Raw genomic sequence first — 56,506 nt, forward strand, 5'->3', positions numbered from 1 at the left:
TGAGTTCTCAAGAAACGGACACACACCGTCAGGAACCCGACTCCCGCCGGACCCCCTCTGGGGCAACCCTTCTATCTTACCGTTCCGATCCCGCCTGTCAAGTCCCAGACCCGAAGATCTTGAACCCAACAACCACAGACCAGAACGCCCCCCGGACACGAACCACCCCGACCAGCCGAGCCGGCCGCAGCAGCCACATCCAGAAGTTCCCCTACAGGCCGACCACCGCTCAGCGATGTTCTGCATCCCGTCTCAGGGCGACCACACCATGCTACCCCTTCCGAACCGAAGTCCGGACCAGAAGCCACTCAGTGTGGGTTCCCCCGGGCCGGCCACCTTTCGGTGTCGCGCTCCCCTGGGGGCGAGGAGAACATTACGACCACCCGCAAACTCCGTCAAATCAGCGCCACGCGATCACGTGTGCGCGGATCATGAAGAGCCCGTGTGAGTCCTGACGACCGACGCGGGATATTCCAGCCCACGGGCGGCGCCCCGATCGTGGGCGCCGCCCGGCGGATTCACTCGGAGACGACGGTCACTCCGCCGATGTTCCGCTTTCCGCGCCGCAGCACGAGGAAGTGGCCGTGCAGCAGGTCGCCCTGGTCGGGTACTGCCGCCTCATCGGTGACCTTCACGTTGTTGATGTACGCCCCGCCCTGCGCGACCGTGCGCCGGGCCTCGGACTTGCTTCCCACGAGCCCGGTCGCCGCGAGCAGATCGACGACTGGAGGCAGCGGCCCCGACACGGTGGTGGACGGCACCTCGGCGAGGGCGCTTCCCAAGGTGCGCTCGTCCAGCTCGCCCAGGTCGCCCTGGCCGAACAGCGCACGAGACGCGGCGATCACCCGCTGCGTCTCCTCCGCCCCGTGGACCAGCGTGGTGAGCTCCTCGGCGAGGGCGCGTTGCGCGGCCCGGGCGGCGGGGCGCTCGCTGGTCGCCTTCTCCAGTTCCTCGATCTCCTCGTGGCTCCGGAAGCTGAAGTACTTCAGGTAGGTCGAGACGTCGCGGTCGTCGGCGTTCAGCCAGAACTGGTAGAAGGCGTACGGCGAGGTCAGCTCGGGATCCAGCCAGTAGGTCTCGCCACCGGCCGTCTTACCGAACTTGGTGCCGTCGGCACGGGTGACGAGCGGGGTCGTGAGCGCGTGCGCGCTGCCCCCCTCCACGCGCCGGATGAGGTCGGCGCCCGCGGTGAGGTTGCCCCACTGGTCGTTGCCACCGGTCTGGAGTCGGCAGTCGTACCTCCGGTACAGCTCGAGGAAGTCCAGGGACTGCAGCAACACGTAGCTGAACTCGGTGTAGCTCATTCCCGTGGTGTCCAGCCGCGACTTGACCGTCTCGCGGGCGAGCATGCGGTTGACGGGGAAGTGCTTGCCGATGTCGCGCAGGAACTCGATGGCCGACATGGGGCCGGTCCAGTCGAGGTTGCTGACGATGAGACCGCGGTCAGCGGTCAGGTCGAGGAACCGAGAGACCTGCTTCCGGATTTGTTCGACCCAGCCGGCGACGACCTCTTCGGAGTTCAGCGTGCGCTCGGCGCTCTTGCCGCTGGGGTCGCCGATGAGCCCGGTGGCGCCGCCGACCAGCCCGATGGTCCGGTGGCCGGCCTGCTGGAACCGGCGCAACGTCAGCAGCTGCATCAGGCTCCCCACGTGGAGGGAGGGCGCGGTCGGGTCGAAACCGCAATAGAGCGTGACCGGCCCCGAGGCGAGCATCGCCCGCAGATCGTCCAGGTCGGTGGACTGTGTGATCAGCCCTCGCCAGGCGAGATCGTCCAGTATGTCGGTCACGTTCTTCCTCGTCTCGTACGTGGTCCGGTCACTTCCAAGGATGCCGGACCGGCCGGCCATCAAGGTAACGCGGTGTCCGGCGGGTCCGGTGCGGATTTTCCTGTACGTCCCGTCGCCCGCCCGTAGGCCGTGAGGCCAGTGCGAGCCGGATCCCGGAACCGTCAGCCGGGTAGGCCCTCCGCGGCGGCCACCTTGGCGAGCATGCCTTCGAGAGCGGCGCACGCGGAGGCGCCGAGCGGGCCCCGGCGCGGCCTAACCCGACACGCGCCGGCGGCGGGCCGGCGTGTGCAGACGGTACGGGGACACACTCGGGTCCCCGTCGATCCAGAACCGCCAGGGCACGTCCTTGGCGCTGGTGACCCCCGTACGAGGCCCGGTGCGCACCTCGGTGGCGGGCTCCCCGGGCAGCACGCGCAGGGGGCTCTCCCGATCGCAGACGTCGGCGCCGTAGAGGGTGCGGTCGATGGCCAAGGCATCGCAGAGCCGGGCGGGCCCCCGCGCGAGGTCGCGGACCGAGGATCGCGGCCGGCGGGCCATGGCCGGCTCCCGGCCCTCAATGATCTCGCCGGCGCGGATCAGCACGGCGGCGGGGACGCCCTCCCCCAGGCACACCAGGTTCACGCAGTAGTGCATTCCGTAGGTGAAGTACACGTACGCGTGGCCGGGAGGGCCGAACATCACCGTGTTGCGGTCCGTCCGTCCCCGGTAGGCGTGCGACGCGGAATCGAGGGGGCCGGCGTACGCCTCCACCTCCGTCAGGCGCACCGCGACCGTGCCCTCGGGCGACGAGCGTTCGAGGACACGGCCGAGCAGGTCGGGTGCGACCTCTTCGGACAGACGATCGAAGAACGCCCGCGGGAGTGGATCGCCCATCAGATTCCCGAGGCCGCCCAGGAGGCGTGTCCGTCGACGAGCGAGCGCAGCGCCGTGAGCTGCTCGGCGACGCGCTCCGGCGAGGTGCCGCCGTACGCCTTCCGCGCGGCGAGCGCGCCCTGAACGGAGAACACGTCGCGTACGTCCGGGGTCAGGTGCGGGGAGACCTTGGCCAGCTCGTCGTCGGTGAGATCGCCGAAGTCCTTGTCGTTGACCTGGCACCACACGACGAGGTGGCCGACGACCTCGTGCGCCTCGCGGAACGCCACGCCCTTGCGGACCAGCAGCTCGGCGATGTCGGTGGCGAGCGCGAAGCCCTGCGGCGCGAGGGCCTCCAGGCGCTCGGCGTTGACGCGCATGGTGGCGATCAGGCCGGACATCGCGGGCAGGACGAGCAGGAGGGTGTCGATGGCGTCGAAGACGCCTTCCTTGTCCTCCTGCAGGTCGCGGTTGTAGGTGAGCGGCAGGCCCTTCAGGGTGGTCAGCAGCGCGGTGAGGTGACCGATGAGCCGACCGGCCTTGCCCCGGGCGAGCTCGGCGACGTCCGGGTTCTTCTTCTGCGGCATGATCGACGACCCGGTCGCGTAGGCGTCGTCCATCTCGATCCAGCGGAACTCCTGGGACGCCCAGAGCACGACCTCCTCGCCCAGCCGCGACAGGTGCACGCCGATCAGCGCGGCGGCGGCGAGGAACTCGACGGCGTAGTCACGGTCGCTGACGGCGTCCATCGAGTTGGCCGCGGCCGAGTCGAAGCCGAGCTCATCCGCGACGGCCTCCGGGTCCAGCGGCAGCGAGGATCCGGCGAGCGCGCCGGAGCCGAGCGGGCTCACCGCGGCCCGCTTGTCCCAGTCCCGCAGCCGGTCGACGTCGCGGGCGAACGCCTGCACGTGGGCGAGCAGCTGGTGGGAGAACAGCACCGGCTGGGCGTGCTGGAGATGGGTCATGCCCGGGGCGGCCACCCCGAGGTTATGGTCGGCCTGCGCGATGAGCGCGGTCTCCAGCTCCACGAGCCGGGACACGACCTGCCGGACGTGGTCCCGCATGTAAAGCCGCAGGTCGGTGGCGACCTGGTCGTTACGGCTGCGGCCAGCGCGCAGCTTGCCGCCGAGGGCGCCGAGGCGTTCGAGCAGGCCGCGCTCCAGCGCGGTGTGGACGTCCTCGTCGGCGACGACCGGGCGGAACCCGCCGGAGCGGCAGGCGTTCTCGAGGTCGTCGAGCGCGTCGAGCATGCGGCGCAGCTCGTCCTCGGTCAGCAGGCCCGCGCGGTGCAGCACCCGGGCGTGGGCACGCGACCCGAGCAGGTCGTACGGGGCGAGCCGCCAGTCGAACTGCACGCTGACCGACAGCCGGGCGAGGGCCTCGGACGGACCGCCCTCGAACCGGGCGCCCCACAGCCTGGTCGGCGTCTTGCGCTGCTGGTCGTCCGTCACGCTGTTCTTCTCCCCTTGATCACTCTTGGTCGGCGTCGGTGACCGGCCGCCGAAGTGAAACTACTGCATGGCGGCCGGGTTGTGTCGGTGGGTGCCGTCGTCCGCCCCGTGCCGATGGCGGGCCCGGAGCGGGCCCGGAGCGGGCCCGGAGCGGGCCCGTGTGTCGGCCGGGTGCCGCGGTCGCCCCGGCCCGACGGCGGACCCGGGGCGCCGGTCATGAGGCCGGTGGTGGTCAGCCGAGCCGGCGGTCCCGCTTGGCCGCGATCTTGCTCGGCAGGCTCCACAGCTCGACGAAGCCCTTGGCGAGGCTCTGGTCGAACATGTCGCCGGTGTCGTACGTCGCGAGGTCGTAGTCGTACAGGGATGCGCCGCTGCGCCGTCCGGTGACGACCGCCCGGCCGCCGTGGAGCGTCATCCGAATGTCGCCGGACACGTGTTTCTGTGCCTCGCCGATGAACGCGGCGAGGGAGTCCATCAGCGGCGAGAACCACAGCCCGTCGTAGGCCAGCTCGCTCCAGCGCTGGTCCACGCCCCGCTTGAACCGGGCGAGGTCGCGTTCGACCGTGACGTTCTCCAGCTCCTGGTGCGCGGTGATCAGGGCGATCGCGGCCGGGGCCTCGTACACCTCGCGGCTCTTGATGCCGACCAGGCGGTCCTCGACCATGTCGAGGCGCCCGACGCCCTGCGCGCCGGCCCGCCGGTTGAGCTCGGCGACGAGCCGGTACGGGCTGAGCTCCCGCCCGTCGAGCGCGACGGGGACGCCTTCCCTGAAGGTGATGGTCACCTCGTCGGCCTCACGCGGCTGAGCCGGGTCCGAGGTGTAGTCGTAGAGGTCCTCGATCGGAGCGTTCCAGATGTCCTCGAGGAAGCCGGTCTCGACGGCGCGGCCCCAGAGGTTCTGGTCGATGGAGTACGGCGACTTGGAGGTGACGTCGATCGGCAGGCCCTTCTCCTCGGCGAAGGCGATGGCCTTGTCCCGTGTCCAGGCGAAGTCCCGGGCGGGTGCGATGACCTTCAGCTCGGGGGCGAGGGCGGCCAGGCCGGCCTCGAACCGGACCTGGTCGTTGCCCTTGCCGGTGCAGCCGTGCGAGACCGTGGTCCCACCGTGCTTCTCGGCCGCCGCGACGAGGTGCTTGACGATCAGCGGCCGGGACAGCGCGGACACCAGCGGGTAGCGGTCCATGTAGAGGGCGTTGGCCTTCAGGGCGGGAAAGCAGAAGTCCGCCGTGAACTCCTCCTTGGCGTCGACGACGACCGCTTCGGCGGCACCGCAGGCGAGGGCGCGCTTCCGGATGACCTCGAGGTCCTCCCCGTCCTGCCCCAGGTCGACGGCGACGGCGATGATCTCCCCGCCGGTCTGCTCGGCGAGGAACGGGATCGCTACGGAGGTGTCCAGGCCTCCGGAGTAGGCGAGTACGACGCGTTCGGTCATGACGGTGGCTCCAGTTTTTGAGAAGTCCTCGTGTGTGCTGCCGGTGGGCGCCACCGTGGGCGGCGCCCTAGGGTCGTCGTCGGGCGTCCTCGGACACCACCCGCGTGCCCGGGACGATGCCTCGGCCCGCGGCATGAGGGGCGTCGGCGGCGGACTCCCGCGCCGGGCCCCAGGACGGCTCGACGGGGACACCGCCCACACCGCCGCGCGGGGCGCGCGGATGGCGTTCGTCCGGGCGTCGCTCGGTCAGGGCCAGCAGCGCGGCGGCGAGCTCGTCGCCGCCCGCGGGGTCGCGCGCGATGACGAGGATCGTGTCGTCGCCCGCGACGGTGCCGAGCACGGTGGGCCAGTCGGCGTGGTCGATGGCCGAGGCGAGGAACTGCGCGCCGCCGGCCGGGGTCCGTACGATCACCAGGTTGGCGGAGGCCTCGGCCGAGACCAGCAGCTCCTGGGCGAACCGGGCCAGCCGGCCGCCGAAGGTCTCGGCCGCGCCGGTCCGGGCGCGGCGGATGCGCTCGCCGCCCTCCCCCGGCACCGCGTAGATCAGTGAACCGTCCTCGGCCCGCAGCTTGACGGCACCGATGTCGACGAGGTCGCGCGACAGAGTGGCCTGGGTGACGTCGACGCCGGCCTCGGCGAGCAGCCTGGCCAGCTCGCTCTGGGAGTGGACGGCGTTGCGGCCGAGCAGCTCGATGATCCGCGACTGCCGCGCCGTCTTCGTCAGGGGCGTGGTCATGCCGCCCCCAGGATTCCCGGCAGGGCCGTGACGAAGGAGTCGACCTCGTCCGGCGTGATGATCAGCGGCGGGGCGAGCCGGATGGCCTGGGGCGCGACGGCGTTGATGAGGAAGCCCTCGTCGCGGGCGGCGGACTCGACGGCGGCGGACTTCGGCTCGGTGAGGACGATCGCCCGCCACAGTCCCCGGCCGCGTATGCCCTTCAGGAGGGGGTGGTCGAGCGCCTCGACGCCGTCGGCGAGCTGGTCGCCGACCTTGGTGACGTGGTCGAGGAGTCCGTCGCGCTCGATGGTGTCGAGCACGGCCAGCGCGGCCGCGCAGGCCACCGGGTTGCCGCCGAACGTCGAGCCGTGATCTCCCTTGCCGAACGCCGTGGCGTACGGGCCGAGGCCGACGCAGGCACCGATGGGAAGCCCGCCGCCGAGCCCCTTCGCCATAGTGATCACGTCGGGCCGGACGCCCTCGTGCTGGTGCTGGAACCAGGCGCCGGTGCGGCCGATCCCGCTCTGGATCTCGTCGAGGACCAGGGCCGCGCCGGTCTCGTCGCAGATCGCCCGTGCGGCCGCGAGGTAGCCCTCCGGCGGGGCGATCACTCCGGCCTCGCCCTGGGTCGGTTCGAGGAAGACGGCCGCGCAGTCGCCGGTGACGGCGGCCCGCAGCTCGTCGACCGAGCCGTACGTCACGAACCGCACGTCCGCCGCGAACGGGCCGAACGGCTCGCGGATCTTCGCCTTGCCGGTCAGCGCCAGGGAGCCCATCGTCCGGCCGTGGAATCCGCCGTCCGCCGCGACCACGTAGCTGCGGCCGGGGCCGGCATGGCGGCGGATGAGCTTGTAGGCCGCCTCGTTGGCCTCGGTGCCGGAGTTGGCGAAGAAGACTCGCCCTTCGGCGCCCAGCAGGCCGAGCAGCCGCTCGGCGAGCAGCACCTCCGGCTCGTGCAGGAACAGGTTGGAGGTGTGCGCGAGGGTGGCGACCTGCGCGGACACCGCCTCGACCAGCGCAGGGTGGCCGTGCCCGAGGGCGGAGACCGCGATGCCGCCGATCAGGTCGAGGTAGGCGTTGCCGTCGGTGTCCCAGACGCGGCAGCCCTCGCCGCGGGCCAGCGCGAGCGGGGGGACGCCGTAATTCGGCATCAGCGCGGCCTCGAACCGTTTTCGCAGATCGTTCATGCCGGCACCACCATGGTTCCGATCCCCTCGTCGGTGAAGACCTCGAGTAGCAGCGCGTGCGGGACCCGGCCGTCGAGGACGTGGGCGCGGGGCACCCCGGCGCGCACCGCGCGCAGGCAGGCCTCCATCTTGGGCACCATGCCCGCTGACAGGTCGGGCAAAAGCTTCTCCAGATCGTCGGCGGTGATCTGGTCGATGACGTCGGAGGCGTCCGGGGAGCCGTCGGCCGGCCAGTCGGAGTACAGGCCCTCGACGTCGGTCAGCACGATCAGCTTGCTCGCCTGGAGCGCGGCGGCCAGCGCGCCCGCCGCGGTGTCGGCGTTGACGTTGAAGACCTCGCCGTCCTCGCCGCGCGCGATGCTGGAGATCACCGGGATGCGGCCGTCGTCGAGGAGGCTGCGGACCGCCCCGGCGTCGACGTCGACGATCTCACCGACCAGGCCGATGTCGACCTGCTCCCCGTCGACCACGGCGGTCTTCCGTTCGGCGGTGAACAGCCGGGCGTCCTCGCCCGACATGCCGACGCCGAACGGGCCGTGCTGGTTGAGCAGCCCCACGACGTCCGGTCCGACCTGGCCGACCAGCACCATCCGGACGACGTCCATGGTCTCCGGCGTGGTCACCCGGAGCCCGGCCTTGAAGGTGCTCTCGAGGCCCAGCCGGTCGAGATGGGCGTTGATCTGCGGGCCCCCGCCGTGCACCACGACCGGGCGGAGCCCGGCGTACCGGAGGAAGGCGACGTCACGGGCGAAGGCCAGCCGCAGCTCGTCGTCGACCATGGCGTGCCCGCCGTACTTGATCACGACGGTCCTGCCGTGGAACTCCTCCAGCCAGGGCAGCGCCTCGATGAGCGTGGCCGCCTTCTGCAGGGCGGCCGCGTTCGCCTGCGTGCGGATGCGCGGTGGCGGTTTCATGAGGAGTACGCGGAGTTCTCGTGGACGTAGTCGGCGGTCAGATCCGTGGTGTGCACGGTCGCGGTGTGGGTGCCGGAGCCGAGGTCGACGGTGATGGTCACGTCGCGGGGGCGCATGTCCACCTTCGAACGGTCGTCGCCGAACGACCCGTTGCGGCACACCCAGACGCCGTTGATCGCGACGTTGAGCCGGTCGGGGTCGAAGACGGCCTCGGTGGTGCCGACGGCGGACAGCACGCGTCCCCAGTTCGGGTCCTCGCCGTGGATCGCGCACTTCAGCAGGTTGCTGCGGGCGACCGCGCGCCCGACCAGCACCGCGTCGTGGTCGCTGGCCGCGCCGACGACGTCGATCGCGATCGCCTTGGTGGCGCCCTCGGCGTCGAGGAGGAGCTGCCGGGCGAGGTCGGCGCAGATGCCGGTGACGGTCTCGGCGAGCTCGTCCTCGGACGGGCTCACGCCGCTCGCGCCGCTGGCCAGCAGCAGGACGGTGTCGTTGGTGGACATGCAGCCGTCGGTGTCGAGCCGCTCGAAGGTCACCTCACTCGCCCGCCGCAGCACCCGGTCGAGCGTCACCGCGTCGACGTCGGCGTCGGTCGTGATGACGCAGAGCATGGTGGCCAGGGCCGGCGCGAGCATCCCCGCGCCCTTGGCCATGCCTCCGACCGTGTAGCCGCCGACCGCCCGCCGGAAGGCGATCTTGGCGACGGTGTCGGTCGTCCGGATCGCGTCGGCCGCCGGCAGGCCGCCGTCGCGGGACAGCTCGCGGGCCGCGGTGCCGATGCCGGTCAGCAGCGCGTTCATGGGCAGCCGCTCGCCGATGAGGCCGGTGGAGCAGACCGCGATCTCGCCGGCCGAATCGTCGATGACGTCGGCGACCTTCTCCGCGGTCTGGTGCACGTCCTGGAAGCCCGCGGGGCCGGTGCAGGCGTTGGCCCCGCCGGAGTTGAGCACGACGGCGCGCACCCGCCCGCCGCGCAGCACCTGCTCCGACCACAGCACCGGCGCGGCCTTCACGCGGTTGCGGGTGAAGACGCCGGCCGCCGCGCGGGACGGACCGTCGTTGACGACGAGGGCGAGGTCACGCTCACCGCCCTTCTTGATGCCGGCGGCGAGTCCGGCCGCTCTGAAGCCGAGAGGGGCGGTGACGCTCACGGGGCGACTCCGATCGTGGTGAGACCCATTGGTTCGGGCAGGCCGAGGGCGAGGTTCGCGCTCTGCACGGCCCCGCCGGCGGTGCCCTTGGTGAGGTTGTCGATGGCGGCCACCGCGACGACGCGCCCGGCCCGCTCGTCGAACGCGACCTGGACCACGGCGGTGTTCGCGCCGAGCGTCATCGCGGTCGCGGGCCACTGCCCCTCGGGCAGGAGACGGACGAACGGCTCGTCGGCGTAGGCCCGCGCGTACGCCTCCCGCACCGCGGCCGCGCCGACGCCGGGCGCGGCCTTGGCCGAGCAGGTGGCGAGGATGCCCCGGCTCATCGGCGCGAGGGTCGGCGTGAACGACACCGTGACCGGGTGCCCGGCGACCGCGGACAGCTGCTGGGTGATCTCCGGGGTGTGACGGTGGGCGCCGCCGACGCCGTACGCGCTCATGGAGCCCATGACCTCGCTGCCGAGCAGGTTGGGCTTTGGCGCGCGGCCCGCTCCGGACGTGCCGGACGCGGCGACGATCACGGCCTCGGGCTCGGCCAGCCCGGCGGCGTACGCGGGGAACAGCGCCAGCAGCGACACGGTCGGATAGCACCCCGGCACCGCGATGCGCCGCGTGGTCCGGAGCCGCTCGCGGTTGCCGGGCAGCTCCGGCAGGCCGTACGGCCAGGTGCCGGCGTGCGCGCCGCCGTAGTAGTACTCCCAGTCGGCCGCGTCGGCGAGCCGGAAGTCGGCGCCGCAGTCGACGACGAGCACGTCGTCGCCGAGCCGCTCGGCGATCGGCCCGGACTGCCCGTGCGGCAGGGCCAGGAAGACGACGTCGTGGCCGGCCAGGGTCTCGGGCGTCGTGTCGGCGAGGACACGGTCCGCCAGGGGGTGCAGGTGCGGCTGGTGGGCGCCGAGGCGGGTGCCCGCGCTCGAACCCGCGGTCAGCGCGCCGATCTCGAACTCGGGGTGGCCGGACAGAACGCGTAGCAGCTCACCGCCCGCGTAGCCGCTCGCTCCGGCGATCGCCGCCCGCGTGCCCATCGTCTCCTCCTCCGTCGATGCGTTAAGTATGCAATTCATTGCATCATCATGCAAGCGCCGTTCCAGCATCCGAGAAACCGTTAAGGTGCCCGCATCCCAGCCGAGGAGAACACATGCGCCGTATCGCCGTGATGTCCCTGACCCTGTCCCTGGCCGCCCTGCTCGCCGCCGCCGGTTGTGGCTCGGGCGACAAGCCGAAGGCCGCGAAGACGCCTGCGGCCGGCGCGGCCGACTGCGGAAAGGTCGACGCGGCGGGCGGCGCCCCGGCGTATCTCAAGGTCACCAAGGGCTCGGCCCCCTGCGCGGACGCGGTCTCGGTCTACAAGGCGTTCTTCGCCGAGGTCGCCGACGGCAAGGCGCCCGGCCAGGGCAGCGGAGGCGGGCTCGCGGTCCAGGGCTGGTCGTGCGTCATCTACCCGCCGGACAAGATCCAGCAGAACGGCCGCGGCGCCGACTGCACGAAGGGCGGCACCACCGTCACCGCCTTCCAGAACGCCCACTGACGTGCCCTGGTGGTGGCGCGCGCCGCCACCAGGGCCGGGTCAGACGAGGCGGCGCGCGACGAGGACGGCGTCGTGGACGGTGATGTCGCGACCTTCGGGATCCACCACGACGCGCGGCCGGGACTCGGCGGCCTGCACCTCCCACGCGGTCGGGTCGAGCGAGGACGCGACCTCCTCGCCGGTGAACATCATGTCCGGGAAGTGCATGCGGTGGGCCGTGGTCCGCAGGTCGGACGGGTCGTGCCCGACGACCAGCAGGGTGCCGCCCGGGGCCACCGCCGCGGCCAGCCGGGCGAACAGTGCCCGTCGCGTCTCGCCCGGCAGGTGCATGAACTGGGACGACACCAGGTCGTACGCGCCCTCGGCGGGCGCGTGGTCGCGTAGATCCGCGTGGACCCACTCGATGCGGTCGGCCGCCGGCGGCCCGGCGGACGCGGCATGGGAGGCGGCCCTCTCGAGCGCGGTCGGGGAGATGTCGACCGCCGTCACCTGCCAGCCCCGCTCGGCGAGCCACACCGCGTCGGCGCCCTCGCCGCTGCCGACGTCGAGTGCCCGCCCAGGGGGCAGCCCGGTGGCCTCGGTGACGATCTGGGGGTTCGGGTGTCCGCTCCAGACCGAGGGGTTCGCGCGGTAGCGCTCCTCCCAGGCGTCCTCCTCGAACATCGTGCGCACCTGGTGGCGGTAGGCCTCGAGGGCGTCGCGGGTCTCCTCGGCGACGAGATCGGCGTTGATCGCCGCTCCGGCGTTCAGGCCGGCGGCGGCGGCCGTGATCACGTGGGCGCGCACGTCGGCCACGTTGCCCGCCACCCATACCCCGGGCACGGTGGTGGCCCCCGTCGGGTCGGCGGGGACCTGGCCGCCGATGACGTCACCGCCCATCTCCACCTCGACCGCCTTCAGCCCGAGCGGCTCCAGCAGGTCCGTGCGGGGGGTGAGCCGCGACATGACCACCACCACGTCGAGCGGGACGACCTCGCCGGAGGCGAGCCGGACACCGATGAGCGTGTCGGCGTCCACCTCGAGCCCCACGACCGGGCCGTTCACGACGGCGATCCGGCGCGCGGCGAGCCGCTCGGCGTCCTCGGCGCTCAGTGCCGGGGCGTCGTGCATCAGGAGCGTCAGGTCGGGGCTCCACTGCCGCCACAGGTTCGCCTGCTCCGGGGCGACCGTGCCGGTGGCCAGGACGCCGATCCGCCGGTCGCGGGCCTCCCACCCGTGGCAGTACGGGCAGTGCAGGACGTCGCGACCCCATCGCCCGGCCAGTCCGGGCACGTCGGGCAGCTCGTCGACGAGCCCGGTCGTCAGCAGCAGCCGCCGCGCCCGCACGCCGCGCCCGCCGTCCAGCGTCACGAGGAAGCCGTCGCCTCGTCGCGCCACAGCCTCGACCCGCCCGGCGATGACCTCGCCGCCGTACCCTGTCACCTCCGCGCGCCCGGCGGCCACCAGGTCGGCGGGTGGCGTGCCCTCCCGTGCCAGGTAGTTGTGCACGTGCCCGGCGGGGGCATTGCGCGGCTCCCCGGCATCCACCACCAGCACCGACCGCCGTGCCCGCGCCAGCGCCAGGGCCCCGCTGAGGCCGGCGGGGCCTCCGCCGACCACCACCACGTCGTAGTTCTCATCCATCGTGTGCTCCTCTTCGGACGTCGTCCGTGCCCACGGTGCAACGCGTCCGCCGATCCGACAAACAAAGTTGCCGATACGGCGAAAACGAGAGGGGCCTGGCATCCGCCGCATCCGCCGGCCCACGGCCGCGCGCGACGCGCGTGGGGTGCGGGCGCGTGGGGCCTGTGGGGCCCATGGGGCCCGTGGGGCCCGGGGGCCCGTGGGGCGCGGCATGGCACCGGTCCGGCTCGCGGAGATCACCGGCATCTGCGGGAGACCAGGATCTTCGGCACATGAGTGGGTATGGCGTTTTGCCCCGGATATAACCTTTTTGAGGAGAGATATCGTGGCTCACCATACGGAACTCGAGCGCAAGTACGACGCCGACGCGGACTTCGTGCTTCCCGACCTGCGGAACGCTCGCGTCGAGGTCGGCGAACCCGCGACGCACACCCTCCAGGCCCGCTACTTCGACACCGAGGACCTGCGCCTCGCCGCGCGCGGGATCACCCTGCGACGCCGCCAGGGCGGTGATGACGCCGGTTGGCACCTGAAGCTGCCGGCGGGCGAGAACACCAAGCGAGAGATCCAGCTGCCGCTCGGCGACGATGCCCGGGCCGTACCGGAAGAGCTGGCCAGGCTCGTCACCGCCCACGCGCGCGGCCGGCCGCTCGTCCCGGTGGCCGAAGTGGAGACGCGCCGGGTCGAACGCCCCCTGCTGGACGAGAACGGGCGGGTTCTGGCGAAACTGGCCGACGACACGGTGCATGCGCACCCGTTCGGCCGGAACGACGGCGAGGTCCGCCTGATGGCGTGGCGGGAGATCGAGATCGAGGCCGTCACCGCCTCCGACGATTTCCTGGCCGCCGTCGGCGACCACCTGCTCGGCGCGGGCGCCCGGGAGGCCGCCGCCCGGTCGAAGCTGGCGCGGACCCTGGAGACGGTTCCCACCACGACGCGGCCGTCGGCCACCGGCACCGCCGGAGGCGTCCTGGTGACCTATCTGGCAAAGCACTACGAGGAGATGCTGGCCTCCGACCCGCTGGTCCGCCTGGCGGATCACGACGACGACTCGGTGCACAGGATGCGCGTGGCCGTACGCCGCATGCGCAGCCTCCTGCGCACCCATCGGCGCATGATCGCTTCGGCCCGTGCCGTGGGCCTCGACACCGAGCTGAAGTGGCTGGCCGACACCCTGGGAGAGGTCCGCGATCTGGAAGTCCTCCGGGCGCGGTTCGAGCGGCGCCTGGCGGACCTGCCCGACGCCGACCAGCGGCCGACGTGGCTGGCCGGGATGGCGACGGAGGAGTTCCGCGCCCGCGACCGGCTGCGCGCGGCGCTGTCGGCACCGCGGTATCTGGCCATCCTCGACAGCGTCGACGTCTTCCTCGCCTCCCCGCCCCTCATCGGCGAACGCGCCGCCCGGCCGGCCCGGCGGGAGACGGCGAGGACCGTCACCAAGGCCTGGCGGACGATGCTGCGCCGCCACGCCCACGCCGCCGGCCTGCCCGCCGGTCCGGCACGCGACGCCGCCCTGCACCGCGCCCGTAAGGCCGCCAAGCGTGCCCGCTACACCGCCGAGGCCGCTGTGCCGGCTCTGGGGTCGCCCGCCAAGAAGCTGGCCCGTCGTGCCGCGCGGCTGCAGGATCTGCTCGGCGCCCACCACGACGGCGTCGTCGCCGCCGGCCGGCTCGGCGACCTCGCCCGCCGGCCCGGGACGTCCGCCGTGGAGGCCTTCGCCATGGGCCGGCTCGCCGAGCGGGAGGAACGCGACCGGGAACGCGAACCGCGTGACCTGCCCGCTGCGGTGAAGAAGGCCGCCGCACGCAAGCCGCTCCGCGCCCTGCGCCGGGCGTGACCGGCGCGGCACGGGGGGAAGGGGCGCGGCCCCGCGGACGGCCGCTCCGTTCCGCTCCTCTCCCCTGACCGCGTGCACGGGTCTACCTGCGGCGACCCGGGTTGGTCGAGACTTCTCCCCGAGTTCCCCCATCCGCCGTGGGGAGTTGCCGATCGCTTGAGAACACTGTCCTGCCCCGCTGATCCGACCCCAAGGCAGGCCCTTCATGTCCGAGATCAACCGCCGACGATTCATGCAGCTCGCCGGTGGGACGGCCGCGATGACCGCGCTGTCCACGAGCATCGCCCGCGCGGCGGAGGTCCCCGCGGCCCGTCGCACCGGCACGCTCCGGGACGTTGAGCACATCGTGGTCCTCATGCAGGAGAACCGGTCCTTCGATCACTATTTCGGCACACTGCGCGGCGTACGCGGATTCGGTGATCCGCACCCCGTGACGCTTCCCAACGGCAAGCCGGTCTGGCACCAGTCCGACGGGACCAAGGACGTCCTCCCGTTCCGGCCGGACGCCACCGAGCTCGGCATGCGGTTTCTTCAGGATCTCGATCACAGCTGGAACGGCGGGCACGCCGCCTGGAACAAGGGCGCGTACGACCGGTGGGTTCCGGCCAAGACGGCCACCACGATGGCCTACCTCACGCGCCGGGACATCCCGTTCCACTACGCGCTGGCCGACGCCTTCACCGTCTGCGACGCCTACCACTGCTCGATGATGGGCCCCACCGACCCGAACCGCTACTACATGTGGACCGGCTACACCGGCAACGACGGCAGGGGCGGCGGCCCCGTCCTCGGCAATGACGAGGTGGGCTACTCCTGGACGACCTACCCCGAGCGCCTGGAGAAGGCCGGGGTCTCCTGGAAGATCTACCAGGACGTGGGCGACGGCCTCGACGCCCCGGGGTCATGGGGGTGGACCAACGACGCCTACATCGGCAACTACGGGGACAACTCGCTGCTCTACTTCACCCAGTTCCGGAACGCCAAGCCGGGCGACCCGCTCTACGACAAGGCGCGGACGGGCACCGACGCCAAGCACGGCCAGGGCTTCTTCGACGTCCTCAAGGCCGACGTCCTGGCCGGCCGGCTGCCGCGGATCTCCTGGATCGCCGCCCCCGAGGCCTTCACCGAGCACCCGAACTGGCCCGTCAACTACGGTGCCTGGTACATCGCCCAGGTCCTGGACGCGCTGACGGCCGACCCGGACGTGTGGAGCCGGACCGCGCTGTTCATCACCTACGACGAGAACGACGGCTTCTTCGACCATGCCGTGCCCCCGTACCCCCCGTCGTCCCCCGCGCAGGGGCGCTCGACGGTCGACGTCGCCGGTGAGGTCTTCCCGGGGTCCGGCCAGAGCGTCGCCGGACCGTACGGCCTGGGGCAGCGGGTCCCGATGCTCGTGGTCTCGCCGTGGAGCAAGGGCGGCTGGGTGTGCTCCGAGGTCCTCGACCACACCTCGATCATCCGGTTCATGGAGAGGCGCTTCGGGGTCCACGAGCCGAACATCTCCGCCTGGCGAAGGTCGGTCTGCGGCGACCTGACGTCGGCGTTCGACTTCGGCCACGCCGCCGCCCGGATTCCCGCGCTCCCCGACACCAGGGGCTATGTCCCGCCGGACCGCGACCGGCACCCCGACTACGTACCGCAGCCGCCGGCCGACCCCGCCCTGCCGAGGCAGGAGCGCGGGCTGCGGCCCGCCCGGCCTCTGCCGTACGACCTGGCCGCCGACGGCCACGTGGGAGCCGGCGGCCTGGCGATCGACTTCGCGGACCATGGCGAGGCGACGGCGACCTTCCACGTGACCTCCACGACCCACGTGAACGGGCCCTGGACGTACACCGTGGGGGCGGGCCGGCGGCTCTCCGCGACCTGGGAGGGGCGGGGCGCGTACGACCTGCGGGTGCACGGCCCCAACGGCTTCTTCCGCCGGTTCGCGGGCCAGGGCGGCGACGGTGGCCCGGAGGTGACGGCACGCCACGACGGGCGCCGCGAGGAGATCCGCCTGGTGCTGACCAACGACGGCGAGGAGCCCGTACGGGTCACGGTCAAGGACGCCTATGGCAACGAGCGCCCGGTCACGTACCGGCTCCGGCCGGGCGCGCGCGCCGTCCACGTGGCCTCGGCGCGCCGCAGCCACGGCTGGTACGACCTGTCGGTCGTCTCCGACCACGACGACGCGTTCCTCCGGCGGCTGGCCGGCCACGTCGAGACCGGACGCCCGAGCACGAGCGACCCGGCGATCGCCACCGCCTGAGCGGCCGTCGTACGGATCCCCCCTCGCCTGCGGCGCCGTCCAGCGCGGCAGCCGAGGCCCGAAGCCGGAGCGCGGGCGATCGACCGGGTCTCCTCGGGCGACCGTCCGTCCGCGCCGTGATCACGGGCAGGTGATCACGGCGCGGTGCCGGTCAGGCGCCGCGGAGGACCGCGCCGACCCGCTCGGCCGCCGCGGCGACGGCGGCGTCCCGGATGGCGGTCGTCTCCTCGGCCGTGAGCGTACGGTCCGACGCCCGGAACCGGAGCGTGTAGGCGAGCGACTTGTTGCCCTCGCCCACCTGCTCCCCGGTGTAGACGTCGAACAGCCGGATCGACTCGAGCAGCTCCCCGGAGCCGTGCGCCTCGACGCCCGCCCGGAGGGCGGCCTCCACCTCGGCGGCGGGGACGTGCCCGGCCACCGTAAGAGCGATGTCCTGGGTGGCCACCGGGTACGTGGCGATGTGCGGCGCGACCACGGTGCCGGACGCCTTCGGCTCCAGCAGGCTCAGGTCGAGCTCCATCGCGCAGGCACGGGCCGGCAGCTCGAACGCCTTGGTCACCCGGGGATGCAGCTCCCCCGCGTGGCCGACGAGCGTGCCGTCGGCGAAGAGCGCGGCACAGCGGCCGGGGTGCCAGGGCGCGTGCCGGTCGGCCTTGACCTCCAGCTCGACGCCCGCCTCACCCGCGACGATCCGGGCCGCCTCGATGGCGTCGGCCCAGGTCGCCGGGCGGCCCGCACCCCACCAGCCGGCCGGCTCGCGGTGCCCGGCCAGGACGACGGCGACCCGCAGCGGCTGGTCGGGCAGCGCGGCCTCGATGGCGGCGAGCTCCTCGGCGGTGGGCGCCCGGTCGACCGGCGGCCGGGGCGGGGCCGAGGCGTCCGGGCGGGGCCGGTAGACGAGGCCCGTCTCGAACACGGCGACGTCGGCGAGGCCGCGCCCGATGTTGCGTTGCAGCGTCCGCAGCAGCGCGGGCAGCAGCGTCGTCCGCAGGAACGGCTCGTCCTCGGTCAGCGGGTTGGCCAGCCGCAGCGCGCGTCGCCGGGCGTCGTCGGCGGGCAGCTGCAGGGCGTCCCAGTCGGCCGCGGACACGAACGGGTAGTTGATCACCTCGTCGTGCCCGGCGGACGCCAGGGCCCGGCCGACGCGGCGGCGTAGCCGCTGGGCCGGGGTGAGGCCGCGGCCGGCCACCGAACGCGGCGCGCGCGCGGGGATGTTCTCGTACCCCTCGAGCCGGATGACCTCCTCGGCGAGGTCGTTCGGATCGCACAGGTCCGGCCGCCAGGACGGCGGCGTCACCGTGAGCGCGCCCTCGCCCGCGACCCCGCAGCCGACGTCGCGCAGCCGCTCGACCACCGTGTCGCGGCCGTACGCCACGCCCGCGACGCGGTCCGGGTGGTCCGCCGGGATGGTGATCGTGACGGTCTCCACCGGAGCCTCGGCGTGCGTCACACCCGGCAGGATCTCCCCGCCGCCGAGCTCGGCCAGCATCCGCACGGCCTTGTGGGTCGCCACCAGCGGCAGCTCCCGGTCGACGCCGCGCTCGAAGCGGTACAGCGCCTCGCTCTTCAGCTTGTGGCGGCGGCCCTGGCGCGCCAGGTCACTCGCCGAGAAGTGCGCACCCTCGATCACCATGTCGGTCGACTTCTCGTCGATCTCGGTGTGCAGACCGCCCATCGTGCCCGCCATCGAGATCGGACCCGACGCGTCGGTGATCAGGACGTCGTCCGGGTGCAGCTCCCGTACGACGTGATCGAGGGTCTCCAGCCGCTCGCCCGGCTCGGCGCGGCGTACGACGATCGGGCCGGTCAGCTTCGCCCGGTCGAAGGCGTGCAGCGGCTGGCCCAGCTCGAGCATCAGGTAGTTGGTGACGTCGACGGCCAGGGACACCGAGCGCATCCCGGCGCGGGCCAGCCGGACCCGCATCCACAGCGGGGACGGCGCGTCCGGCGCGAAGCCACGTACCTCCCGCAGCACGAAGCGGTCGCAGCCGGTCGGGTCGGCGATGTTCGCCGGGTAGGACTCCCCGGTCTCGGCCGGGAGCTCGACGTCGGCCGGGTCGCGGAACGGCACGTCGTACGCCGTCGCGGCCTCGCGCGCCACGCCGCGGATCGAGGCGGTGTAGCCGCGGTCGGGCGTGATGGCGATGTCGAGCACCTCGTCGCGCAGCCCGGCCAGCTCGACGAAGTCCGCCCCGAGGGGCGTGTCCGGCGGCAGGACGAGGATGCCCGGGCTGCTCTCGGCCAGGCCGAGCTCGGCCTCGGAGCAGATCATGCCGTCGGAGACCCGGCCGTACGTCTTGCGCGCGGCGATCGCGAAACCGCCGGGCAGCACGGCGCCCGGCAGCGCGGCCGGCACGCGGTCGCCGACGGTGAAGTTGGTCGCCCCGCAGACGATGCCGCGCGGCTCCGCCTCGCCGACGTCGACCTGGCAGAACCGGATCGGCTTCTTGAACCCGGTGAGCTCTTCGATCTCGAGGACCTGGCCGGTGACGATGCCGGACACGTCCTGCCCGACGGCCTCGACGGACTCGACCTCCAGACCGGCGGCGATCAGCTTCCGGGCGATGTCACGGGCGGTGACGTCGGCGGGCAGCTCGGCGTACTCCCGCAGCCACGAAACAGGGACGCGCATCAGATCTCCATCCCGAACGCCTGGGTGAAGCGCACGTCACCCTCGAACATGTCGTGCATGTCCTCGACCCCGTGCCGGAACATCAGCGTGCGCTCGACGCCCAGGCCGAACGCCCAGCCGCTGTAGCGCTCCGGGTCGACCCCGGCCGCCACCAGCACGCGCGGGTTGACCATTCCGCACCCGCCCAGCTCGATCCAGCCTTCGGACCGGCAGGTGCGGCACGGCTCGCCGCCCGGCTCGGCCGAGGCGCCGCGGCAGACGAAGCACTGCATGTCGACCTCGGCGGACGGCTCGGTGAACGGGAAGTAGTACGGGCGGAAGCGGGTCTTGAGGCCCTCGCCGAACATGCCGGTGACGAACGCGCCGATCGCGCCCAGCAGGTCGGCCATCGTGATGCCCTCGTCGACGACGAGGCCCTCCATCTGGTGGAAGACCGGGCTGTGCGTCGCGTCGAGCTCGTCGGTGCGGAAGGTCCGGCCGGTGCAAACGACGTAGACCGGCAGGTCACGGCCCAGCAGGGCGCGGATCTGCACCGGCGAGGTGTGCGTCCGCAGGACCAGGCCGGAGTCCTCCGACTCCACGAAGAAGGTGTCCTGCATCTCCCGCGCCGGGTGGGCGGGCGGGAAGTTCAGGGCGTCGAAGTTGAACCACTCGGCCTCGACCTCGGGGCCTTCGGCCAGCTCGAAGCCCATGGAGACGAAGACGTCGGCCATGCGCTCGGCGATGGTGGTCACCGGGTGCCGGGCGCCGCGTGGCGTGCGGTCCCACGGCAGGGTGACGTCGACGGCCTCCTCGACGAGGACGCGCTGGTCGCGCTCCTCCTCCAGCTCGGCCTGGCGCGCCTTGAGCGCCTCGGAGACCTCGCGGCGGGCGGTGCCGACGCGCTTGCCGGCCTCGGCCTTGGCCTGCGGCGGCAGGGCGCCGATCTCCCGGTTGGCGAGCGCGAGCGGCGAGCGGTCGCCGGCATGCGCCAGTCGGACCTGCTTCAGCTCGTCGAGGCTCGCGGCGGCGGCGATAGCGGCGAGCGCCTCGTCGCGCGCGCGGGCCACCTCGTCCGGATGGAGCGCGGTGACCTCGACGGGGTCATAGGACTTATTGGGTGCGGACATGAGTGTGAGTTACTCCAGCAATGGCGGAACGGCGATCGAGTCTAGTCGGCGCACGGCCTCCGGCCCCGGACCCAGACCATTACACGATCATGGCGGGCCGGTGCCGGTCGGGAAGCCCGCGGCGCTCTCAGGCGAAGTCTGGAGCCCCGGCGGGCAGGCTAAATCGGAACTCGGCGCCGCCACCGGGGGCGCGCCGTACGGAGATGGTGCCGCCATGCGCCTCGACGAGACCCTTGACGATGTAGAGACCGAGGCCGGTGCCCCCACGGGGCTGGCCGTGGCCGCGCCAGAACTGACGGAAGACCCGCTGGGCCGCCTCGGGCGGGATGCCCTCGCCCTCGTCGCGAACGGCGACGACGGCTCCGCGCGTGCTCGCGTCCGGCTCCACCACGATCGTTACGGTACCAGCACCGTGACGCACGGCGTTCTCGACCAGATTGCCGATGATCTGGTCGATCTTGTCCGGGTCGAGCCACATCTCCGGCAGCTCGCCCGGCACCTCCAATTTGAACCGCTTCGGCGAGTCGCCCGCCGCCACCCTGCCCGCGATGATCTTGCGGGCCTCCTCGGCGACGTCGACGACCTGGCGGCGCATCTCCAGCCGGCCCGCCTCGATGCGCGAGACGTCCAGCAGCTCGGTGATGAGCCGGGTCACCCGGTCGGCGTCGGAGTTCACCGTCTCGAGCATGACCCGCTTCTGGTCGTCGTTGAACCGGTGCCACTTGGCCAGCAGGGTGGCGGTGAAGCCCTTGACGCTGGTCAGCGGGGACCGCAGCTCGTGCGCGACGGTGGAGACGAGGTCGGCCCGGCCGCGCTCGTGGCGGGCGCGCTCGGCCGCGTCCCGAAGCGCGACCGTGAACCGGCGGACGGTGCCGTCCGGCTCGCGATCGTAGGAGGCGGTGACGAGCAGCTCGGGCCCGTCGCCGAGGTAGAGCGGCCGTTCGGGATGGCGGGTCCGGATGGCCAGGCCGCCGTAGGGGTCGAGGCACTTCCACCAGTCGCGGCCGTCGGCGTCACGCAGCGGCAGGACGCCAGCGAAGTCACGGCCGAGCGCCTCGGCCTTCGCGATGCCGGTCAGCCGGACCGCGGCCCGGTTGAACACCACGACCCGCCGATCGGCGTCGGCCACGAGCAGCCCGTCGGGCAACGCATCGGGGCAGAGCCCGGGGGGCTCGACGCCACGCGGAACCGGTCCGCCCACGACCGCCGCCACCTCCCCCGGCTCCCTATTGACAGTGACAGCCTGACTCTAGTGCGGACGGCGGAAATCCCGCCACGCCGGAGTCGTTAATTACTGGCGTTCCCGGCATGTCCCCCGAGTTGTCTCAGTGACGAAACGCCTCGTCGACGGTGTCGAATGTCGGGAACAGCTCGTCGAGACGGGTGATTCGCAGAATCCTCCGCTGAGCGGGGCGCACCCGCGCAAGGCGGAGTGTCCCGCCCTTCTCCCGGAGGCGGTTGCCCACCGCGACCAGGGCGCCGAGTCCGGCGGCGTCGCAGAACCGCACGGCGCCGAAGTCGGCGACGAGGTCGACATGGCCGGCGTCGACCAGCTTCAGGAGATCGGCGCGCAGCCGCCCCGCCGTCTGTACGTCGATCTCACCGCCGATCGCCACGACCGCCGCGGCGCCGTCCCGCCGGACGACGCTGGCCGCCATCGTGCGCCCGACCGCCTGGCATCGGTGCGCGCCCCCGCGCGTCATCGAAGACCGGCCCGGGATCCTTTCGCAGCTCGCCGCCCCGCGACGGCGAGGCAGCGGAATGCCCTTTATGTTCGTATCCAACCCTTTTGCCCCGTTCATCGGAATCCACGTCGACGCCGTGACGGATGCCAGGAAGCGGCGATCGCCTCAAGGGCGGTTCGCCGATCCGGCGGAACGGAATCGACAGCACCGATCATGTCGGCTTTTGCTCCAATGAACGAATCGGGGAGCTGATTTGTTACAGCGAGAAGACATCCCTGTTGCGTTCGGTGTCGGCCACCGCCTTCCCGCCCCGGCCGGAGTCCTTTCCCGGCCCCCCTCCACCGAATCTGTCGCCCCTCCCCCCGCCACCGACCGACGAGGCCCCACGCCGTTCCCGGCCACCGGACGACGCCGGGCCGCGACGGCCCGGATACAGTCGTCGGTCGACGCCACCGCTCTCCGAGACCGCGTCAGGGCCTCCCCGACGCCGCCTGGCTCGTCGCCCGCGGAAGGAGCCGGACTTGGACCTACTCGACATGGGCCTGCTCGGAGCGGCCGGCGTGGCGGCCGGCGGGGTCAACGCGATCGCCGGCGGCGGGTCGCTGATCTCGTTTCCGGCCCTGCTGGCGGTGGGCTGCCCGAACATCACGGCCAACGTGACCAACACGGTGGCGCTGTGGCCGGGCTATGTCGGTGGTGTCGCGGGCTACCGCGCCGAACTGGCCGGTCAGCGGGGCCGCGTCGTGGCGTTGAGCGTGACGAGCGTGATCGGGGCCATCGCCGGCTGCCTCCTGCTGCTGATCACCCCCGACGCCCTCTTCGCCGCGCTGGTGCCCGTGCTGATCGCCCTGGCCAGCCTGCTCCTGGCGGCACAGCCATGGCTGAAGCGCAGGCTCGATGCCGCCCAGCGCCCCGACGGGGCCGGGCACCGGATGATCCTGCACGGTGGGATCCTGGTCGGCGGTGCCTACGGCGCGTACTTCGGCGCCGGCCTGGGCGTCATGCTGCTCGGCCTGCTCGGCGTCTTCGTCCACGACCACCTGCAACGGCTCAACGCCGTTCGCGCGGTGCTGTCCCTCGTCATCAACACGGTGGCCCTCGCCGCCTTCGCGCTGTTCGGCCCGGTGCGCTGGGAGGCCGTCGCGATCATGGCCGTGGCCAGCCTGGTCGGGGGGTTCCTCGGTGCCCGTGTGGCCCGGCGGCTGTCCCCAAGGGTCCTGCGGGCCGTCGTCGTCACGTTCGGGCTGGGCGTGGCCCTCGCCCTGGCCCTCCGCTGAGGCCTGCCGGAAGCTCAGGAAGGGCTCGCCGCGCGGCCGGACAGGTCAGGCGTACCCCGGAACCTTGCCGGGTCTCAGGAGGGCCGACCGCGCCGCTGGGCACGGGCCGCCGTGTACGCGTGAACCGCTCCGGACCTCGGGAGCGCTCGCCGCGCCGCCGGACAGGCCGAGGCGTAGAGGGCGCGACCCGGGGTGTCAGGAGGGCTTGCCGGCCCGCTGGGCGCGCGCCGACGCGTAGAGGCAGACCGCGGCGGCGGTGGCGAGGTTGAGACTCTCGGCGCCTCCGTAGATGGGGACGCGCACGACCTCGTCGACCGCGTCCAGGATCTCCTCCGGCAGGCCCCATGCCTCGTTGCCGAACACCCAGGCGGTCGGGCCCGTGAGGGTTCCGGAGTCGAGCGCGGTGTCCAGGGAGCACTTCCCGGCGCCGTCGGCCGCCAGCACCGTCAGACCGGACTCCTTGAGCGCCGGGATGAGGGCGTCGAACCGCGGTCCGACCACGACCGGAAGATGGAAGAGGCTGCCGGCCGAGGCTCGTACACACTTGCCGTTGTACGGGTCGACGGACGCGTCGGTGAAGATCACGGATTCGGAGCCGGCGGCGTCGGCGGTGCGCAGCACCGTGCCGGCGTTCCCGGGATCGCGAACGTGAGCCAGTACCGTGACGAGCCGCGGGGACGGCGTGAGCGCCGCGTCCAGGCCGACGTCAACGAACGCGCAGACGGCGAGCAGGCCCTGTGGGGTGACGGTCTGGGCGAGCTCGGCCATGGCCTCGCCGCTCACCCGGAAGATCGGGACACCGGACCGGTCCGCCTGAGCGATCAGGTCGGGGTGGCGGTTCTCCGCGTCGGCGGTGGTGAACAACTCGGTGAGGACGCCGTCGAGCGCGAGGGCCTCCCGCACCGCCTGCGGGCCCTCGGCGAGAAACCGCCGCTCGCGTTGGCGGAAGGCGCGTTTGGCGAGCCGACGAGCCGCCTTCACCCGTGGTGATCGAGTAGAGGTCAGCTCGCGGCCCGCCATCAGCGTCGTTATCCGTGCCGTCAGGCGGCCGCGCTGCCCTCGGCGGGCAGCGCCTTCTTGGCCGTCTCGACGAGGACCGCGAACGCCGCGGCGTCGTTCACCGCGAGCTCGGCGAGCATGCGGCGGTCGACCTCGACGCCGGCCTCACGCAGGCCCTGGATGAACCGGTTGTACGTCATGCCGTTGGCGCGGGCCGCCGCGTTGATCCGCTGGATCCACAGGCGACGGAACTGGCCCTTGCGGTCCTTCCGGTCACGGAAGGCGTACGTCATCGAGTGGAGCTGCTGCTCCTTGGCCTTGCGGTACAGCCGCGACCGCTGGCCACGGTAGCCACTCGCCCGCTCGAGGACGACCCGGCGCTTCTTGGCGGCGTTGACCGCCCGCTTCACGCGTGCCACGTCTTGAACTCCTTCGTGGAGGCCGTGCCTTGTGGGCCCGGCCGGTCGTTCGACTAACGGGACTGCCGGCACCGGAGGGGTGCCGGAGCCCGGCGATCAGGTGGTGCCGGGCCTACTCGCCGAGCAGCTTCTTGATCTTGGACGCGTCGTTCTTCGACACCACGACCGCTCCGTCGAGCCGGCGCGTGCGCTTCGTCGACTTGTGCTCGAGCAGGTGGTTACGGTTGGCGCGGCGGCGCATGACCTTGCCGGTGCCCGTCAGTTTGAACCGCTTCTTGGCACCACTGTGCGTCTTCATCTTCGGCATGGTCGCCGACGTCTCCCTATATCCATGCACCTCTACCCGGACGTACGGCCACTCCACGTGGAGTGTCGAACGCCTGGGAGGCGCGGTGTGCGTACCTCATCGCGAGACGACCCCGCTCGGTGAGCAGGGTCGTGGCGGGAGCAGGCCCGGTCAGGCCGGGGAACCGTGCTCCTGCTCCTCCTGCCGCCGCGCACGACTCCCGGTCGCGCGCTGTTCGGTCTTCGCCTCGCTCTTCTTCTTGTGCGGCCCGAGGACCATGATCATGTTGCGGCCGTCCTGCTTGGGCCGCGACTCGACGAACCCGAGCTCGTCGACGTCCTCCGCCAGCCGCTGCAGCAGCCGGAAGCCCAGTTCCGGCCGGGACTGCTCGCGGCCACGGAACATGATCGTGACCTTGACCTTGTCACCTGCCTTGAGGAACCGCTCGACATGGCCCTTCTTGGTGCCGTAGTCGTGCGGATCGATCTTCGGCCGGAGTTTGATCTCCTTGATGACCGTGTGCGCCTGGTTACGTCGCGCATCGCGGGCCTTCATCGCGGACTCGTACTTGAACTTGCCGTAGTCCATGAGCTTGGCCACGGGCGGCCTCGCGGTCGGGGCGACCTCGACGAGATCGAGATCGGACTCCCGGGCGAGGTCGAGTGCCTTGGCTATCGGCACGATTCCGACCTGTTCGCCGTTCGGACCGACGAGTCGGACCTCGGGCACGCGAATGCGCTCGTTGATACGCGGTTCGGCGCTGATGGGACCTCCTTGGGGCTTCCGAGCTGTCCTGACCGGCCATGCCCTGGGCCCTTCAAGCGAAAAGCCCCGCATGACTCGCATGCAGGGCTGCCACCACCGGACGCCTCGACGGCCGGAGCCGACGAGGCGGGCACGCCGACAGCGTGCCTTGACCGGAACCCATCAGCCTCTCGTCTCCCGAGGGAGCGCGGCCGATCAGGTGGGAGGCGAACTCCGCTTGCGCGCCCGGCGCCTGAACGCCAGGCCAGTCAAAGGCCAAAGATATCAGGTTTCCGGTCGTACGTCGAAGGCACGCACCTCGAACGCCGCGGTGACCCGTACCGGCTCGGCGAGCGCGGCGATCCGCGCCCGCAGCACCTCGGGGTCGGTGTGGCGGGCACTCGGCCCCATCGCCACGAGCGAGGCGGCATCGGCGCGAGTGAGGGAGAGCGGCAGCTCGAGGGACCACGTGCCCGCCGGAGCGAAGCGCTCGCCGACCGAGCCGGCCACGCGGTCGGCCTTCCGCTCGTCCACGGACAGCAGTCCGAGCCGCTCGACCAGCTCGCCCAGGTGGTGGGCGGCCGGCGTCACGACGATCAGCGCGCCGTCGGGCCGGAGCACCCGATGGAACTCCGTCCCGCTCCGTGGGGCGAACACGTCGATGAGAACCGCCACCGCGCCCGTGCGCACGGGCAGCGGCCGCCACACGTCCCACGCCAGAGCCCCGATCCGGGGATGCGCCCGCGCCGCACGGCGCAGCGCGTGCTTGGAGATGTCGAGGGCCAGACCGGGCCGTCCGGGCAGGCGGTCGAGGACGGCCGCGAGGTAGTGGCCCGTGCCAGCGCCGGCGTCCAGCACACACCCCTCGCCCGGATCGAGGGCGGCCGCCCGCTCCGCGACCAACTCGGCCAGCGGGGCGAAGTGACCCGCACCGAGGAAGGCCGCGCGCGCCGCGACCATCTCCGGAGTGTCGGCGGTGCCCAGATGAACCTTGCCGGTGAGCAGGTTGGCATAGCCCTGCCGGGCGACGTCGAACGCGTGCCCGCTCGCGCAACGCAGGGCCGAGCCTTCGGCGGCGAGGTCGCCGGCGCAGATCGGGCAGCGGAGGTACGAGACGACGTCGGCGAGCACCCTCCCATGATGGTGCAGCCGGATGGGCACTCCGTCCCGCCGATTGCCGATGTATCGATCATCGGTATATAAAGGCGCCATGAAGCACAGGTCGCTCCAGGAACCCACGTTCCTCATCCTCACGGCGTTGGCGGCCGGTCCTCAGCACGGGTACGGGATCATCGGCGACGTCGAGCGGATCTCCGACGGGCGGGTGCGCCTCCGGGCCGGCACCCTCTACGCCGCCCTCGACCGGCTGACCTCCGACGGCCTCGCGGCGATCGATCGCGAAGACGTCGTCGAGGGCCGGCTGCGCCGCTACTACCGGCTCACGGACCCGGGTGCGTCGCGCCTGGCCGCCGAGGCCGAACACCTGCGCCACAACGCCGAGACCGCCACCGCCCGTCTGCGCCTCGCCGGAGGACCCGCATGAACCCCCTCGAACACCGGCTGCGACGCTGGCTGCGGCTCTACCCCATCGACCAACGCGAGGAGATCCTCGGCGTCCTGCTCGCCACGGCCGGCCCCGGTCGGGAACGGCCGAGCCCACGGGACGCCGCCGACCTCGTCGGCGGAGCCGTACGCGTCCGCCTGAACCGCGAGATCAGATCCCTCAGCAGCCCGATCTGGCGCGACGCCTTCGCCGTCCTCAGCCTGGTGACCACCCTCCTACTGTTCACCGGCGTCATCGACCTCCTCCGCGACTACAACGGCCACTACTCCCTGGTCCAGCCGCCGCCCGCTCCGGTGTGGCCGATGTGGGCGCCCTGGATCATCGTGGCCGTACTGAGCGTGCGGGGCCTGCGGCGTACGGCGGCCGGTCTGGCCTGGGCCGCGGCGTTGTCGCAACTGCCCTGGCTCGCCGTCTCGGCGGGTGGCTCGGCCTTCGAGGCCCCCTTCGTCTACGACCATCTGTTCTGGTTCGGCCTGGCAGTGATCGCCGCTGCTGCGCTTTCGGTCTCCGACGGCCTCCGGCGGGCGCTGCCTCTGCTGGGCCGGTGGCGCGTCGCCGCCCTCGCGATCGGCGTCGGAGGGTTCGCCTACGTCGTCACCGGCATCGGTCAGCGACCTCCCCGCGGATCCGTCGTCGCGCTGAACCTGACCGAGCAGGCGCCCCTTGATCCACGGTGGCTGTTCACGCTCGCACCCACCGTCCTGATCATCGCCGCGGTCGTCCGGCTGCGGACGGCGTACGGGCGCCGCGCGGCCGCGGTCCTGGTGCCGAGCCTGGCGCCTCTCCTCTGTTCCCTGACACTGTGGCTGGCCCCGCCCGATGCGCCGGCTGTCGTCATCGTCGATTTCCGTCTGATCGGCCCCGTGGCGGTAGTGCTGCTGATCGGGGCTACCGCGGTATCCCACGTGCGCGAGCGACGGCGCAGCACGTCATGACACGGCGGCGCGCATCGCCTCGACGGGGGCCGGTGCGCGCCCGGTCATGAGTTCGACCTGGCGGGCGGCCTGGTGGACCAGCATGGGCAGGCCGCCCACGACGATCCCCCCGCGATCGCCCACGGCCTTGCCGGCGGCGGTCGGCCACGGTGCGTAGACGACGTCGAAGAGGGCACCCGTCGCCCGGGCGATCGCCTCGGCGTACGGATCCGCCGCGTGGGCCGGAAGCGTCGAGATGATCAGGTCCGCGGGCGGCATCGTGTCGGCGAGGGTCTGCACCGACACCGAGACGCCGAGCCGGTCGGCCGCCGACACCGCCTCGGCGGCGCGGGCCGGGGTCCGGACGACGACCACGACCTTCGGCAGGCCCAGGTCACGCAGTGCGGCCAGGGCCGAGCACGCCGTCGCTCCCCCGCCGAGCACGACGGCGGAGCCCGGTGAGCGTACGCCGGCCTCGGTCAACGCGGTGACCATGCCGTACACGTCGGTGTTGGCACCGAGCCGCCGCCCGCCGTCGTAGACCACCGTGTTGGCCCCGCCGACCGCCCGCGCGAGCGCCGACACGTCGTCGAGGAGCGGGATCACGGCCCGCTTCAGCGGCATCGTGAGCGACAGGCCCGCCCACGGCCCCTCCAGCACACCGGGAAGATCCTGCTCGCGGCACTCGATCGCCTCGTACGTCCAGTCGAGGCCGAGCGCGGCGTACGCGGCCCGGTGGAGCGCGGGCGACAGCGAATGCGCGATCGGCGACCCGAGGACGGCGGCCTGCGTCATCCGTGCCCCGTGTTGCGTGCGAGCTCCTGCTTCAGCTTCTGGAAATCGGCGTAACTGTACGCGAACTTAGTGATCTTGCGCGTCGGATCGGTGGTCACGAAGTAGAGCCAGTTACCCGACGCCGGGCTGAGCGCGGCCTTGAGCGCCACCTCACCCGGGTTGTCGATCGCTCCGGGCGGCAGGCCGGAGACGTTGTAGGTGTTGTACGGGCTGATGGTCTTGGTCTCCGCGATGGTGGCCACGATGTTGTACTTGCCCAGGGCGTACATCACGGTGCTGTCGAGCTGGAGCTTGTGCATCCACGGCTGCGGGCTGTGGATCCGGTTGTCGATGACCTTGGCGATCTTCGGCATGTCCTCCGGGCGGCCGCTCTCGGCCTGCACGAGGCTGGCGATCGTCACGACGTCAGCCGGCGACATGCCCAGGGCGCGGGCCTTATCTTCCAGGTCGATGGAGGTAGCGACCCTCTTGAACTGGTCGACCATCGAGCGGAGTACCTGGGTGGCGGTGGCCTTCGGGTCCGGGTCGTACGTGAAGGGATAGAGATATCCCTCCAGCTTGCCCTTGGCGTACGAGGGCAGGCCCAGGTTGCCGGGGTGTTTGGCGGCCTTCTCGAAGTTCTTCAGCGGGATGCCGGTCTTCTTGGCCAGTGTGGGCAGGATCTGGGCGACCCGCTTGCCCTCGGGGATCGTGAGCCGGCCGACGCGAGAGGCGTCGCTGAGCAGCAGCGTGAGCGCGGACTTCACCGACATCTCCCGGCGCAGGTGGTAGTAACCGGGCTGGATGCTCGTCGCCCTCGTGTCCTTGGTGGCGAATTTGACGAAGGCGTCGACGGACTTGACGACACCGGCGTCCTTCAGCCGCTGCGCCATGGCGCTGACCGAGTCGCCCTCGTGGATCCAGACCGTGACGCTGCCGGCACCCTCGCCCTTGTAGTCGGGCGGGTTCAGCATGCCGTTCAGCGCGGTGTAACCGACGTAACCGCCGCCGCATACCACCGTGAGGAGGAACGCGAGCGCGATGAGGGGCGCGAGCTTGCGGCCCTTACGGCTCTTCTTGCGGCGCCGTCCGCGACCGCCGCGACCGGCGCGCGGAGCACCGCCCGGAGGCTCCGGGCGCTGCTGGCGCTCGGAGAGTTGTCTCAAGAAATCGAGGTCTGCGTCGCTCATGAGCCCCCCTGGACAGTCTCCCCCGGAGGGCGGCCCGTCAAGCGCTCGGCCTCGAGCGCCGCCTGGAGCAGCACCGCGGCCGCCGCCTGGTCAACGACCTTTCGCCGGGCCTGACCGCGCACGCCTTGGTCCCGGAGACCGCTTTCGGCTGTCACGGTGGTGAGTCTCTCATCGAACAGCCGTACCGTCTCGGGATCCAACCGTCGTGCGATCTTTGACGCGAACCGGCGGGCCGTCGCGGCCGCCGGTCCCTCTCTCCCGGAGAGAGAGGTCGGGAGGCCGACGATCACCTCGATGGCATCGTTCTCAGCGACGATCTGGATAATCCGGTCAATATCACCCTTGCCCGAGCGCACGGTCTCCAGGGGGGAGGCCAGAATGCCGCCGGGATCGCTACGCGCGACGCCGATGCGAACGCTGCCCGCATCGACGCCGATGCGCACGCCATGCCTCACGCGGCCGCCACGGCCCGGCGGACGGCGCCCAGGGCCTCGTCGATGGCGCCCGCGTTCGCGCCACCGCCCTGCGCCAGATCGTCCTTGCCACCGCCGCCACCCCCGAGGACCTTGGCGGCGACGCCGACGAGCGCACCCGCGCGCAGACCGCGACCGCGGGCCTCCTCGCTGGTCGCCACGACGATCACGGGACGGTCCTTGGGGACCCCGGCGATGATCACGACGGCCGGCCGTCCCGACAGGCGCCCGCGGACGTCCATCGCGAGCCGGCGCAGGTCGTCGGCGCTGGTGCCGTCGGGCGCCCGGTGGGCGACGAACGCGACGCCGCCGACGTCCTCGGCCCCGCCCGCCAGCTCACCGGCGATCTCCAGGACCTGCTGCGAACGCAGCCGCTCGAGCTCCTTCTCCGCCTCGCGGAGCCGGGTCACCACTCCGGAGATCCGCTCGGGGAGCTCCTCGCGCCGCGTCTTCAGCTGCTCGGACAGCTGGGCGACCAGAACGCTCTCCTTGGCGAGGTACCGGAAGGCGTCGATGCCGACGAGGGCCTCGACCCGGCGCACGCCCGCGCCGATCGACTGCTCACCGAGGACCTTGATCAGGCCCAGCTGGCCGGAGCGCGCGACGTGGGTGCCACCGCACAGCTCACGGGAGTAGTCGCCGATCTCGACGACGCGGACCTCGGAGCCGTACTTCTCGCCGAAGAGCGCCAGCGCGCCCATCTTGCGCGCCTCGTCGATCGGGTGGACCGAGGCGTGCACCCCGAGGTCGTCGATGAGGATCGCGTTGACCTCGTCCTCGACGTCGCGCAGGACGCTCAGGGGCACGGCCCCCGATGCGGTGAAGTCGAACCGGAACCGGCCCGGGGCGTTCTCCGAACCGGCCTGGGTGGCCGACTCGCCGAGCGCGCTGCGGAAGCCGCGGTGCACCATGTGCGTGGCGGTGTGCGAGCGGGAGATCGCCCGCCGCCGCTCGACGTCGATCTCGGCGTACGCGGCGTCCCCGGCCTGGGCCTCGCCGCTGCGGACCCGGCCGCGGTGCACGATCAGGCCGGGCAGGGGCGTCTGCACGTCGACGACCTCGACCTCGGCCCCGTTACCGAGCCGGATGACGCCCTGGTCGGCGAGCTGGCCGCCGCCCTCGGCGTAGAACGGGGTGCGGTCGAGCACGACCTCGACCTCGCTGCCCTCCCCCGCCGACGGCACGTTGGCGCCACCGACCAGCAGCCCGACCACGCGGGCCTCGCCGACGACCGCGTCGTACCCGGTGAACTGGACCGAGCCGGTCTGCTCCAGGAGGCTCCCCAGCACGGACACGTCGAGGTTGCCGGTCTTCTTCGCGGCGGCGTCGGCCTTGGCGCGCTGCCGCTGCTCGTCCATGAGGCGCCGGAACTCGCCCTCGTCGACGGACAGGCCCTGCTCGGCCGCCATCTCCAGGGTGAGGTCGATCGGGAAGCCGTAGGTGTCGTGCAGAGTGAACGCCTGCACGCCGGACAGCGTCGACTCCTTGCGGCGCTTGCTCTCCTCGACGGAGGCGTCGAAGATCGCGGTTCCGGTGCGGAGCGTGGTGAGGAAGGACTGCTCCTCGGCGTCGATGACCGTGTGGATGTGAGCGGCGTCGGAGCGCAGCTCCGGGTAGGTCTCGCTCATGCCCTCGATCGCGGCGGCGGTGAGGTCGTGCAGGTAGCGCCCGTCGCCCGCGCCGAGCAGCCGGAGGTGACGGATGCTCCGGCGCAGGATGCGCCGCAGGACGTAGCCCCGGCCCTCGTTGGAGGGCACGACGCCGTCGGCGACCATCATCGTGCCGCTGCGGACGTGGTCGGTGACGACGCGCAGGGACACGTCGGCCCGCGTGTCACGGCCGTACTTGGTCTTGGTCAGGTCGGCGGCGCGGTCGAGGATCCGCCACATGGTGTCGATCTCGTAGATGTTGTCGACGCCCTGGAGGATCGCCGCCATGCGCTCCAGACCCATGCCGGTGTCGATGTTCTTGGCGGGGAGCTCGCCGAGGATCGGCCAGCCCTCCTTACCCGCGCCGGGGCCCCGCTCGAACTGCATGAAGACGAGGTTCCAGACCTCGAGGTAGCGGTCCTCGTCGGCGACGGGGCCGCCCTCACGGCCGTACTCGGGGCCGCGGTCGTAGTAGATCTCCGAGCAGGGGCCACAGGGGCCGGGAACGCCCATCGACCAGAAGTTGTCGGCCATCCCGCGGCGCTGGATGCGCTCCTCCGGCAGGCCGACCTTGTCGCGCCAGATCGCGAACCCCTCGTCGTCGTCGTGGTAGACGGTGGCCCAGAGCCGGTCCTCCGGGAACCCGAACCCGCCGTCGGACTCCGACCGCGTCAGGAGGTCCCACGCGAAGGGGATCGCCTGCTCCTTGAAGTAGTCCCCGAAGGAGAAGTTGCCCAGCATCTGGAAGAACGTGCCGTGCCGGGTGGTCTTGCCGACCTCGTCGATGTCGGGGGTCCGGATGCACTTCTGCACACTGGTGGCCCGAGGGAACGGCGGCGTCCGCTGCCCGAGGAAATACGGTTTGAAGGGCACCATGCCCGCGTTGACCAGCAGCAGCGTGGGGTCCTCGGCGATCAGGCTGGCCGAGGGCACCACGGTGTGGCCGCGCTCCTCGAAGAAACGGAGAAAACGGCGGGCGATCTCTGCCGACTCCATCAGTGCAGGTCCTTGTCTATTTCGGCTTGTGCGTCGAGGCGCAGGGCGTCGCGCAGTTCTTCCTCGCGGTGGTTCATCGCGACGCGGACGTCGCCGGCGAACCCCCGTACGGTCCGGCCGAGCCCGGCGGCCTGGTGGGCGAGGCTGTCCGGCAGGACGGCGCGCGCCGCGCGCTTGAGCCGGAAGGCCGACCAGGCGCCGAACGCGGTGCCCAGGGACAGCCAGAACAACCGCCGGATCATCGCTTGCCGTCCTGGCTGCCGTTGCCGCGCGAACCGATGGCCTTACGGACACCATAGGAGAACGCCGCGGCCTTCACGAGAGGGCCGCCCACGATCGAGGTGACCGTGGTGGTCACCGCGGCGGCGTTCTGGCTCACGCTGCCCATGTTCTTGGTGATCACATCGACCCGGTCCAGTTGCTCGTTGGCGCGCGCGACCGTGCCGGCCATGTCGTCCAGCAGGGGGACCGTCCGCTCGCCGAGCTCGGCGACGGTCTTGGTGGCCTCGGTCAGCAGCCGCGCCAGTTTCAGCAGGACATAGGCGAGGAAGGAGACGAGAATCGCCCAGAACATGGCCAGGATCAGCCCGGCCAACTGTTCACCGGTGAGCATCGCTTTCCTCCTCCTCGGGTCGCGGAGAACTCGGTCGGACCGACCTTACCGTCCCGGCCTTGCGGAAACGCGCCGAGCCGACCGCGCCGCACGGCCGCGTCCTTCTCAGTCGGCGCGCCTGCCGCGGAGCACGGCGCGGAGGCGCTCGACCACGTCGGAGAAGCGCGACTCCATGCCGTGCCTGGTCGGATGGTAGTACTCCCGCGCGGCCACGGCGTCCGGCGCGTACTGCTGTTCCACCACCCCGCCGGGGAAGTCGTGGGCGTAGCGGTAGCCCTTCCCATGGTCGAGCTTGCCCGCGCCCTTGTAGTGCGCGTCCCGCAGATGGGGCGGCACCGGGCCGATGAGGCCGCTCCGTACGTCGGCGATCGCCTCCCCGATCGCCCGGACGACGGCGTTGGACTTGGGTGCCAGGGACAGGTGGATGACCGCCTGCGCGAGGTTGATCCGCGCCTCCGGCAGGCCGACGAACTCCACGGCGTGCGCGGCGGCCGTCGCCGTCTGCAGGGCCGTGGGGTCCGCCATGCCGATGTCCTCGCTGGCATGGACGATGAGCCGCCGGGCGATGAACCGGGGGTCCTCGCCCGCCTCGATCATCCGGGCGAGGTAGTGCAGCGCCGCGTCGACGTCGGACCCGCGGATGCTCTTGATGAAGGCGCTGATGACGTCGTAGTGCTGGTCGCCCTCGCGGTCGTAGCGGACCGCCGCCCGGTCGACGGCCTTCTCCAGGACGTCCACGTCGATCGATGCGCCGTTCGGCACGACGTACGCCGCCGCCTCCAGGTACGTCAGCGCCCGGCGCGCGTCGCCGCCCGCGAGGCGCACCAGGTGGTCCTCGGCCGGCTCGGTGAGCTCGACCGCGCCACCGAGACCACGCTCGTCCGCCAGGGCCCTGCGGATCACCTCGCGGAGCTGGTCGTCGCCGAGCGGCTCGAGCGTCAGCAGGAGCGATCGGGACAGCAGCGGGCTGATGACGGAGAAGAACGGGTTCTCGGTGGTCGCGCCGATGAAGGAGACCCAGCGGTTCTCGACGGCGGGCAGCAGGGCGTCCTGCTGGGCCTTGTTGAACCGGTGCACCTCGTCGACGAACAGCACCGTCTGCCGGCCGCCCATGCCGAGCTCGCGCTTGGCGACGTCGATGGCGGCCCGGACCTGCTTGACGCCGTCGGACACCGCGGAGATCTCGACGAACCGGCGCTCGGTCGCCTGGCTGACGACGTACGCGAGGGTGGTCTTGCCGGTGCCGGGCGGCCCCCAGAGCACCAGGGACATCGCGACATCCCGCTCGACCAGCTGACGCAGGGGCGTGCCGGGTCCGAGGAGGTGCCCCTGGCCGACGACCTCGTCGAGGCCGCGCGGGCGCATCCGGACCGCCAGCGGCGCGTTGGCCTGCTGTGCCTCTTCGGCCGGCGTGTCGAAGAGGCTGTCGGCCTGTTCATGTTCCCTGCGCACCACGCCTCGACACTATCCGTTCGGCGTGGCCGCTCAGCGCGACGGAGACGATCACCACGACGGCCCCGACGATGCCGTCGAGCCAGTAGTGGTTGGCGGTGAGGACGACGACGGAGGTCGTCGCGACCGGGTAGGCCGCCGCCGCCCACCGCGCCCGGCCGCACCGGGGGCCGTGATCCGATCGGCCGGAGGCGTCGTTACCCTTTGCGGCGTGATCCCCTCCTCCATCGACGAAATCCTGGCGATCACCGAAGGCCATCCCCTGATCCGCAGCGTGGATCCCGCCCGGCGCGGTGCGGCCTGGCGCGGCGACGAGGCGGTCGCCTTCCTGAACCTGAACCGCGACCGTACGGTGATCTGGCGGGTCGTCGGGCTCGGCCCACCCGGCGCGGTGGCCGAGCTCGTCACCGCGCTGCGCGGCGAACTCCCGCCGAACGTGCACGTCAATGTGCCGCGCGGCACGCCGTTGCCGCTCGCGGACCCGGTCGACTGGAACTATCGGGTGGCGTACGAGGCTCCGCCGCCCCAGCCCGCGGAGGACCTGGTCGGCTGGTCCACGGAGGACGACGCGATCACCGAGCTGCTGAGGCGCACGAGTCCGGACTGGTCGGTGTGGCCCGGTGAGGGCAAGGCCCGGCGCTGGGCCGCCGTACGGGACGACGGCAGTGTGGGAGACGGGCTCCTGGCCTGCCTCGCCGACACGACGAGCTCACCGGAGATCGGTCAGGTGGCGGCGGTCGCGGTACGGCCGGAGGCCCGCCGTCGCGCGCTGGGCGCGTCGATCACGGCGTGGGCGATGCGGCGGATGTTCGCCGAGGGACACGACGGCGTGGGTCTCGGCGTGTACGCCGGCAACACCGCTGCCATGCGCCTGTACGACCGGCTGGGCTTCGCCTGGAACGAGACCCGCACCAGCGGCCGCCTTCCGGGGTGACGCCCGAGCCGGGAGTGGACCGGAAGCCGCGCCTGGGCGCCGGAGCGCTCAGCGGTCGTGTGATGCGGCGCCCAGGGGGCAGGGCGGCCGGGCGGCAGGGCGGCCGGGCGGCCGGTGGTCCCGGTGCCCGCACGGCGCGGCGGTGACGGCCGCGCCCGGTCCTGTACGTCGCCGTCCGTCTCCATGACCACCACCGCGTCGTGGGCGAACGCCCGGCGCATCGGTCACTCCCATCGGCACGCCGCTCCCAGCGGGAATCGCGATGCGGACCGGCGCCGTCCCGTGATAGGTCATCCCATGATGAACGACGTTGTGACGGAACGCCTCGTGCTGCATCCGCTGAACTCCGAAGACGCCGAACGCATCGCGGCGCGCACACCGGGAGATACCGACCGGTGGGCGCCGGGGTATCCGACCGACGGAGACGTCAAGGCGGCGAACGACCACCTGGCCCACTGCACGTTCACCGGCGATCCCCGGCCGTTCGGCGCATACGAGATCCGCCGCCGTGAGGACGGGTACGCGATCGGCGGTGTGGGCTTCCATCGGCCGCCGGATGAGAACGGCGTGGTCACGATCGGCTATGGCCTGGTCTCGTCCGTGCGGGGTCAGGGATACGCCACCGAGGCCCTTCGCGGTCTGCTGGCATTCGCCGAGGCGAACGGCGTCACCCTGGTGAAGGGCGACGCCGACCACGACAACGTCGCCTCGCAGCGCGTCATGACGGCCGCGGGCATGCGCCAGGTCGGTGAGGACGACCGCGTCAAGTACTACGAGATCGCCTGGACTCGGTGAAGGCCCCCCACGGTGTGATCACCTGAATCCTCGGCACCGGAAGGTGATGAGGATTCAGGTGATCATGGGTGCAGCGGCACGGTGCCCGCACCCGGCCGTCGCACCATGTAGACGTCGATCGGGTCCTGAACCTCCACAGTGAACCCGTGGCGCTCATACAGCCGCCGGGCGGCGCTGCCCCGCAGGACATTCAGACGGACGAGCACGCCATCGGCATCGGTCCGCTCCAGCAGTGTTCGCAGCACAGCCGATCCGAGCCCCCGGCCCTGCAGACCCGGAGCGAGATAGAAATGCTCCAGCCACCACCCGTCCTCGGCCGGGCGCACAGTGACGCAGCCCGCGAAGGCGCCATCGGCCACGATGACCGACGTGTGCTGCGGAGAAAAGGAATCGCGCAGCCGCTGCCGGACCCGATGCTCGTCGAACCGTCCCAACCGCTCCAGGTCCGGGCGCATCACCGTCGCCCGCAGTTCCGCGATCGCCTCGACATCCGCCGACTCTGCGGAACGCAGCGCCCATTCCATGGGATGGCTCGGCTCGAACCTGGGCGTCGCCTGACCTGGCCGTATCCCGCCCACCCTCGCACTCGTATCCATGGCCGGAAGTATCCCAACTGCCCCCGGTGACCACACGCAGCAAGATCGTTCACCGACCGGGCGCGCAGCAGCCCCTATCGCACACGACGTCGTCGGAGTCGGCAGCGTGGCTGAACGATCATTCGACGACGCGTTCGCCATCTGCCGATCGACGTTCGGTCGTGATCGGCCCTGATCTCGTGGGTCCGCATGGGATCTCACGATCTCGGCCGTGCACAGCCCGATCAACCGATTTTCGCGTCGATCAGAAGGTCACCTCGAACCACACGGTCCGACCCATCGCATCACCGCTGACGCCCGCGTCGGCGGCCAGTATCCGGACGATGTACAGGCCCCGCCCGCCCCTCGGCGAAGTCCAGCGGCCCGCCCGCAAGGCAGGGCTTGTTGACCGGGTGGCCACCGTCGACGACCTCCACCCGGATCCGGTCGTCGTCAATCTCGGACACGATGACGGAGACGCTCGTCGAGTCGGCATACTTGATCGAATTGGTGATGAGCTCACTGGCCAAGAGCTCGATGTCGCCGAAGGCGAGATGATCCCGACCGAGCAGGCAGGCAGGCAGGCAGGCCAGCCAACGGCGTGCTTCGGCCACGGATTCGGGGGCATTGCGCAGGCCGGTGCGCCCGAGCGTGCGCCTCATCGGCGCGGCGCCTCGAGCCGGTCGGCTATCCACCGGGCCGCACCGTGGACGTCCGCGACCGGGCCGATGATCCACGACGAGTCGCCGTGCCACCAGTAATGGACCGCACCGGCCATGATGAGGCCGCGCCTCGTAGCACTGATCGCTTCAAGCATCGGAAACGGACGTCGCTGCTCCTGGACCAGGGCGGTGACCTGGTAGGCGCGGCCAAGCTCCGCTGCCAGACCCTCCAGACGCGTGATCATGAGCACCGCTCGATGCGGAGCCTCTGTCATCGTGCCCTCCTCGCCGAATCGCCTCGCTACTGATCGCAGTTGATGGCAAACTCTCAGTAAGCATGCGCTCGCCGACTCGTAAAGTGCAAGCCATGCGAACGCATGCCCCGCAAAGTCCATTACGGCGTCAAAGGTCCGGCTTGAACAGCAATTTTGCTTTCGAGCGCATGAAGAAAGAGGACGAACGATGCAGAACCGCCGGCGCCCCACACTTCGGTTGCGCCGTCTCGCCGCCGAGATGCGGCGCAGGCGGGAAGAGGCGGGACTCACGCAGGATGATGTGTTCGAGCAGACCTCGATCAACCCGGCGACGCTCTACCGCGTGGAGAACGCGATCAGCCGTCCGCAGGTCCGGACGCTGCGCGCTCTGCTGGATCTCTACGGCGTCAATCACGAGCGAACGGCCTACCTGCTGACCCTGCTTCGTGAGTCCGACCAACGCGGCTGGCTGGAGACCATCGGCGCCGACCTCCCCGAGCGACTCACAACCTACGTCGAACTCGAAGACGAGGCGCGCACCGCTCTCAACTATGAAACGTCGTTCGTTCCAGGCCTGCTACAGACCGAGGACTACGCTCGTGCCATCATCCGCGGGGTTCTGCCAGAGGCGACCCACACTGAGGTCGACAGCCGCGTCGAGGTACGGATTCGTCGCCAGGAAGTCCTGACCCGACCGAACGCGGTCCGTTTCTGGGCCATCGTGGGCGAAGGCGCCCTCCGGCACCGCGTGGGCGGCATCGACGTCATGCGGCGGCAGATGATCCGGCTGGCCGAAGCCGCGGACGAGCCGAACATCACTCTTCAGGTACTCCCCTTCGAGGCAGGAGCACACCCTGGAATGCTCGGGTCGTTCCACGTACTCCGGTTCGGACAGGACGAACTTCCGGACGTCGTCTACATCGACTCAATGGCCGGCGATCTCTTCCTGGACGGCTCCGCTGACATCGAGCGGTATACCGTGACCTTTGAGCATCTCCGCGCGATTGCGCTGAGTCCGGAAGACTCCGTCGCACTCATCACCAAACTCGCGGAGGACGGGTAGACGAAAGGAGCGCGGGATCATGAACCCCGCCGTCCTGTCCCTCACCTCCTGGCGTAAGAGCACCCGTAGCAGCGGCAACGGGGCATGTGTCGAGGTCGTCGAGGTCTCTCTTGACCGCAGGCCATGACAGAGCGAGACCTGTCTCGCGCTCTGTGGCGTACGAGTAGTCGCAGCAGCGCGAACGGCGAGTGTGTCGAAGTCGCCGTCACGTCGGCGTCCGGTGATGTGATCAGGAGGACGGAGCCCAACTCCCGACGATGAAGGCCGAATGCGCGGGTAAGCATCCCTGCACGGGTCGATTCAGGCTGGCTGTCCCACTTCGTCACCGCCTTTACCGAGCATTCTGAGCGGCCGGCCGTTGGCGCGACTGAGACGACGACGGGGTCCCGGCCGTCGGCCGGGACCCCGTCGAAAGGTTCTCAGTACTTCTCGGTGGAGGGGCGGACGATGTGGCCGGGCTCGTTCGGCTCGGTGGGCTTCTCGTCCTCCGGGCGGACGTCGATGCCCGCCTCCTTGCGCTGCTCCTCGGTGATCGGCGTGGGCGCGCCGGTCAGCGGGTCGTAGCCGGAGGCCGCCTTGGGGAAGGCGATGACGTCGCGGATCGTGTCGCGGCCGGCCAGCAGCATCACGATCCGGTCCCAGCCGAACGCGATGCCGCCGTGCGGCGGCGGGCCGTACTTGAACGCCTCGAGCAGGAAGCCGAACTTCTCCTGGGCCTCATCCCGGCTCAGGCCGAGGGTCTCGAAGACGCGCTGCTGCAGGTCGGCGCCGTGGATACGGATCGAGCCGCCGCCGATCTCGTTGCCGTTGCAGACGATGTCGTACGCGTTGGCGAGCGCCTCGCCCGGCTTGTCCTGGAAGGAGTCCGCCCACTCGGGCTTGGGCGAGGTGAACGGGTGGTGCACGGCCGTCCAGCCGCCCTCGTCGGTCTCCTCGAACATCGGCGCGTCCACGACCCAGGTGAACGCCCAGGCGGACTCGTCGATCAGGCCGCAGCGGCGGCCGATCTCCAGGCGGGCCGCGCCGAGCAGTTCCTGGGTGGTGTGCGTCCTGCCCGCGCCGAAGAAGACGGCGTCGCCGGGCTTGGCGCCGACCTTGGCGGCCAGGCCGTCACGCTCCTGCTCCGACAGGTTCTTGGCGACCGGGCCGCCGAGGGTGCCGTCCTCCTGCACGAGGACGTACGCGAGGCCGCGCGCGCCGCGCGCCTTGGCCCAGTCCTGCCAGCCGTCCAGCTCCTTGCGGGTCTGGGAGGCGCCGCCCGGCATGACGACCGCGCCGACGTACGGGGCCTGGAACACCCGGAACGAGGTGCCCGAGAAGTACTCGGTCATCTCGACGAGCTCGTTGCCGAAACGCAGGTCCGGCTTGTCCGAGCCGTACTGGCCGAGGGCGTCGGCGTAGGTCATCCGCGGGATGGGGCGCGGGATCTCGTAGCCGACGATCTCCTTCCAGAGCCGCCCGACGAGGTCCTCGGCGACCTGGAGGACGTCCTCCTGCTCGACGAAGCTCATCTCGATGTCGATCTGGGTGAACTCCGGCTGCCGGTCGGCGCGGAAGTCCTCGTCGCGGTAGCAGCGGGCGAGCTGGTAGTAGCGCTCCAGGCCCGACACCATGAGCAGCTGCTTGAACAGCTGTGGCGACTGCGGCAGGGCGTACCAGTGGCCGGGCTTGAGGCGTACGGGCACGAGGAAGTCGCGGGCGCCCTCCGGCGTGGACCGGGTAAGCGTCGGCGTCTCGACGTTGACGAACCGGTGCTCACGCAGGACGTCGTGGACGAGGTAGGAGGCCTGCGAGCGGATCCGCAGCGCCCGTGCGAGGGACTCGCGCCGGATGTCGAGGTAGCGGTGCTTGAGGCGCACCTCCTCGTTGACGTTGGCGTCCGTCTCGATCGGGAACGGCAGCGGCGCGGCCTCGCTCAGCACGTCGATGTCGGAGGCGACGACCTCGACGTCACCGGTCGGCAGCTCGGGGTTCTCGTTGCCCTCCGGGCGTACGCGGACCTCGCCGGTGACCTTGACGCAGAACTCCGAGCGCAGGTCGTGGGCCGTGTCCTCTTCCCGGAAGACGACCTGGGCGATGCCGGAGGCGTCGCGCAGGTCGATGAAGGTGACGCCCCCGTGGTCGCGGCGGCGCGCCACCCAGCCGGCCAGCACGACCTGCTGTCCGGCGTGTTCCCGGCGCAGCGAGCCCGCCTCATGTGTGCGGATCATCTTTGAGCAAGCCTTTCTTTCAACGTCGTCACGAGCTCGGCGAGCGGTACGGCGACCTGGTCGCCGCTGGCCAGGTCCTTCACCTGGGCGGACCCGGCGGCGATATCTCGCTCGCCGAGGATCACGGCGTACGCCGCTCCGGACCGGCCGGCGCCCCGCATGGCGCCCTTGAGCTTCTTGCCGTCATAGGACATGTCGGCGGCGACACCCGCACGGCGCAGCTCGGCGATCAGACCGAAAATCTTACGCTCGGCCTCCTCGCCCAGCGGCACGCCGTACACGTCGACCGTCGGTTCGGCCACGGCGGCGACCTCCTCGGCCTCCATGGCCAGGACCGTACGGTCGAGGCCGAGGCCGAAGCCGATGCCGGGCAGCGCCGGGCCGCCGATGTCCTCCGACAGGCCGTCGTAGCGGCCGCCGCCGCCGATGCCGGACTGCGCGCCGAGCAGCGGGTGGTCGAACTCGTACGTCGTGCGGGTGTAGTAGTCGAGGCCGCGGACGAGCCGGGGGTCGTCCACCCACGGGATGGACAGGTCGGCGAGCAGTTCGCGCACCCGGTCGTGGTGGGCCTTGCACGCGCCGCACAGGTGGTCGGTGACGAGCGGGGCGTCCTCCAGCTGAGCCTGAACCTGCGGCCGCTTGTCGTCCAGCACGCGCAGCGGGTTGATCTCGACCCGGGCGCGGGTGTCCTCGTCCAGGTCGAGGCGGCGAAGGAACTCCTGCAGCGCGGCCCGGTAGACGGGGCGGCACTCGCGGCAGCCGAGGGAGTTCAATTTCAGGGACAGGCGGGTCAGGCCGAGGCCGCGGTAGAAGTCCCAGGCGAGGGCGATCGTCTCGACGTCGACCGCGGGGTCCTCGGAGCCGATCGCCTCGAGGTCCACCTGGTAGAACTGGCGGTACCGGCCGGCCTGCGCGCGTTCGTAGCGGAACGCCGGGCCTGTCGCCCAGACCTTGACCGGCAGCTCGCCCTTGTGCAGGCCGTGCTGGAGCACCGACCGCAGCACCCCGACGGTGAACTCCGGCCGCAGCGTGATCGAGCGGCCGCCGCGGTCCTCGAAGGTGTACATCTCCTTGGAGACGACATCGGTCGACTCGCCGACGCCCCGCGCGAACAGGCGGGTGTCCTCGAACACGGGGAGTTCGAGGTAGGCGTAGCCGGCCCGCGTGGCGGCGGCCGCGAAGGCGTCACGCGCGGCGAGGAACGTCGCCGATTGCGGCGGGAAATACTCTTTGACCCCCTTGGGGGCCTGGAAGTTCGAGCTCATGGTGGTTTTTCAAAGTCCCCTGTGCGGGCCGTCGATCGGGGCGACGTCCTTGAGGAACGGATTGGTCGCCCGTTCGCGGCCGATCGTGGTCTGCGTGCCGTGGCCGGGCAGCACGGTGGTCTCGTCCGGGAGCGGCAGGCACACACGGGCCAGGCTGTCCAGGATGGCCGGGTAGTCGCCGCCCGGCAGGTCGGTGCGGCCGATCGAGCCGGCGAACAGCAGGTCTCCGGAGAAGATCACCTGCTGGTCCGCGAGCCGGAAGGTCACCGACCCGGGCGTATGGCCCGGGGCATGGTCGACGACCAGCTCCAGCCCGGCGAGCGTCAGCGGCGCGCCGTCGGTGAGCTCGCGCACGTCGTCCGGCTCGCCGAACGTCAGCCCGCCCAACAGCTGCTGACCGACGCCGAGCGGGAAGCCCTTGGCCGGGTCGGACAGCAGCTCGCGGTCGGCCGGGTGGATGTACGCGGGGACGTCGCGCGCGCCGCAGACCGGGGCCACCGACCAGATGTGGTCGAGATGACCGTGCGTGAGCACCACGGCGACCGGCTTGAGCCGGTGCTCGCGAAGGAGCTCCTCGACCCCGGACTCGGCGTCCTGGCCAGGATCGATGATCACGCATTCCTCCGCCGCCGCGGGTGCCACGACGTAGCAGTTCGTGGCGAAGGACCCGGCGGGGAACCCGGCGATGAGCACGATCGTCCTCTCTGAAGGCGCCTGCTTCCGGCAGATTGAGCGTACCGGCGGCACGTGGCGGACCGCGAACGACATACCCGAGAGCGCCGCAGGGTGTCCGATCTTGGGCGGATTTGCGAGCCTCTGTGGGCCACGCAGAAAAATACCGGCCAGGACCGCTACGATGCGCAGCACGTTTTCCTGTTCATGACGCGAATCAATGAGGTGCGACACCGGTGGCGGGTAAAGACCGCAAGAAGCAGCTGGCCCGGCAGCGCTACGAGCGCCAGATGCAGCGCCGCGCGGCCCGGCAGGCACAAGCACGCAGGATGAAGGTCATCGGCACGGTGGCCGCCGTGGCCGTGATCGCCGGCGGTGGCGGTGCCATCGCGTTCGCGATGAACAAGTCGGACACGAAGAAGTCCACGGCGACCGCGTCGGCGTCCAAATCCCCCACCGCGCAGCCGAGCGTGTCGGTGAAGCCGGGCGAATGCGCCTACCAGCCCCTGTCGAACGCCCAGGGCGCGAAGGACGTCGGCAAGCCGCCGGTCAAGCCCGTCAAGGGCACGTACGAGATGACGATCGACACCAGCCAGGGCAAGATCGTCGCGAAGCTCGACGGCACCAAGGCCTCGTGCACCGTCAACTCCTTCAAATACCTCGCGTCCAAGAAGTTCTTCGACAACACCAAGTGCCACCGGCTCGACACCGGCATCAAGGTGCTGCAGTGCGGCGATCCGACCGCCACCGGGAGCGGCGGCCCCGCGTACGGCTTTGGTAACGAGAACGTCCCCAAGGCCGACGCCTCCGGGCAGGCGACCTACAAGCGCGGCATGATCGCCATGGCCCACAGCAGCCAGCCGAACAGCAACGGCAGCCAGTTCTTCATCATGTACGGCGACTCGCCGCTGCCTGCCGACTACACGGTGTTCGGAGAGATCACCGAGGGGCTGGGCGTCGTGGATTCGGTCGCCAAGGCCGGAGCGACCGCTGCCGACCCGCAGTCCGGGATGACCGCCCCAAAGAAGAAAATTGAAATAAAACACCTCACCGTCGCGAAGATGGGGTAATGCGGAAGGTTAGGGTGGCCTGCGGGAGCACAGCTCCCGAGGTCGTCACGGTGGGCCCGGCGCCCGACGAGCGGCCCGGGCCTTGAAACAGGAGGCAACGGTGTCCAGCGCCACCGACCCTTGGGGAATCCGGCGCCGGGGAGGCGGAGACGGCTCCGTCCGGGCCGTCCGGCCGCTCATGGCGGGCACGCTCCACGACCGGGAGGCCGACGGTGACCACTGATCCCTGGGGCCGTGTCGATGAGAACGGGACCGTCTACGTCAAGACCGCCGAAGGTGAGCGCACCGTCGGCTCCTGGCAGGCCGGCGCTCCCGAAGAGGCCCTCGCCTACTTCCGGCGCAAGTACGACGCGCTCGTCACCGAGATCGACCTGCTCGAGCAGCGGATCAAGACGACCGACCTGGCGCCCGCGCAGGCCGAGCACAGCATCGCCCGGCTCCGGGAGTCCGTGACCGAGGCGCACGCGGTCGGTGACCTGGACAGCCTGGCGCGGCGGCTGGACTCCCTCACCGGGCTGCTCGGTCGGCGCCGCGAGGAGCTCAAGGTCGCCCGTAACGAGGCCCGTGGGCACGCGCGTGAGGTCAAGGAGCGCATCGTCGCCGAGGCCGAGCGGATCGCCGCCGAGGAGACGCACTGGAAGAACGGCGGTGAGCGTCTCCGCCAGCTCGTCGAGGAGTGGAAGGCCGCCGAGCGCGTCGACCGGCCCACCGAGACGGCGCTGTGGAAGCGCCTGTCGACCGCGCGCAACTCCTTCACCAAGCGCCGCAAGGCGTACTTCGCCACCCTGGAGGACGAGCGGGAGTCGGCCCGGCAGGAGAAGGAGCGTCTGGTCGCCGAGGCCGAGGCGCTCAGCGGCTCGGCCGACTGGGGCCCCACGGCCACCGCCTACCGCGACCTGATGCGCCGCTGGAAGATGGCGGGGCGGGCGTCCCGCGAGGTCGAGGACGAGCTGTGGGCGCGGTTCAAGGGCGCCCAGGACGTCTTCTTCGCCGCCCGGTCCGCGGCCTTCGCCGAGCGCGACGCCGAGTTCCGTGAGAACGCCGAGGCCAAGGAGAAGGTCCTCGAGGACGCCGAGCGGTTGCTTCCCATCCGGGACGTACGCACCGCCCGCCAGATTCTGCGTTCGATCCAGGAGCGCTGGGAGTCCATCGGCATGGTGCCGCGCGACTCCCGGGACCACCTCGAAGGCCGGCTGCGCCGGGTAGAGGAGGCGGTCCGCTCCGCCGAGGAGTCGGAGTGGCGGCGCACCAACCCGGAGGCCCGGGCCCGTGCCGAGGCCACGGTCACGCAGTTGCGGTCCTCGATCCAGCAGCTGGAGACACGCCTGGAGAAGGCCCGCCGCGGCGGGCGTGACAAGGACGTCAAGGACGCCGAGGAGGCGCTGACCGCGCGCCGCTCGTGGCTGGAAGAGGCCGAGCGCACCCTGACCGAGTTCTCCTGACGCCGATCGTCGGCCCGTCTCCCTGAGGGAGCCGGGCCGACGATCACACGGTGGACGCTCGGACGTCACGCGGTCTGTGCGCCGGATCGATCGGTCACGTCACGTGGTGCACGCGCCGGATCAGTTGGTCACGCGGTAGACGTCGTAGACACCGTCGACGTTGCGGACGGCCTTGAGCACGTGGCCCAGGTGCTTCGGGTCGCCCATCTCGAAGCTGAACCGGCTGATGGCGACCCGGTCGCGGTTGGTGGCGACGGACGCCGACAGGATGTTCACGTGCTGGTCGGAGAGCACCCGCGTGATGTCGGACAGCAGGCGCGTGCGGTCCAGCGCCTCGACCTGGATGGCCACCAGGAACACCGAGTCCTCGCCCGGCGACCACTTGACGTCGACCATGCGTTCGGGCTCGGTGCGGAGGTTCGCGACGTTCACGCAGTCGGCACGATGCACCGAGACGCCGTTGCCGCGGGTGACGAACCCGACGATCTCATCACCAGGGACCGGCGTACAGCAGCGGGACAGACGGACCCACACGTCAGGGTCACCGGCGACGACCACGCCCGGGTCACCCGCGGGCCTCGACCGCCGCTTCTTGGTGGGGATGACGGTCTCGTCGAGGTCCTCGGCCGCGCTCTCGACCCCGCCGAGGGCGTCGACGAGCTTCTGCACGACGCTCTGCGCCGAGACGTGACTCTCGCCGATCGCGGCGTACAGCGACGAGACGTCGGCGTAGCGCAGGTCGTGCGCCAGAGCCACCAGGGCCTCCCCTGACAGCATGCGCTGCAGGGGGAGGTTCTGCTTGCGCATCGCGCGGGCAAGGGCGTCCTTGCCCTGCTCGATGGCGGTCTCGCGGCGCTCCTTGGAGAACCAGTGCTTGATCTTGTTACGGGCGCGGGCGCTCTTGACGAAGTTCAGCCAGTCGCGGCTCGGCCCGGCGTCGGGCGACTTGGAGGTGAAGATCTCCACCGTGTCGCCGTTGTCAAGGGTCGACTCCAGCGGCACGAGCCGGCCGTTGACCCGGGCGCCGATCGTACGGTGCCCGACCTCGGTGTGGATGGCGTAGGCGAAGTCGACCGGGGTGGCGCCCTGCGGAAGGGCCAGGACCTGCCCCTTCGGCGTGAAGACGAAGACCTCCGAGACCGACAGGTCGAAGCGCAGCGACTCGAGGAACTCCGCCGGGTCGGTGGTCTCCTTCTGCCAGTCGAGGAGCTGCCGGAGCCAGGCCATGTCCCCCGTCTTGGCCGCCGACCCGCTGCCGACCGTCTCCTCCTTGTACTTCCAGTGCGCGGCGATGCCGTACTCGGCGCGGTTGTGCATCGCGCGGGTGCGGATCTGCAGCTCGACGGGCTTGCCCTCCGGGCCGATCACCGTCGTGTGCAGCGACTGGTACATGTTGAACTTCGGCATCGCGATGTAGTCCTTGAACCGGCCGGGGACCGGGTTCCATCGCGCGTGGATCGTGCCGAGGGCGGCGTAGCAGTCACGGACGGTGTCGACGAGCACGCGGATGCCGACGAGGTCGTAGATCTCCTCGAAGCCGACCTCGCGGGCGATCATCTTCTGGTAGATCGAGTAGTAGTGCTTCGGCCGTCCCTTGACCGTCGCCTTGATCTTCGCCTCGCGCAGGTCGCCGGCGACGTTCTCGATGACGTCCTGGAGGTAGACGTCGCGCCGGGGCGCGCGCTCGGACACGAGACGGGCGATCTCGTCGAACCGCTTGGGAAAGAGCGTCTGGAATGCGAGGTCCTCCAGCTCCCACTTCAGCGTGTTCATGCCGAGGCGGTGCGCGAGCGGCGCGAAGATCTCCAGGGTCTCGCGGGCCTTGCGCTCCTGCTTCGGCCGCGGCAGGTAGCGCAGGGTGCGCATGTTGTGCAGGCGGTCCGACAGCTTGATGACCAGCACCCGGATGTCGCGGGACATCGCCACGACCATCTTGCGGACGGTCTCGGCCTCGGCCGCTTCGCCGTACTTGACCTTGTCGAGCTTGGTGACGCCGTCGACCAGGGCGGCGATCACGTCACCGAAGTCGACCCGCAACTGGTCGAGGGTGTAGGTGGTGTCCTCGACGGTGTCGTGCAGCAGCGCGGCGCACAGCGTCTCGGTGTTCATCCCCAGTTCGGCGAGGATCGTCGCGACGGCGAGGGGATGCGTGATGTAGGGATCGCCGCTCTTGCGCTTCTGGTCGCGGTGATGGTGGGCGGCGATGTCGTAGGCGCGCTCGACGAGACGCACATCCGCCTTGGGATGGGTGTTCCGGAGCGTCTTGATCAGCGGTTCGAGTACGGGATTCATCGTTGGACCACGCTGGGCGCCCAGGCGGGCGAGCCGTCGGCGGACCCGGGCGGCGGACGGCCCGGTGGCGCCCGATGGCGTCGTGTCGCCGTCATCCGGCACCGGCGGTTCCGGGGTGTCCGGTGACACCGCGGACTTCGAACCGTCCGATGGCACCGTGGCCGCAGGGGCGTCCGGTGGCACCGCGGACTCCGAAGCGCCCGGTTGCACCGCGGACTCCGGGGTGTCTGCTGACACTGCGGACTCCGAACCATCCGGTGACACTGCGGACTCCGAAGCGCCCGCCGGCTCCGCCGACGAAGAGGCCTCAGCCCGGGCCTGCGGGGTCAGCGCGGCATCCGCCACCGCGTCGGACGAGACCACCTCACCGGGCACTCAGCCTCCTCATTCATGCGTCGGAACCACAGTTTATCCGTAGTCGTTTTCCAGTCGGTGCCCATCACCCATTCCGGTCACGGCGGCCGGACGTCGGTGAGGAGGACGCGAGATGCTGGAAGGGCACCGGCGAAAGTTGGCTCGATGAACAAGACACTCCGCAGGACGACGATCTTCGCCTTGCTCCTGATCCTCGGGCTCCTGGTGAACGTCACCTACATCCAGGGCTGGGAGGAGCAGAGGCTGCGCGACGACCCGCTGAACGCCCGGCACTTCCTCGCACAGTTCAACCGGGACCGCGGGCCGATCATGGCGGGCGGCACGGTCATCGCCAGATCCCGTGACACCGGCAAGAAGGACTTCCGGTACCAGCGCGTCTATCCCGAATCCGAGGTGTTCGCGCCCGTCACCGGCTACTTCGCGCCCAGCGGCAGCGTGACCGGCGTGGAGTCCGCGGCGGACGGTCTGCTGGCCGGCACCGACGCACGGCTGACGGTCCAGCACTGGTTCGACGCGATCGTGGGCCGTACGACCCGGGGCGCCACGGTGCAGACGACCATCGACCCGGCGGCCCAGCGCGCGACGTACGACGCCCTGCGCGGGAGCACGTCGCGCCGTGCCGCCGCCGTCGCCATCGACATACGGACCGGCGCGATCAAGGTGATGGCGTCCTATCCGTCATTCGACGCCAACACGATCGCGGTGCACGACACGACGGCGTCGACGCGGGCGTACACGCGGCTCCTCAAGGCGTCCGGCAGCCCGCTCATCGACAAGGCGATCGACGAGAGCTTCGCGCCCGGCTCCACCTTCAAGATCATCACCTCGTCCGCGGGGATCGACAAGCAGGGCCTGAGCAAGGACAGCCCCGTCGACACCCCCGGCGTGCTCACCCTGCCCTCCGGGAACCCGCTGCACAACGACGCCGACTCCGGGCCGTGCAACGGCGGTCAGCTGCCGCTCATCGAGGCGTTCGCGCAGTCCTGCAACAGCACGTTCGGCAAGCTCGCCCTGGACATGGGCCAGCGGCGGCTCGGCGCCGAGGCGTCCGGCTTCGGGTTCGGGCGGCGCATCCCCATCGAGAACGGCCTCAGCAGCGCGGCGAGCGTCTATCCGAAGAACATGGGCGGCGACGACGTCGGGCGCAGCGGCATCGGCCAGGGCAGCGTCTCCGCGACGCCGCTGCAGATGGCCCTGGCCGCCTCCGCCATCGCTCACGGGGGCGTCGTGATGAAGCCGTACCTCATCCAGCGCGTCACCTCGCCCGACCAGTCCGAGATCGAGGCCGCCTCTCCCCGTGAGCTGTTCCGGGCGACGAGCTCTGAGACGGCCGGCCAGCTGCAGGACATGATGCGCGAGGTCGTACAGACGGGCACGGCGCGCGGCAAGGTCGCGACGGACATCGCGGGGAAGACCGGCACCGCCGAGACCGGACTGCCCTACAACGAGCGGTGGTTCGCCGGCTTCGCACCTGCCGACAATCCGAAGATCGCGTTCGCGGTCGTCACCGAGGGCAGCGGCTTCGGCGCGGACGCCGCCGGTCCGATCGCCACCCGCATGGTCCAGGCCCTCAAGGTCGAGTGAGGGCGAACGCCCGACGGGGTCTTGGCGGCGCGAGGCCGACGCCGACGACCGACGCGTCCGCGGACCGCCGCGCCGAAACAGGACGAGCCCGTACGCGGCCCCGAGGGACGCGTACGGGCTCGCGGTGAAGGATTCAGCCCTGGATGAGGGCGTGGACGTCGAGGTCGGGAAGCCGGTCCCGGCCGCTCAGGAAGCCCAACTCGATCAGCACGGACAGGCCCGCGACCTCGGCGCCCGAGCGCCGGACGAGGTCGGCGGCCGCCGCGGCCGTGCCGCCCGTGGCCAGCACGTCGTCGACGATGAGCACCCGCTCGCCCGGGGCGAGCGCGTCCTGGTGCACCTCGATCGTCTCGCTGCCGTACTCCAGGTCGTAGCTCTCGGCGAACGTCGCCGCCGGGAGCTTGCCCTTCTTGCGGACCGGCACGAAGCCGGCTCCGAAGTGGTAGGCCACCGGCGCCGCGAGGATGAAACCGCGGGCCTCGATCCCGACGACCTTGTCGATGGTGCCCCGGCCGTAGTGGGCCACGATGGCGTCGACGACGGCCGCGAAGGCGGTGTGGTCGGCCAGCAGCGGGCTGATGTCCTTGAAGACCACCCCCGGCTTGGGATAGTCGGGGACCTCGCGGATCCGCTCGTTGATCAGTTTGGTCAGGTCGACCGGTCGCGCGGTCACATTCCTCCTCAGGGGCTCCATCCCCGCGACGGATCGTGCGATCCGTCGCGGGGATGGGCTCAGCGCTTCTTCTTGCCGCTGGGCCGGCCCTTCGAGCCACCCCGGCGCGGCTGCTGCCGCGGACCATTCTGCACGACCCGGGCACCGGCCCCGACAGAGGATGCCTCCGCCTCGTCCTCGACGTCGTCCTCCGGCAGCTCGGCGACCTCGACCTCCGGCTTGGCCTTGCGCTTCGGGCTGTTGGCCTTGGCCGCCACCCGCTTGGCCAGCGTCTTGTACTTGGCCTGCCGCTCCTGCAGGTCGGCGACGATCGGGGTCGCGATGCAGATGGAGGAGTACGCGCCGGCCGCCATGCCGACGAACAGGACGAGCGCCAGGTCCTTGAGGGTGCCGGCGCCGAGCACGCCGGCGCCGATGAACAGCAGGCCCGCGACCGGCAGCAGCGCGATCACCGACGTGTTGATCGACCGGACGAGGGTCTGGTTGACCGCGAGGTTCGCCGCCTGGCTGTAGGTCATGCTGTTCGAGGTGGTGAGCGACCGGGTGTTCTCCCGGACCTTGTCGAACACGACGACCGTGTCGTACAGGGAGTAGCCGAGGATGGTCAGCAGGCCGACCACCGAGGACGGCGTCACCTCGAACTGCACGAGCGAGTAGACGCCGATCGTGATGAGGATGTCGTGCGCCAGCGCGATGATCGCCGCGACCGCCATCCGCCATTCGAACGCGACCGACAGGTAAATGATGATCGCTACCAGGAAGATGAGCAGACCCTGCAGCGCCTTCTGGGAGATGTCCTTCCCCCAGCTGGCGCCGACGCTCTGCGGGCTGACGTCATCCGCCTTGGCCAGGTGCAGTCGCTGCTGCACCGAGTCCTGGACCTTGGTGACGTCCGCGGAGCTCAGGCTCTCGGTCTGGACGCGCCAGCCCGTGCCGGTCTTCTGGACGATGGGGTCCTCCTTGACGACCCCGGAATCCTTGACCGCGGCGCGGGCGTCGGAGGTCGTCAGCCCCGGCTTCGTCGGGAACTGGAAGACCGTGCCGCCCTTGAACTCCACGCCGAAGTTCAGGCCGAGGGTGAGCAGCGACACGACGCTGACGAGCAGGATGAGCCCGGAGACGGCGTACCAGGTCTTCTGCCGCCCCACGAAGTCGAGCGAGATCTCGCCGCGGTGAAGGCGGCCTCCGATGTTGCCCAGGCGTGACATCAGGCCTCCTTGGTGCCGGCGGGACGGGTGGTGACGCGCTTGGCCACACCCAGCGTCGTCGGATCGAGGCCGGAGAACCGGTGGCCCCGGCCGAAGAACTTCGTGCGGGCCAGCAGCGTGACCATCGGCTTGGTGAAGAAGAACACCACGACCACGTCGATGAGGGTGGTGAGGCCCAGAGTGAAGGCGAAGCCCTTCACGCCGCCGATCGAGAACCAGTACAGCAGCAGGGCCGCGATGAACGAGACCGCGTCCGCGACGAGGATGGTGCGCCGGGCGCGGACCCAGCCGCGTTCGACGGCGGTGCGGAGCGTGCGGCCCTCACGGACCTCGTCTCGCAGTCGCTCGAAGAACACGACGAAGGAGTCCGCGGTGATGCCGATCGCCACGATCGCACCGGCGATGCCCGCCAGGGACATCCGGAAGTCGATGAACTTCCCGAGCAGCACGACCGACTCGTACGTGATGATCCCGGCGATCGCCAGGCTGGAGATCGCGACGAAGCCGAGGCCGCGGTAGTACAGGAGGCAGTACAGCACGACCAGGACGAGGCCGATCGCGCCGGCGGTCAGGCCGGCGGTGAGCTGGTCCTTGCCAAGGGTGGCCGACACCGACTCGATCGAGCTCTGCTTGAACTTCAGCGGCAGCGCGCCGTACTTCAGGACGTTGGCCAGGTCGGTGGCGTCCTCCTGGTTGAACTGGCCCTCGATCTGCGCGTTACCCGAGGTGATCGCCTCCTTGACGCCCGGCCAGGAGTAGACCGTGCCGTCGAGGACGATCGCGAAGTGGTTGCGGGTGTTGTTCTCCCCGAGCGCGGCGGCCTGCTGGGTGAACTTGGCGAACGCGCCGGTCGCGGCACCGTTGAGGTCGAGGTTGACGGTCCACTGCATCCGGCCGTTCTGCGGGTCCGGCGGCAGGGCCTGGGCCTTGGTGACCTGCTCACCGGAGATCTTGGCCGGGCTCAGGATGAACTTGTAGTCGACCTTGTGGGTCTTGGGGTCGGGCTTGGCGCACACCGCCGCCTGCTTGGCCGGGTCGAGCGTCCTGCCCTGGCCGACGTCGTTGCCGATGCAGGTGAGCTTGTCGAACTGCGCCTTGACGGCGGGGTCGACGCCGGTGAAGTCCTCCCCGGTCTGCTGCTGCTGTTGCTGCTGGAGCTGCTGCTGCAACTGCTGGAGCTGCTGGGGGGTCAGCGACTGCGTGGCCTTCGGGCTGGCCGCGGCGCTACCGGACGTCGACGGCTTCGGCGTCGCCTTGGTGAGAGCCTGCGCGAGCGCCCGGCCCTTCGGCGTCGCACTGGCCGACCCCGACGGCGTGGCGCTGCCGGACGGCTTCGCGCTACCGGACGGCTTCGCGCTCCCGGAGGGCTTCGCGCCGCCCTTGCTCTTACCCGTGCTCGTCGGGGTGGGCGTCGGCGTCGAGGTCTGCTGCGGGACGCCCACCGGCTCGGCCACGAGCACCTGGCGGAACTCGAGTTTGGCCGTGGTGCCGATCGTGCGGACGACCCGCTCCTGGCCCTGACCGGGCACCTGGACGATGATGACGTTGCTGCCCTGCTTGGTGACCTCCGCCTCGGAGACGCCCAGGCCGTTCACGCGCTCGCGCATGATGTTGATGGCCTGGCCCATCTCCGACTCACCGATCTTGGCGCCGGGCTTGGTGGGCTCCGCCGTGAGCGTCACGGTGGTGCCGCCCGCGAGGTCGAGTGCCAGCTTGGGCGTTTTTTGGCCCTGCCAGAACATCAGGCCCACCAGGGCTGCGGCGATCACGAGCAGCGCGAGGAGAACGCGCCCTGGTTTTGGAACGTTTCTGCTAGGCGGAGCCACGGTCGTCTTTCGTCCTTTGTCTGCGGTCAGGTGCTGGTCAGGCCGACGGCTTCTTGTCGGCCTTGTGCTCGCCGTCCTTCAACGTTTCTGCGGTCTTCTTGTCGTCCGCGACGGTCTGCGCGTCGGTCTTCGGCTCGATGTCGTCCTGCGCGACCTCCGCGTCACCGCCGGCCTTCGGCTCTTCGGCCGCCTGCTCCTCGCCGATCTCCTCGGCCTCGTCGGTCTCCTCCTCCTCGTCCTCATCGGAGGAGTCGTCCAGAACCTGACCGACGGCCTGCTTCACGAAGCGGGCCTCGACCCCCGGGGCGATCTCCAGGACGAGCGCGTCGTCCTCGACGGCCACGACCGTCGCGAGCATGCCCGCGGTCGTCATGACCCGCTGGCCGGGAACGACCTGGCTCTGCAGCTGAGCCTGCTGCTGCTGCCGCTTGCGCTGCGGGCGGATCAGCAGGAAATAGAAGACCACGACGATGAGGATCAGCGGCAGCAGCGACACCAATGGATTGCTGCCGCTCTTCGCCGCGGTGACGTGGGTGAGCGCTGTGAGTGTTGTGTTGCCCTGCACCGGGGCATCCTTCCGATGTGATGTGTTGAGCCTGCCGCCGACCTTTCGCGCCGCGAAAGGCGTGTCATCTGCTGACGGCGACCAAGCTCCGGAGTGTAAAGGAGTACCTGAAACCCCGGCAACGGCGTGACGAACCCGCGCGCCGAGAAGTTCCCCGTCACTCCTCCGCCACTTCGAAAAGCGTACCTTCCGCCAGGGGCGGCGGGGCGAGTCCGAGATGCCGCCAGGCGGCCGGTGTCGCGATCCGGCCCCGAGGGGTCCGGGCGATGAGGCCCTTGCGCACGAGGAAGGGCTCGGCCACCACCTCGACGGTCTCCGGCTCCTCCCCCACGGCCACGGCAAGGGTGGACAGGCCGACGGGGCCGCCGCCGAACTTCGTCAGCAGTGCCTCCAGCACCGACCGGTCGAGCCGGTCCAGTCCGTCGGCGTCGACCTCGTACAACGTCAGCGCCTGGTGCGCTGTCTCCTCGGTGATCACACCGTCGGCGCGCACCTCGGCGTAGTCACGGACCCGGCGCAGCAGCCGGTTGGCGATCCGGGGCGTGCCCCGGGCGCGCCGGGCGATCTCGGCGGCGCCCTTCTCGTCCATCCGCACGTCGAGCAGCCGGGCCGACCGGTGGATGATCCGCTCCAGGTCGGCGGGCTCGTAGAAGTCCATGTGCGCGACGAAACCGAACCTGTCGCGCAGCGGGGCGGGCAGCAGCCCGGCCCGCGTCGTGGCCCCCACCAGGGTGAACGGCGCGATGTCGAGCGGGATCGCGGTCGCGCCCGGCCCCTTGCCGACCACGACGTCGACCCGGAAGTCCTCCATCGCGACGTACAGCATCTCCTCGGCCGGGCGGGCCATCCGGTGGATCTCGTCGAGGAACAGCACCTCACCCTCGGAGAGGGTGGACAGCACGGCCGCGAGATCGCCGGCGCGCTCGATCGCCGGACCGGAGGAGATCCGCAGCGGCATGCCGAGCTCGCCGGCGATGATCATCGCCAGCGTGGTCTTGCCGAGTCCGGGCGGCCCCGACATGAGGAGGTGGTCCGGCGGGCGGCCACGCCGCAGCGCGCTGTGCAGGACGAGCGACAGCTGCTCGCGAACCCGGGCCTGGCCGACGAACTCGTCCAGGCGCTTGGGCCGCAGCGCGGCCTCGATGACCTTCTCCTCGCCGTCGGCGATCGGCGAGACGAACCGCTCCTCGTCGCTGCCGTCGGCGATCGGCGAGACGAACCGCTCGTCGTCGCTCACGGGGCCCCTCCCCCGCCGACGCGGTGTGTGCGGCCTCCGGCACGCCGATCGGCGGCCCCGGGGCGACCCTCAGGCGCCTCCGAATGCCCGTCGACGGCCGCGGCGTGCCGTCCGACGGACGCGGCACGGCTCCTGAGGGCGCCGGCGCGCCGGTGGGCGGCCGATCGTACGGCGACGGGGCTCATCGGCTCAGCCTCCGCATGGCCATCTTGAGCAGGGTGGCGATGTCGGGGGCGTCCTGGCCGTCGATCTCGGCGGCCACCGCCTCGACGGCCGCGTCGGCGTCCCTGCCGGACC

The 56,506-nt window shown here is 71.0% G+C and carries 54 protein-coding genes and 1 pseudogene (1 of these 55 cut by a window edge); 15 read left to right on the forward strand and 40 right to left on the reverse strand.

The features are described 5' to 3' along the window. Positions 1–518: 518 nt before the first annotated feature. From tyrS to argC, 9 genes and pseudogenes are all read right to left on the reverse strand, one after another. Entirely contained in the window at positions 519–1,787 is a 1,269-nt protein-coding gene (gene tyrS, locus NE236_RS40960) for a tyrosine--tRNA ligase (protein ID WP_252847700.1), read from the reverse strand. Positions 1,788–2,039: 252 nt separating this feature from the next. Continuing rightward, positions 2,040–2,660, reverse strand: a complete 621-nt coding sequence (locus NE236_RS40965) for a DNA-3-methyladenine glycosylase (protein ID WP_252847701.1) — start codon at positions 2,658–2,660, stop codon at positions 2,040–2,042. Continuing rightward, the gene (argH, locus tag NE236_RS40970) at positions 2,660–4,090 is read right to left on the reverse strand and encodes an argininosuccinate lyase (RefSeq protein ID WP_252847703.1); all 1,431 of its coding nucleotides are present in this window, start codon (positions 4,088–4,090) and stop codon (positions 2,660–2,662) included. The genes NE236_RS40965 and argH overlap by 1 nt, the downstream gene beginning before the upstream one ends. Before the next feature lie 232 nt (positions 4,091–4,322). After that, positions 4,323–5,522 carry an argininosuccinate synthase gene (locus NE236_RS40975; protein ID WP_252847705.1) on the reverse strand — a complete coding sequence of 400 codons (1,200 nt, stop codon included), beginning with the start codon at positions 5,520–5,522 and terminating at the stop codon, positions 4,323–4,325. A 232-nt stretch (positions 5,523–5,754) separates the two neighbouring features. Next, a pseudogene (locus tag NE236_RS40980) lies at positions 5,755–6,258 on the reverse strand (arginine repressor); the annotation flags it as partial. Further along, complete coding sequence (locus NE236_RS40985) at positions 6,255–7,427, reverse strand: acetylornithine transaminase (protein WP_252847706.1); 1,173 nt, start codon at positions 7,425–7,427, stop codon at positions 6,255–6,257. The pseudogene NE236_RS40980 and the gene NE236_RS40985, both read right to left, overlap by 4 nt. After that, the gene (argB, locus tag NE236_RS40990; RefSeq protein WP_252847707.1) at positions 7,424–8,341 is read right to left on the reverse strand and encodes an acetylglutamate kinase; all 918 of its coding nucleotides are present in this window, start codon (positions 8,339–8,341) and stop codon (positions 7,424–7,426) included. Before argB ends, NE236_RS40985 begins: the two co-directional genes overlap by 4 nt. Beyond that, complete coding sequence (gene argJ, locus NE236_RS40995; RefSeq protein ID WP_252847708.1) at positions 8,338–9,492, reverse strand: bifunctional glutamate N-acetyltransferase/amino-acid acetyltransferase ArgJ; 1,155 nt, start codon at positions 9,490–9,492, stop codon at positions 8,338–8,340. Before argJ ends, argB begins: the two co-directional genes overlap by 4 nt. After that, positions 9,489–10,517: an N-acetyl-gamma-glutamyl-phosphate reductase gene (argC, locus tag NE236_RS41000; protein WP_252847766.1), complete on the reverse strand. Its 1,029-nt coding sequence runs from the start codon at positions 10,515–10,517 to the stop codon at positions 9,489–9,491. Before argC ends, argJ begins: the two co-directional genes overlap by 4 nt. Positions 10,518–10,630: 113 nt before the next feature. Here argC and NE236_RS41005 point away from each other — a divergent pair, with 113 nt between their 5' ends. After that, on the forward strand, positions 10,631–11,020 hold the full coding sequence (locus NE236_RS41005; RefSeq protein WP_252847709.1) for a hypothetical protein: 390 nt from the start codon (positions 10,631–10,633) through the stop codon (positions 11,018–11,020). Positions 11,021–11,059: 39 nt separating this feature from the next. On the opposite strand, the gene NE236_RS41010 is transcribed toward NE236_RS41005, so the two are convergent. Continuing rightward, positions 11,060–12,643 carry an FAD-dependent oxidoreductase gene (locus NE236_RS41010; RefSeq protein WP_252847710.1) on the reverse strand — a complete coding sequence of 528 codons (1,584 nt, stop codon included), beginning with the start codon at positions 12,641–12,643 and terminating at the stop codon, positions 11,060–11,062. 325 nt (positions 12,644–12,968) lie between these two features. Here NE236_RS41010 and NE236_RS41015 point away from each other — a divergent pair, with 325 nt between their 5' ends. Continuing rightward, positions 12,969–14,480, forward strand: coding sequence for a CYTH and CHAD domain-containing protein (locus NE236_RS41015; RefSeq protein ID WP_252847711.1), 1,512 nt, complete (start codon positions 12,969–12,971; stop codon positions 14,478–14,480). 205 nt (positions 14,481–14,685) lie between these two features. Next, positions 14,686–16,731: a phosphocholine-specific phospholipase C gene (locus tag NE236_RS41020; RefSeq protein WP_252847712.1), complete on the forward strand. Its 2,046-nt coding sequence runs from the start codon at positions 14,686–14,688 to the stop codon at positions 16,729–16,731. Between the two features lie 151 nt (positions 16,732–16,882). Here NE236_RS41020 and pheT read toward each other — a convergent pair whose 3' ends face one another. The 4 genes from pheT to NE236_RS41040 form a co-directional block, all read right to left on the reverse strand. Continuing rightward, a complete protein-coding gene (gene pheT, locus NE236_RS41025; protein ID WP_252847713.1) occupies positions 16,883–19,363 on the reverse strand; it encodes a phenylalanine--tRNA ligase subunit beta in 2,481 nt (826 codons plus the stop codon). Next, positions 19,363–20,472: a phenylalanine--tRNA ligase subunit alpha gene (gene pheS, locus NE236_RS41030; protein ID WP_252847714.1), complete on the reverse strand. Its 1,110-nt coding sequence runs from the start codon at positions 20,470–20,472 to the stop codon at positions 19,363–19,365. The genes pheT and pheS overlap by 1 nt, the downstream gene beginning before the upstream one ends. 127 nt (positions 20,473–20,599) lie before the next feature. After that, positions 20,600–21,685 (reverse strand): sensor histidine kinase, encoded by a 1,086-nt coding sequence (locus tag NE236_RS41035; RefSeq protein WP_252847715.1) that lies wholly within the window; start codon positions 21,683–21,685, stop codon positions 20,600–20,602. 112 nt (positions 21,686–21,797) lie between these two features. After that, entirely contained in the window at positions 21,798–22,130 is a 333-nt protein-coding gene (locus tag NE236_RS41040) for an STAS domain-containing protein (RefSeq protein WP_252847716.1), read from the reverse strand. A gap of 548 nt (positions 22,131–22,678) precedes the next feature. On the opposite strand from NE236_RS41040, the gene NE236_RS41045 reads away from it, so the two are divergent. Then, complete coding sequence (locus NE236_RS41045; RefSeq protein WP_252847717.1) at positions 22,679–23,434, forward strand: sulfite exporter TauE/SafE family protein; 756 nt, start codon at positions 22,679–22,681, stop codon at positions 23,432–23,434. Positions 23,435–23,629: 195 nt separating this feature from the next. Here the strand turns inward: NE236_RS41045 and NE236_RS41050 are convergent, their stop codons facing one another. The 5 genes from NE236_RS41050 to NE236_RS41070 all read right to left on the reverse strand — a co-directional run bounded on the left by NE236_RS41050 (position 23,630) and on the right by NE236_RS41070 (position 27,013). Continuing rightward, the gene (locus tag NE236_RS41050) at positions 23,630–24,454 is read right to left on the reverse strand and encodes a TrmH family RNA methyltransferase (RefSeq protein ID WP_252847718.1); all 825 of its coding nucleotides are present in this window, start codon (positions 24,452–24,454) and stop codon (positions 23,630–23,632) included. A 20-nt stretch (positions 24,455–24,474) separates the two neighbouring features. Further along, entirely contained in the window at positions 24,475–24,852 is a 378-nt protein-coding gene (gene rplT, locus NE236_RS41055; RefSeq protein ID WP_252783341.1) for a 50S ribosomal protein L20, read from the reverse strand. 112 nt (positions 24,853–24,964) lie between these two features. Beyond that, a complete protein-coding gene (rpmI, locus tag NE236_RS41060; protein ID WP_252847719.1) occupies positions 24,965–25,159 on the reverse strand; it encodes a 50S ribosomal protein L35 in 195 nt (64 codons plus the stop codon). A 150-nt stretch (positions 25,160–25,309) separates the two neighbouring features. After that, entirely contained in the window at positions 25,310–25,975 is a 666-nt protein-coding gene (gene infC, locus NE236_RS41065) for a translation initiation factor IF-3 (RefSeq protein WP_289851560.1), read from the reverse strand. Positions 25,976–26,167: 192 nt separating this feature from the next. Beyond that, complete coding sequence (locus NE236_RS41070) at positions 26,168–27,013, reverse strand: putative RNA methyltransferase (RefSeq protein ID WP_252847721.1); 846 nt, start codon at positions 27,011–27,013, stop codon at positions 26,168–26,170. A gap of 79 nt (positions 27,014–27,092) precedes the next feature. Between NE236_RS41070 and NE236_RS41075 the strand changes: the two genes are divergently transcribed. Further along, positions 27,093–27,425, forward strand: coding sequence for a PadR family transcriptional regulator (locus NE236_RS41075; protein ID WP_252847722.1), 333 nt, complete (start codon positions 27,093–27,095; stop codon positions 27,423–27,425). Then, positions 27,422–28,381 carry a hypothetical protein gene (locus NE236_RS41080; protein ID WP_252847724.1) on the forward strand — a complete coding sequence of 320 codons (960 nt, stop codon included), beginning with the start codon at positions 27,422–27,424 and terminating at the stop codon, positions 28,379–28,381. Before NE236_RS41075 ends, NE236_RS41080 begins: the two co-directional genes overlap by 4 nt. Here the strand turns inward: NE236_RS41080 and NE236_RS41085 are convergent. The 8 genes from NE236_RS41085 to NE236_RS44170 all read right to left on the reverse strand — a co-directional run bounded on the left by NE236_RS41085 (position 28,376) and on the right by NE236_RS44170 (position 35,766). Beyond that, the gene (locus NE236_RS41085; RefSeq protein ID WP_252847725.1) at positions 28,376–29,155 is read right to left on the reverse strand and encodes a shikimate dehydrogenase; all 780 of its coding nucleotides are present in this window, start codon (positions 29,153–29,155) and stop codon (positions 28,376–28,378) included. The two genes, NE236_RS41080 and NE236_RS41085, sit on opposite strands and share 6 nt — an antisense overlap. Then, positions 29,152–30,324 (reverse strand): endolytic transglycosylase MltG, encoded by a 1,173-nt coding sequence (gene mltG, locus NE236_RS41090; RefSeq protein ID WP_252847726.1) that lies wholly within the window; start codon positions 30,322–30,324, stop codon positions 29,152–29,154. Before mltG ends, NE236_RS41085 begins: the two co-directional genes overlap by 4 nt. After that, the gene (ruvX, locus tag NE236_RS41095) at positions 30,321–30,779 is read right to left on the reverse strand and encodes a Holliday junction resolvase RuvX (RefSeq protein WP_252847727.1); all 459 of its coding nucleotides are present in this window, start codon (positions 30,777–30,779) and stop codon (positions 30,321–30,323) included. Before ruvX ends, mltG begins: the two co-directional genes overlap by 4 nt. After that, on the reverse strand, positions 30,776–33,442 hold the full coding sequence (gene alaS / locus NE236_RS41100; RefSeq protein ID WP_252847729.1) for an alanine--tRNA ligase: 2,667 nt from the start codon (positions 33,440–33,442) through the stop codon (positions 30,776–30,778). Before alaS ends, ruvX begins: the two co-directional genes overlap by 4 nt. Continuing rightward, the gene (locus NE236_RS41105) at positions 33,442–33,684 is read right to left on the reverse strand and encodes a hypothetical protein (RefSeq protein WP_252847730.1); all 243 of its coding nucleotides are present in this window, start codon (positions 33,682–33,684) and stop codon (positions 33,442–33,444) included. Before NE236_RS41105 ends, alaS begins: the two co-directional genes overlap by 1 nt. Continuing rightward, positions 33,681–34,055 (reverse strand): DUF948 domain-containing protein, encoded by a 375-nt coding sequence (locus NE236_RS41110; protein ID WP_252847731.1) that lies wholly within the window; start codon positions 34,053–34,055, stop codon positions 33,681–33,683. The genes NE236_RS41105 and NE236_RS41110 overlap by 4 nt, the downstream gene beginning before the upstream one ends. A gap of 105 nt (positions 34,056–34,160) precedes the next feature. Continuing rightward, complete coding sequence (locus tag NE236_RS41115; RefSeq protein ID WP_372494528.1) at positions 34,161–35,510, reverse strand: replication-associated recombination protein A; 1,350 nt, start codon at positions 35,508–35,510, stop codon at positions 34,161–34,163. Continuing rightward, positions 35,491–35,766: a phosphatase PAP2 family protein gene (locus NE236_RS44170; RefSeq protein ID WP_289851561.1), complete on the reverse strand. Its 276-nt coding sequence runs from the start codon at positions 35,764–35,766 to the stop codon at positions 35,491–35,493. Before NE236_RS44170 ends, NE236_RS41115 begins: the two co-directional genes overlap by 20 nt. On the opposite strand from NE236_RS44170, the gene NE236_RS44840 reads away from it, so the two are divergent. Together NE236_RS44840 and NE236_RS41125 are read left to right on the forward strand one after the other, a co-directional pair. Next, positions 35,719–36,441, forward strand: coding sequence for a GNAT family N-acetyltransferase (locus NE236_RS44840; protein ID WP_252847732.1), 723 nt, complete (start codon positions 35,719–35,721; stop codon positions 36,439–36,441). The two genes, NE236_RS44170 and NE236_RS44840, sit on opposite strands and share 48 nt — an antisense overlap. Before the next feature lie 297 nt (positions 36,442–36,738). Continuing rightward, positions 36,739–37,236 carry a GNAT family N-acetyltransferase gene (locus NE236_RS41125; RefSeq protein WP_252847733.1) on the forward strand — a complete coding sequence of 166 codons (498 nt, stop codon included), beginning with the start codon at positions 36,739–36,741 and terminating at the stop codon, positions 37,234–37,236. A gap of 62 nt (positions 37,237–37,298) precedes the next feature. Here NE236_RS41125 and NE236_RS41130 read toward each other — a convergent pair whose 3' ends face one another. The 3 genes from NE236_RS41130 to NE236_RS41140 all read right to left on the reverse strand — a co-directional run bounded on the left by NE236_RS41130 (position 37,299) and on the right by NE236_RS41140 (position 38,748). After that, positions 37,299–37,760 carry a GNAT family N-acetyltransferase gene (locus NE236_RS41130; RefSeq protein ID WP_252847734.1) on the reverse strand — a complete coding sequence of 154 codons (462 nt, stop codon included), beginning with the start codon at positions 37,758–37,760 and terminating at the stop codon, positions 37,299–37,301. A 356-nt stretch (positions 37,761–38,116) separates the two neighbouring features. After that, positions 38,117–38,473, reverse strand: coding sequence for an ATP-binding protein (locus NE236_RS41135; protein ID WP_252847735.1), 357 nt, complete (start codon positions 38,471–38,473; stop codon positions 38,117–38,119). Further along, on the reverse strand, positions 38,470–38,748 hold the full coding sequence (locus NE236_RS41140; RefSeq protein ID WP_252847737.1) for a hypothetical protein: 279 nt from the start codon (positions 38,746–38,748) through the stop codon (positions 38,470–38,472). The genes NE236_RS41135 and NE236_RS41140 overlap by 4 nt, the downstream gene beginning before the upstream one ends. Before the next feature lie 187 nt (positions 38,749–38,935). Here NE236_RS41140 and NE236_RS41145 point away from each other — a divergent pair, with 187 nt between their 5' ends. Genes NE236_RS41145 through NE236_RS41155 form a run of 3 tightly spaced genes read left to right on the forward strand, consistent with a single transcriptional unit; the run spans position 38,936 to position 40,051 of the window. After that, the gene (locus NE236_RS41145; RefSeq protein WP_252847738.1) at positions 38,936–39,790 is read left to right on the forward strand and encodes a helix-turn-helix domain-containing protein; all 855 of its coding nucleotides are present in this window, start codon (positions 38,936–38,938) and stop codon (positions 39,788–39,790) included. Between the two features lie 19 nt (positions 39,791–39,809). Then, positions 39,810–39,917, forward strand: a complete 108-nt coding sequence (locus tag NE236_RS41150; protein WP_252847739.1) for a DUF397 domain-containing protein — start codon at positions 39,810–39,812, stop codon at positions 39,915–39,917. Beyond that, positions 39,914–40,051 carry a DUF397 domain-containing protein gene (locus NE236_RS41155; RefSeq protein ID WP_252847740.1) on the forward strand — a complete coding sequence of 46 codons (138 nt, stop codon included), beginning with the start codon at positions 39,914–39,916 and terminating at the stop codon, positions 40,049–40,051. The genes NE236_RS41150 and NE236_RS41155 overlap by 4 nt, the downstream gene beginning before the upstream one ends. A gap of 158 nt (positions 40,052–40,209) precedes the next feature. Here the strand turns inward: NE236_RS41155 and aspS are convergent, their stop codons facing one another. The 3 genes from aspS to NE236_RS41170 are packed head-to-tail and all read right to left on the reverse strand — an operon-like array spanning position 40,210 to position 43,958. Beyond that, the gene (aspS, locus tag NE236_RS41160; protein ID WP_252847741.1) at positions 40,210–42,000 is read right to left on the reverse strand and encodes an aspartate--tRNA ligase; all 1,791 of its coding nucleotides are present in this window, start codon (positions 41,998–42,000) and stop codon (positions 40,210–40,212) included. Next, positions 41,997–43,265 (reverse strand): histidine--tRNA ligase, encoded by a 1,269-nt coding sequence (hisS, locus tag NE236_RS41165; protein ID WP_252847743.1) that lies wholly within the window; start codon positions 43,263–43,265, stop codon positions 41,997–41,999. The genes aspS and hisS overlap by 4 nt, the downstream gene beginning before the upstream one ends. Positions 43,266–43,274: 9 nt before the next feature. After that, entirely contained in the window at positions 43,275–43,958 is a 684-nt protein-coding gene (locus tag NE236_RS41170) for an MBL fold metallo-hydrolase (protein WP_252847744.1), read from the reverse strand. A gap of 215 nt (positions 43,959–44,173) precedes the next feature. On the opposite strand from NE236_RS41170, the gene NE236_RS41175 reads away from it, so the two are divergent. From NE236_RS41175 to NE236_RS41180, 3 genes are all read left to right on the forward strand, one after another. After that, a complete protein-coding gene (locus NE236_RS41175; RefSeq protein ID WP_252847746.1) occupies positions 44,174–45,007 on the forward strand; it encodes a peptidylprolyl isomerase in 834 nt (277 codons plus the stop codon). Between the two features lie 100 nt (positions 45,008–45,107). Then, the gene (locus NE236_RS44180) at positions 45,108–45,230 is read left to right on the forward strand and encodes a hypothetical protein (RefSeq protein WP_289851562.1); all 123 of its coding nucleotides are present in this window, start codon (positions 45,108–45,110) and stop codon (positions 45,228–45,230) included. Further along, entirely contained in the window at positions 45,220–46,449 is a 1,230-nt protein-coding gene (locus NE236_RS41180) for a DUF349 domain-containing protein (protein ID WP_252847747.1), read from the forward strand. Before NE236_RS44180 ends, NE236_RS41180 begins: the two co-directional genes overlap by 11 nt. 120 nt (positions 46,450–46,569) lie before the next feature. Here the strand turns inward: NE236_RS41180 and NE236_RS41185 are convergent, their stop codons facing one another. Next, a complete protein-coding gene (locus NE236_RS41185) occupies positions 46,570–48,978 on the reverse strand; it encodes a RelA/SpoT family protein (protein ID WP_443612867.1) in 2,409 nt (802 codons plus the stop codon). Positions 48,979–49,260: 282 nt separating this feature from the next. Here NE236_RS41185 and NE236_RS41190 point away from each other — a divergent pair, with 282 nt between their 5' ends. Then, a complete protein-coding gene (locus tag NE236_RS41190; RefSeq protein WP_252847748.1) occupies positions 49,261–50,700 on the forward strand; it encodes a peptidoglycan D,D-transpeptidase FtsI family protein in 1,440 nt (479 codons plus the stop codon). A gap of 133 nt (positions 50,701–50,833) precedes the next feature. Here the strand turns inward: NE236_RS41190 and NE236_RS41195 are convergent, their stop codons facing one another. The 6 genes from NE236_RS41195 to ruvA form a co-directional block, all read right to left on the reverse strand. Continuing rightward, positions 50,834–51,394 (reverse strand): adenine phosphoribosyltransferase, encoded by a 561-nt coding sequence (locus NE236_RS41195; protein WP_252847749.1) that lies wholly within the window; start codon positions 51,392–51,394, stop codon positions 50,834–50,836. A 38-nt stretch (positions 51,395–51,432) separates the two neighbouring features. Next, positions 51,433–52,581 (reverse strand): protein translocase subunit SecF, encoded by a 1,149-nt coding sequence (gene secF, locus NE236_RS41200; protein ID WP_252847750.1) that lies wholly within the window; start codon positions 52,579–52,581, stop codon positions 51,433–51,435. Further along, positions 52,581–54,350, reverse strand: coding sequence for a protein translocase subunit SecD (gene secD / locus NE236_RS41205; RefSeq protein WP_252847751.1), 1,770 nt, complete (start codon positions 54,348–54,350; stop codon positions 52,581–52,583). Before secD ends, secF begins: the two co-directional genes overlap by 1 nt. Before the next feature lie 94 nt (positions 54,351–54,444). Continuing rightward, positions 54,445–54,972 (reverse strand): preprotein translocase subunit YajC, encoded by a 528-nt coding sequence (gene yajC / locus NE236_RS41210; protein WP_252847752.1) that lies wholly within the window; start codon positions 54,970–54,972, stop codon positions 54,445–54,447. Positions 54,973–55,129: 157 nt separating this feature from the next. Continuing rightward, complete coding sequence (ruvB, locus tag NE236_RS41215) at positions 55,130–56,209, reverse strand: Holliday junction branch migration DNA helicase RuvB (RefSeq protein WP_252847753.1); 1,080 nt, start codon at positions 56,207–56,209, stop codon at positions 55,130–55,132. A gap of 181 nt (positions 56,210–56,390) precedes the next feature. Then, positions 56,391–56,506, reverse strand: partial view of a Holliday junction branch migration protein RuvA gene (ruvA, locus tag NE236_RS41220; RefSeq protein ID WP_252847754.1) — the final stretch only. Its footprint extends 487 nt past the window's final position; the window shows 116 of its 603 coding nt (coding positions 488–603); the start codon falls outside the window, past its right edge; the stop codon is at positions 56,391–56,393.

The organism is Actinoallomurus purpureus (assembly GCF_024055795.1).
Lineage (GTDB): Bacteria > Actinomycetota > Actinomycetes > Streptosporangiales > Streptosporangiaceae > Actinoallomurus > Actinoallomurus purpureus.

Bases quoted from the DNA above. Each gene is read 5' to 3' on its own strand.
- NE236_RS40965 (WP_252847701.1), bottom strand. From the start codon at position 2,660: ATGGGCGATCCACTCCCGCGGGCGTTCTTCGATCGTCTGTCCGAAGAG.
- NE236_RS40975 (WP_252847705.1), bottom strand. From the start codon at position 5,522: ATGACCGAACGCGTCGTACTCGCCTACTCCGGAGGCCTGGACACCTCC.
- NE236_RS40985 (WP_252847706.1), bottom strand. From the start codon at position 7,427: ATGAACGATCTGCGAAAACGGTTCGAGGCCGCGCTGATGCCGAATTAC.
- argB (WP_252847707.1), bottom strand. From the start codon at position 8,341: ATGAAACCGCCACCGCGCATCCGCACGCAGGCGAACGCGGCCGCCCTG.
- argC (WP_252847766.1), bottom strand. From the start codon at position 10,517: ATGGGCACGCGGGCGGCGATCGCCGGAGCGAGCGGCTACGCGGGCGGT.
- NE236_RS41005 (WP_252847709.1), top strand. From the start codon at position 10,631: ATGCGCCGTATCGCCGTGATGTCCCTGACCCTGTCCCTGGCCGCCCTG.
- NE236_RS41010 (WP_252847710.1), bottom strand. From the start codon at position 12,643: ATGGATGAGAACTACGACGTGGTGGTGGTCGGCGGAGGCCCCGCCGGC.
- NE236_RS41020 (WP_252847712.1), top strand. From the start codon at position 14,686: ATGTCCGAGATCAACCGCCGACGATTCATGCAGCTCGCCGGTGGGACG.
- pheT (WP_252847713.1), bottom strand. From the start codon at position 19,363: ATGCGCGTCCCTGTTTCGTGGCTGCGGGAGTACGCCGAGCTGCCCGCC.
- pheS (WP_252847714.1), bottom strand. From the start codon at position 20,472: ATGTCCGCACCCAATAAGTCCTATGACCCCGTCGAGGTCACCGCGCTC.
- NE236_RS41040 (WP_252847716.1), bottom strand. From the start codon at position 22,130: ATGGCGGCCAGCGTCGTCCGGCGGGACGGCGCCGCGGCGGTCGTGGCG.
- NE236_RS41050 (WP_252847718.1), bottom strand. From the start codon at position 24,454: ATGGCGGGCCGCGAGCTGACCTCTACTCGATCACCACGGGTGAAGGCG.
- rpmI (WP_252847719.1), bottom strand. From the start codon at position 25,159: ATGCCGAAGATGAAGACGCACAGTGGTGCCAAGAAGCGGTTCAAACTG.
- infC (WP_289851560.1), bottom strand. From the start codon at position 25,975: ATGCGGGGCTTTTCGCTTGAAGGGCCCAGGGCATGGCCGGTCAGGACA.
- NE236_RS41075 (WP_252847722.1), top strand. From the start codon at position 27,093: ATGAAGCACAGGTCGCTCCAGGAACCCACGTTCCTCATCCTCACGGCG.
- NE236_RS41080 (WP_252847724.1), top strand. From the start codon at position 27,422: ATGAACCCCCTCGAACACCGGCTGCGACGCTGGCTGCGGCTCTACCCC.
- NE236_RS41085 (WP_252847725.1), bottom strand. From the start codon at position 29,155: ATGACGCAGGCCGCCGTCCTCGGGTCGCCGATCGCGCATTCGCTGTCG.
- mltG (WP_252847726.1), bottom strand. From the start codon at position 30,324: ATGAGCGACGCAGACCTCGATTTCTTGAGACAACTCTCCGAGCGCCAG.
- alaS (WP_252847729.1), bottom strand. From the start codon at position 33,442: ATGGAGTCGGCAGAGATCGCCCGCCGTTTTCTCCGTTTCTTCGAGGAG.
- NE236_RS41105 (WP_252847730.1), bottom strand. From the start codon at position 33,684: ATGATCCGGCGGTTGTTCTGGCTGTCCCTGGGCACCGCGTTCGGCGCC.
- NE236_RS41110 (WP_252847731.1), bottom strand. From the start codon at position 34,055: ATGCTCACCGGTGAACAGTTGGCCGGGCTGATCCTGGCCATGTTCTGG.
- NE236_RS44170 (WP_289851561.1), bottom strand. From the start codon at position 35,766: ATGGCCTTCGGTGATCGCCAGGATTTCGTCGATGGAGGAGGGGATCAC.
- NE236_RS41125 (WP_252847733.1), top strand. From the start codon at position 36,739: ATGATGAACGACGTTGTGACGGAACGCCTCGTGCTGCATCCGCTGAAC.
- NE236_RS41130 (WP_252847734.1), bottom strand. From the start codon at position 37,760: ATGGAATGGGCGCTGCGTTCCGCAGAGTCGGCGGATGTCGAGGCGATC.
- NE236_RS41135 (WP_252847735.1), bottom strand. From the start codon at position 38,473: ATGAGGCGCACGCTCGGGCGCACCGGCCTGCGCAATGCCCCCGAATCC.
- NE236_RS41140 (WP_252847737.1), bottom strand. From the start codon at position 38,748: ATGACAGAGGCTCCGCATCGAGCGGTGCTCATGATCACGCGTCTGGAG.
- NE236_RS41145 (WP_252847738.1), top strand. From the start codon at position 38,936: ATGCAGAACCGCCGGCGCCCCACACTTCGGTTGCGCCGTCTCGCCGCC.
- NE236_RS41150 (WP_252847739.1), top strand. From the start codon at position 39,810: ATGAACCCCGCCGTCCTGTCCCTCACCTCCTGGCGTAAGAGCACCCGT.
- NE236_RS41155 (WP_252847740.1), top strand. From the start codon at position 39,914: ATGACAGAGCGAGACCTGTCTCGCGCTCTGTGGCGTACGAGTAGTCGC.
- aspS (WP_252847741.1), bottom strand. From the start codon at position 42,000: ATGATCCGCACACATGAGGCGGGCTCGCTGCGCCGGGAACACGCCGGA.
- hisS (WP_252847743.1), bottom strand. From the start codon at position 43,265: ATGAGCTCGAACTTCCAGGCCCCCAAGGGGGTCAAAGAGTATTTCCCG.
- NE236_RS41190 (WP_252847748.1), top strand. From the start codon at position 49,261: ATGAACAAGACACTCCGCAGGACGACGATCTTCGCCTTGCTCCTGATC.
- NE236_RS41195 (WP_252847749.1), bottom strand. From the start codon at position 51,394: ATGGAGCCCCTGAGGAGGAATGTGACCGCGCGACCGGTCGACCTGACC.
- secF (WP_252847750.1), bottom strand. From the start codon at position 52,581: ATGTCACGCCTGGGCAACATCGGAGGCCGCCTTCACCGCGGCGAGATC.